The organism is Acidobacteriota bacterium (assembly GCA_033549365.1).
In the GTDB taxonomy this organism is placed as follows: Bacteria; Acidobacteriota; Aminicenantia; order Aminicenantales; family Saccharicenantaceae; genus JAWSUF01.
Genome location: JAWSUF010000011.1, coordinates 1 through 57,671 on the forward strand (window position 1 = coordinate 1; position 57,671 = coordinate 57,671).

General features: G+C 60.1%; 46 protein-coding genes (1 of these 46 running past the window's edge). 22 read left to right on the forward strand and 24 right to left on the reverse strand.

Going from position 1 to position 57,671, the window contains the following annotated elements:
• The 9 genes from SCM96_12800 to SCM96_12840 all read left to right on the forward strand — a co-directional run.
• Positions 1-277, forward strand: a 277-nt coding sequence (locus SCM96_12800) for a DUF2254 domain-containing protein (GenBank protein ID MDW7761496.1), incomplete at its 5' end; no start/stop codon positions are given.
• 521 nt (positions 278-798) lie between these two features.
• Entirely contained in the window at positions 799-2,919 is a 2,121-nt protein-coding gene (locus tag SCM96_12805) for a class I SAM-dependent DNA methyltransferase (protein ID MDW7761497.1), read from the forward strand.
• Between the two features lie 55 nt (positions 2,920-2,974).
• A complete protein-coding gene (locus SCM96_12810) occupies positions 2,975-3,583 on the forward strand; it encodes a transcriptional regulator (protein MDW7761498.1) in 609 nt (202 codons plus the stop codon).
• The gene (locus SCM96_12815) at positions 3,580-4,494 is read left to right on the forward strand and encodes a nucleotidyl transferase AbiEii/AbiGii toxin family protein (GenBank protein MDW7761499.1); all 915 of its coding nucleotides are present in this window, start codon (positions 3,580-3,582) and stop codon (positions 4,492-4,494) included. The genes SCM96_12810 and SCM96_12815 overlap by 4 nt, the downstream gene beginning before the upstream one ends.
• Complete coding sequence (locus SCM96_12820; protein MDW7761500.1) at positions 4,491-5,810, forward strand: restriction endonuclease subunit S; 1,320 nt, start codon at positions 4,491-4,493, stop codon at positions 5,808-5,810. Before SCM96_12815 ends, SCM96_12820 begins: the two co-directional genes overlap by 4 nt.
• Positions 5,807-9,364 (forward strand): putative DNA binding domain-containing protein, encoded by a 3,558-nt coding sequence (locus SCM96_12825; GenBank protein MDW7761501.1) that lies wholly within the window; start codon positions 5,807-5,809, stop codon positions 9,362-9,364. Before SCM96_12820 ends, SCM96_12825 begins: the two co-directional genes overlap by 4 nt.
• A gap of 397 nt (positions 9,365-9,761) precedes the next feature.
• On the forward strand, positions 9,762-10,577 hold the full coding sequence (locus SCM96_12830; GenBank protein MDW7761502.1) for a hypothetical protein: 816 nt from the start codon (positions 9,762-9,764) through the stop codon (positions 10,575-10,577).
• Between the two features lie 225 nt (positions 10,578-10,802).
• Positions 10,803-11,207: a hypothetical protein gene (locus SCM96_12835; protein MDW7761503.1), complete on the forward strand. Its 405-nt coding sequence runs from the start codon at positions 10,803-10,805 to the stop codon at positions 11,205-11,207.
• Positions 11,208-11,248: 41 nt separating this feature from the next.
• Positions 11,249-11,875: a DUF6448 family protein gene (locus SCM96_12840; protein ID MDW7761504.1), complete on the forward strand. Its 627-nt coding sequence runs from the start codon at positions 11,249-11,251 to the stop codon at positions 11,873-11,875.
• An 81-nt stretch (positions 11,876-11,956) separates the two neighbouring features.
• On the opposite strand, the gene SCM96_12845 is transcribed toward SCM96_12840, so the two are convergent.
• From SCM96_12845 to SCM96_12865, 5 genes are all read right to left on the reverse strand, one after another.
• Complete coding sequence (locus SCM96_12845) at positions 11,957-12,670, reverse strand: hypothetical protein (protein ID MDW7761505.1); 714 nt, start codon at positions 12,668-12,670, stop codon at positions 11,957-11,959.
• Positions 12,671-12,676: 6 nt separating this feature from the next.
• The gene (locus tag SCM96_12850) at positions 12,677-15,286 is read right to left on the reverse strand and encodes a hypothetical protein (GenBank protein ID MDW7761506.1); all 2,610 of its coding nucleotides are present in this window, start codon (positions 15,284-15,286) and stop codon (positions 12,677-12,679) included.
• On the reverse strand, positions 15,283-16,662 hold the full coding sequence (locus SCM96_12855) for a Gfo/Idh/MocA family oxidoreductase (protein MDW7761507.1): 1,380 nt from the start codon (positions 16,660-16,662) through the stop codon (positions 15,283-15,285). Before SCM96_12855 ends, SCM96_12850 begins: the two co-directional genes overlap by 4 nt.
• A gap of 55 nt (positions 16,663-16,717) precedes the next feature.
• Positions 16,718-17,032, reverse strand: coding sequence for a PilZ domain-containing protein (locus SCM96_12860; protein ID MDW7761508.1), 315 nt, complete (start codon positions 17,030-17,032; stop codon positions 16,718-16,720).
• A gap of 65 nt (positions 17,033-17,097) precedes the next feature.
• Positions 17,098-18,087 carry a sugar phosphate isomerase/epimerase gene (locus SCM96_12865; protein MDW7761509.1) on the reverse strand — a complete coding sequence of 330 codons (990 nt, stop codon included), beginning with the start codon at positions 18,085-18,087 and terminating at the stop codon, positions 17,098-17,100.
• A gap of 180 nt (positions 18,088-18,267) precedes the next feature.
• Between SCM96_12865 and mutM the strand changes: the two genes are divergently transcribed.
• From mutM to SCM96_12885, 4 genes are read left to right on the forward strand one after another with little or no spacing between them, the layout of a single operon-like run.
• The gene (gene mutM, locus SCM96_12870) at positions 18,268-19,089 is read left to right on the forward strand and encodes a bifunctional DNA-formamidopyrimidine glycosylase/DNA-(apurinic or apyrimidinic site) lyase (protein MDW7761510.1); all 822 of its coding nucleotides are present in this window, start codon (positions 18,268-18,270) and stop codon (positions 19,087-19,089) included.
• Positions 19,090-19,140: 51 nt separating this feature from the next.
• Positions 19,141-22,023, forward strand: coding sequence for a hypothetical protein (locus SCM96_12875; GenBank protein ID MDW7761511.1), 2,883 nt, complete (start codon positions 19,141-19,143; stop codon positions 22,021-22,023).
• Positions 22,024-22,082: 59 nt separating this feature from the next.
• Positions 22,083-23,204, forward strand: a complete 1,122-nt coding sequence (locus SCM96_12880; protein ID MDW7761512.1) for a polyprenyl synthetase family protein — start codon at positions 22,083-22,085, stop codon at positions 23,202-23,204.
• A 52-nt stretch (positions 23,205-23,256) separates the two neighbouring features.
• Positions 23,257-24,654 (forward strand): serine/threonine-protein kinase, encoded by a 1,398-nt coding sequence (locus tag SCM96_12885; protein ID MDW7761513.1) that lies wholly within the window; start codon positions 23,257-23,259, stop codon positions 24,652-24,654.
• On the opposite strand, the gene SCM96_12890 is transcribed toward SCM96_12885, so the two are convergent.
• From SCM96_12890 to SCM96_12925, 8 genes are all read right to left on the reverse strand, one after another.
• Positions 24,588-25,550, reverse strand: coding sequence for a DUF1848 domain-containing protein (locus tag SCM96_12890; protein MDW7761514.1), 963 nt, complete (start codon positions 25,548-25,550; stop codon positions 24,588-24,590). The genes SCM96_12885 and SCM96_12890 overlap by 67 nt on opposite strands.
• A complete protein-coding gene (locus tag SCM96_12895) occupies positions 25,505-26,677 on the reverse strand; it encodes a Gfo/Idh/MocA family oxidoreductase (protein ID MDW7761515.1) in 1,173 nt (390 codons plus the stop codon). Before SCM96_12895 ends, SCM96_12890 begins: the two co-directional genes overlap by 46 nt.
• Before the next feature lie 154 nt (positions 26,678-26,831).
• Positions 26,832-29,180: an SLC13 family permease gene (locus SCM96_12900; protein MDW7761516.1), complete on the reverse strand. Its 2,349-nt coding sequence runs from the start codon at positions 29,178-29,180 to the stop codon at positions 26,832-26,834.
• Between the two features lie 4 nt (positions 29,181-29,184).
• Positions 29,185-31,149, reverse strand: coding sequence for a hypothetical protein (locus SCM96_12905; GenBank protein ID MDW7761517.1), 1,965 nt, complete (start codon positions 31,147-31,149; stop codon positions 29,185-29,187).
• Positions 31,150-31,168: 19 nt separating this feature from the next.
• The gene (locus SCM96_12910) at positions 31,169-32,473 is read right to left on the reverse strand and encodes a Gfo/Idh/MocA family oxidoreductase (protein MDW7761518.1); all 1,305 of its coding nucleotides are present in this window, start codon (positions 32,471-32,473) and stop codon (positions 31,169-31,171) included.
• A gap of 16 nt (positions 32,474-32,489) precedes the next feature.
• Complete coding sequence (locus tag SCM96_12915; GenBank protein ID MDW7761519.1) at positions 32,490-33,779, reverse strand: Gfo/Idh/MocA family oxidoreductase; 1,290 nt, start codon at positions 33,777-33,779, stop codon at positions 32,490-32,492.
• A 32-nt stretch (positions 33,780-33,811) separates the two neighbouring features.
• Positions 33,812-34,780: a TIM barrel protein gene (locus tag SCM96_12920; GenBank protein ID MDW7761520.1), complete on the reverse strand. Its 969-nt coding sequence runs from the start codon at positions 34,778-34,780 to the stop codon at positions 33,812-33,814.
• A gap of 207 nt (positions 34,781-34,987) precedes the next feature.
• On the reverse strand, positions 34,988-36,109 hold the full coding sequence (locus SCM96_12925) for a methyltransferase domain-containing protein (GenBank protein MDW7761521.1): 1,122 nt from the start codon (positions 36,107-36,109) through the stop codon (positions 34,988-34,990).
• Between the two features lie 136 nt (positions 36,110-36,245).
• Here SCM96_12925 and SCM96_12930 point away from each other — a divergent pair, with 136 nt between their 5' ends.
• Positions 36,246-38,123, forward strand: coding sequence for a DUF4438 domain-containing protein (locus SCM96_12930; GenBank protein ID MDW7761522.1), 1,878 nt, complete (start codon positions 36,246-36,248; stop codon positions 38,121-38,123).
• A gap of 47 nt (positions 38,124-38,170) precedes the next feature.
• Here the strand turns inward: SCM96_12930 and SCM96_12935 are convergent, their stop codons facing one another.
• The 7 genes from SCM96_12935 to SCM96_12965 form a co-directional block, all read right to left on the reverse strand.
• Positions 38,171-39,343, reverse strand: coding sequence for a 6-bladed beta-propeller (locus SCM96_12935; protein MDW7761523.1), 1,173 nt, complete (start codon positions 39,341-39,343; stop codon positions 38,171-38,173).
• Positions 39,344-39,432: 89 nt separating this feature from the next.
• Positions 39,433-41,319, reverse strand: coding sequence for an ABC transporter permease (locus SCM96_12940; protein MDW7761524.1), 1,887 nt, complete (start codon positions 41,317-41,319; stop codon positions 39,433-39,435).
• Positions 41,313-42,164 (reverse strand): ABC transporter ATP-binding protein, encoded by an 852-nt coding sequence (locus SCM96_12945; GenBank protein MDW7761525.1) that lies wholly within the window; start codon positions 42,162-42,164, stop codon positions 41,313-41,315. Before SCM96_12945 ends, SCM96_12940 begins: the two co-directional genes overlap by 7 nt.
• An 11-nt stretch (positions 42,165-42,175) precedes the next feature.
• On the reverse strand, positions 42,176-42,559 hold the full coding sequence (locus SCM96_12950) for a GntR family transcriptional regulator (GenBank protein MDW7761526.1): 384 nt from the start codon (positions 42,557-42,559) through the stop codon (positions 42,176-42,178).
• An 87-nt stretch (positions 42,560-42,646) separates the two neighbouring features.
• Entirely contained in the window at positions 42,647-43,720 is a 1,074-nt protein-coding gene (locus tag SCM96_12955) for a hypothetical protein (protein ID MDW7761527.1), read from the reverse strand.
• A 6-nt stretch (positions 43,721-43,726) separates the two neighbouring features.
• Complete coding sequence (locus SCM96_12960; GenBank protein MDW7761528.1) at positions 43,727-44,263, reverse strand: DUF350 domain-containing protein; 537 nt, start codon at positions 44,261-44,263, stop codon at positions 43,727-43,729.
• Positions 44,229-45,572, reverse strand: a complete 1,344-nt coding sequence (locus SCM96_12965; GenBank protein ID MDW7761529.1) for an APC family permease — start codon at positions 45,570-45,572, stop codon at positions 44,229-44,231. Before SCM96_12965 ends, SCM96_12960 begins: the two co-directional genes overlap by 35 nt.
• A 161-nt stretch (positions 45,573-45,733) precedes the next feature.
• Here SCM96_12965 and SCM96_12970 point away from each other — a divergent pair, with 161 nt between their 5' ends.
• From SCM96_12970 to SCM96_12990, 5 genes are all read left to right on the forward strand, one after another.
• Positions 45,734-47,413, forward strand: coding sequence for a M14 family metallopeptidase (locus tag SCM96_12970; protein ID MDW7761530.1), 1,680 nt, complete (start codon positions 45,734-45,736; stop codon positions 47,411-47,413).
• A gap of 327 nt (positions 47,414-47,740) precedes the next feature.
• Entirely contained in the window at positions 47,741-48,271 is a 531-nt protein-coding gene (locus tag SCM96_12975) for a sigma-70 family RNA polymerase sigma factor (GenBank protein ID MDW7761531.1), read from the forward strand.
• The gene (locus tag SCM96_12980; GenBank protein MDW7761532.1) at positions 48,268-49,086 is read left to right on the forward strand and encodes a zf-HC2 domain-containing protein; all 819 of its coding nucleotides are present in this window, start codon (positions 48,268-48,270) and stop codon (positions 49,084-49,086) included. The genes SCM96_12975 and SCM96_12980 overlap by 4 nt, the downstream gene beginning before the upstream one ends.
• Entirely contained in the window at positions 49,083-49,817 is a 735-nt protein-coding gene (locus tag SCM96_12985) for a hypothetical protein (GenBank protein ID MDW7761533.1), read from the forward strand. Before SCM96_12980 ends, SCM96_12985 begins: the two co-directional genes overlap by 4 nt.
• 87 nt (positions 49,818-49,904) lie before the next feature.
• Entirely contained in the window at positions 49,905-51,170 is a 1,266-nt protein-coding gene (locus tag SCM96_12990; GenBank protein MDW7761534.1) for a DUF438 domain-containing protein, read from the forward strand.
• Between the two features lie 145 nt (positions 51,171-51,315).
• Here SCM96_12990 and SCM96_12995 read toward each other — a convergent pair whose 3' ends face one another.
• The 4 genes from SCM96_12995 to SCM96_13010 form a co-directional block, all read right to left on the reverse strand.
• Positions 51,316-52,401, reverse strand: coding sequence for an outer membrane beta-barrel protein (locus SCM96_12995; GenBank protein ID MDW7761535.1), 1,086 nt, complete (start codon positions 52,399-52,401; stop codon positions 51,316-51,318).
• A gap of 22 nt (positions 52,402-52,423) precedes the next feature.
• Positions 52,424-54,028 carry a M4 family metallopeptidase gene (locus tag SCM96_13000; GenBank protein ID MDW7761536.1) on the reverse strand — a complete coding sequence of 535 codons (1,605 nt, stop codon included), beginning with the start codon at positions 54,026-54,028 and terminating at the stop codon, positions 52,424-52,426.
• 192 nt (positions 54,029-54,220) lie between these two features.
• Entirely contained in the window at positions 54,221-55,387 is a 1,167-nt protein-coding gene (locus tag SCM96_13005; GenBank protein MDW7761537.1) for a hypothetical protein, read from the reverse strand.
• Between the two features lie 11 nt (positions 55,388-55,398).
• Positions 55,399-55,821 carry a hypothetical protein gene (locus SCM96_13010; protein MDW7761538.1) on the reverse strand — a complete coding sequence of 141 codons (423 nt, stop codon included), beginning with the start codon at positions 55,819-55,821 and terminating at the stop codon, positions 55,399-55,401.
• A gap of 96 nt (positions 55,822-55,917) precedes the next feature.
• On the opposite strand from SCM96_13010, the gene SCM96_13015 reads away from it, so the two are divergent.
• From SCM96_13015 to SCM96_13025, 3 genes are all read left to right on the forward strand, one after another.
• Positions 55,918-56,697 (forward strand): PhzF family phenazine biosynthesis protein, encoded by a 780-nt coding sequence (locus SCM96_13015; GenBank protein MDW7761539.1) that lies wholly within the window; start codon positions 55,918-55,920, stop codon positions 56,695-56,697.
• Between the two features lie 196 nt (positions 56,698-56,893).
• Positions 56,894-57,409 (forward strand): flavodoxin domain-containing protein, encoded by a 516-nt coding sequence (locus tag SCM96_13020; GenBank protein MDW7761540.1) that lies wholly within the window; start codon positions 56,894-56,896, stop codon positions 57,407-57,409.
• On the forward strand, positions 57,406-57,671 hold the beginning of the coding sequence (locus SCM96_13025; protein MDW7761541.1) for an aldehyde ferredoxin oxidoreductase C-terminal domain-containing protein. Its footprint extends 1,711 nt past the window's final position; the window shows 266 of its 1,977 coding nt (coding positions 1-266); it begins with the start codon at positions 57,406-57,408; its stop codon lies off the right edge, out of view. Before SCM96_13020 ends, SCM96_13025 begins: the two co-directional genes overlap by 4 nt.

Here is a 57,671-nt window from a genome sequence, read left to right on the forward strand (position 1 = left end):
CGATACATTCCCGGACATCACGGATGCGGCATTCAACCAAATCCGACAATATGGCCGCTCCAGCGCGGCGGTGACCATCCGCCTGCTAGAAACGATCGCCGTGGTCGCGGGATTCACACATCGGCCGGAAGACCGCGCGGCGCTCTTACGGCACGCTGAAATGATCGCCCGGGGGGCTCGCGAGGGACTACCCGAAGCCGAGGACCGCCGGGCGGTGGAAGAGTGCTGCCAGAAGGTAAGCCACTTGTGCAGCGAATCCGCAGGTTCTGGCCGCTGAGACGCACGTACGCGCTGGCCGCAAACTTTGCGGGGGCATGGGTCGGATGTTGGTCTGAGCACCTTGACGGTCAGCGAAGAGGCCGCCGAACAACAGCATGCAGCGGACGGCGCTGCGCGCCGCCTCTGATGCTGAGCGTTAGGCCAACTTGATATACTCGAAGCCGTTGCGCGAATCGACCGGTTTACGATAGATTGAAGAGGTACCCAGTAGGGAGGCCTTGCGTATTCCGAGCGATTCCGGCCGGTCATTCCGACGGAAGCCGGCCACCCGTTCCGAGCGAAGGCGGCCACTTTTCGGTCGGAATCGGAATGGATGGCCGGAATCGCTCGGAATACGCACCCTCCCTGTCAAGCCATATAAAAACCTTACCCAACGCCCTCTTGACACCCCGCGCCGGTGTGGGTAAATATAGCCTTAATGCCATTCCCAGCCTAAAGGTGTTGGAAAAAACAACTTATAATGATAGACAGCCCCAATGAGAACGCAGCCCTCATGAGCGAGAACGGAGAGCAAACTCAGTGAACCATAGCGAGATCGGCAGCTTCCTCTGGGGCGTCGCGGACCTCATCCGCGACACCTTCAAGCGCGGCAAGTACCAGGATGTGATCCTGCCGCTCACGGTGCTGCGTCGCCTGGACTGTGTGCTTGCGGACACGAAGGAAACCGTCCTCCAGCGCCAGGCGCAGCTCAGGGGCCGGGGGCTCGGGGACCTGAACGCCCAGCTCCGTCAAGTGTCGGGCTTCGCCTTCTACAACACCTCCCGCTACGACTTTAAGAAGCTTTTGGCCGACGCGCCGCACCTGGCCGCCAACCTGCGCAACTACATCGCAGGCTTCAGCCCCAACATGCGCGAGGTGCTGGAGAAGTTCGATTTTGACAACACGATCAGCAAGCTCGACGAGGCCGGGCTCCTCTTCCAGGTGCTGGAGCGGTTCAAGAACGTCGATCTCCACCCGGACAAGATCGACAACCCGACCATGGGCACGATCTTCGAGGAGTTGATCCGGAAATTCAATGAAGCCTTGAACGAGAATCCGGGAGAGCACTTCACGCCGCGCGATGTGGTGCACCTGATGGTGGACCTGATGCTTGCGGGTGACGAGAAGAGTATCGACGCAGGAAAACCGATTCGCACCGTCTATGACCCCTGCTGCGGTTCCGGCGGCATGCTGATGATCACCAAGGAGCACATCACCGTCGGCTTGCGGAAGAACGGCGATCTCATTCGGCCCGCGATCAACCCGGGCGCCGAGATCCACCTCTTCGGCCAGGAGGTCAACCCGGAGACGTGGGCGGTTTCAAAGTCGGACCTCTTCATGAAGGACCCGACGGGGCGGGACGCGGACAACATCGCCTTCGGGAGCACACTCTCCAACGACCGACATGCGGGCCGGAACTTCGACTACCTGATCGCCAATCCCCCCTACGGCAAGGACTGGAAGCGCGACGAGAACGCCGTGCGGGCCGAGCACGAACGCGGCGCCTCGGGACGCTTCGCCCCGGGCCTGCCGCGGATCAGCGACGGCCAGCTCCTGTTCCTGCTCCACATGCTGGCGCACGCCAAGGACCCCAGCGATGGCGGCTCGCGCATCGCCATCATCATGAACGGCTCGCCGCTCTTCACGGGCGATGCCGGCAGCGGCGAGAGCGAGATCCGCCGCTACATCCTGGAGAACGACCTGCTGGAGGCGCTGATCGCGCTCCCCGAACAGCTCTTCTACAACACGGGCATCGCGACCTATGTATGGGTGGTCACGAACCGCAAGGCGCCGGCCCGCAAGGGCAAGGCGCAGCTCATCGACGCCACCTCGTTCTGGGTGCCGATGCGCAAGAGCCTCGGCGACAAGCGGCGCGAGATCCCGCTCGAGCGATCGCAGGACATCCTGAGGATCCTGTCCGACTTCCAGGACGGCGAGACGCGGAAGATCGCGAAGAACGGCAAAGAAGAAGACGTCGTCGTCAGCCGCATCTTCCCGACCACCCACTTCGGCTTCCGAAAGATCACTGTCGAGCGACCGCTGCGGCTCAACTTCCAGGCGAGCGCTGAGCGCATCGCCCGGCTGGAAGAGGAACGGGGCTTCCAGGCGCTGGCTCAGTCGAAGAAGAGGGGTGATGCGGGAGCGAAGGAACAGGCAGAAGGGCGAGCGCTGCAGGAGGTCATCCGCAAGCTGATACGCGCGCTGCCCGGCACGCTCGTCAAGAACAGCGACGAGTTCGAGCGCGTGCTCGATGCGGCCGCGAAGCAAGCCGGCGTCAAACTCCCGGCTCCCGTCCGCAAGGCGATTCTCTCCGCCCTTTCCGAGCGAGATGAGTCCGCCGCAATCTGCCGCGACCGGGACGGAAACCCCGAGCCTGATCCGGAGCTGCGAGACACCGAGAGCGTGCCGCTCGCCGAGAGTGTTGGAGCGTTCTTCGAGCGCGAGGTCCGGCCCCACGTCCAAGATGCCTGGATCGATGCTTCAAGGCGCGACTCCAAGGACGGTCAGGTCGGCCTTGTGGGCTACGAGATCAACTTCAACCGCTACTTCTACCGCTATACTCCGCCGCGCCCACTGGAGGAGATCGAGGGCGAGATCCGGAAGATCGAGCAGGACATCCTGCGGATGCTGGCCGATGTGACCGGTGGGCCGGCCCGTTGATTGTGCAAAATGTCGGCATTTGCATTTATATGCCGACATCTAGTATCATTCCGATATGGACAAGTCGCACCTGACCAAGGCACGCCTTGACGCCGGAGGCGTCGGAGCCTTTTTCCGGCCGCGCGACGTTCTGCCGCTTGGGGTGTCGTTCCGACAGCTCCAGCGGCTTGTCGCCGAGGGCACGGTCGAAAAACTCGGGGGCGGTGTCTATCGGCTGTCCGAGGTCGAACCGAACGAGTTCGAGACCATCGCCATGGTGGCCTCCGCCGCGCCGCACGCCATCGTCTGCCTGCTCTCCGCCCTGCGCATCCACGAAATCGGCACCCAGTCACCGCACCAGGTGTGGCTGGCGATCGACCGTAAGGCCCGCATCCCGAGGCGTCTCCCGGCCAAGGTCCGCATCGTCCGCTTCTCCGGACGGATGTTGACCTACGGCGTTGTCACGCAGTCCATGCAGGGCGTTGAAGTCCGCCTTACCAATCCTGCCCGCACCGTCGTCGACTGCTTCCGTTACCGGAACAAGATCGGTCTCGACGTCGCCATGGAGGCGATCCGCGATGCTGTGCGCTCGCGAAAGGCCATGATCAGCGAGATCGACCGCGCCGCCGAGGTCTGCCGCATAAGGACGGTCATCGGACCCTACCTGGAGGCGCTGTCGGCATGAGCGGGCGGGAGACCGACGGCCGGGCGGAATCGATTCGGCAACGGCTGCGGAACGAGCTTCGCGCCCGTGGTGAGGACGTGATGTTCGGGCTGCTGCGCTACGCGGTCGAGCGATTCCTCTATCGGCTCGGCCGCTCGAAACACCGTGAGCGTTTCGTGCTGAAGGGCGCAACGCTCTTCGCGATCTGGGGCACGGCCTACCGGCCGACTCGCGATGTCGACTTCACGGGATACGGCAGCTCGGATCCCGAGGATGTGATCGTCGCCTTCCGCGAGATCTGCAACACACCGGACGCCGTTGATCAGCTCGTCTTCGACACGGACACGATCACGGCGGAACCGATCCGCGACGGCTCCGAGTACGACGGCCTTCGCATCCGGATCAAAGCCCGGCTGGGAGAATCCAACATCCCGATGCAAGTGGACGTCGGCTTCGGCAACGCAATCGTCCCCGGCCCGGAAGAAAAGGAGTACCGAACGATCCTGGGGGATCCGCCGCCGCGGATCCTGGCCTACCCGCCCGAGTCCGTCGTGGCCGAGAAGCTGCACGCGATGGTGATGCTGGGTGAGCGGAACAGCCGCTACAAGGACTTCTACGACGTCCACGCGATGGCCGTGGCTTTCCGCTTCGAGCGGACCACGCTCGTTCAGGCGGTGAGGGCGACTTTCGAGCGCAGAAGCACGGCGGTGGAGGCGGCGCTGCCTGGAGCGCTATCGGCTCGCTTCTATGCCGATGAAACTCGCGCTGCACAGTGGCGGGCGTACGTGGACCGCAATCAACTAACCGATGCGCCCGCGGATTTCGACAGGGTTGGCGAGAGGATTACCGCTTTCCTGCAACCGATCTGGGCCGACCTCGGCGCCGGGCGTACGACGCCCGGTGACTGGCAGAATGGAGGGCCGTGGCGATGAAGGCATTCCGGCGGTTCAAGCCGTACCCGGCTTACAAGGACTCCGGCGTCGAGTGGCTGGGCAAGATTCCGGCGCATTGGGAGGTGAAGCGGCTGAAGCGCGTGTTCCGCGTCGTCAATGGTTCGACCCCATCCAGCGCGGCGCCAGCCTGCTGGGATGGCGAAATACCTTGGGTCACGCCGGAAGACCTTGGAGACTTGAAGGGTATGACGATCACATCGACGAGACGAACCATCACGGAATCGGGCTACTGGAGTTGCGGTACTACGCTCGTTCCATCGGGATCGCTAGTGCTTTCCACACGCGCACCTATCGGGCACCTCGCAATGGCGGGGGTTGACCTTTGTACGAATCAAGGTTGCCGTAGCTTGGTTTTCCGCGACGCAGACTCACGCGAGTTCTTCTACTACGAGCTACTCGCCGCGAGGCCTGAACTTGAGTCGTTCGGCCAAGGCAGTACGTTCCGAGAGCTAGCAAAGGGGATGCTTGAGGACCTAGAGATCTCCATCGCTCCAGAACCCGAGCAACGTACCATCGCTGCCTTCCTCGACCGGGAGACGGCGCGGATCGATGCGCTGGTAGCGAAGAAAGAGCGGCTGATCGAGCTGCTCCAGGAGAAGCGTACCGCCCTCATCACCCGCACCGTCACCAAGGGCCTCTACCCGACCGTCCCCATGAAGGATTCCGGCGTTGAGTGGCTGGGGGAGATTCCGGCGCATTGGGAGGTGAAGCGAATTAAGGCTGTCGCCCGGCTTCATACCGGAGGAACACCGGCCGGTGTTCATGACGAGGCGTTCGACCAAGAAGGCGTACCTTGGGTAAAGCCCGATCATCTTAGAGGTGACTGCGGGATATCAATCCCAGATCGTCACCTCTCAACAAAAGCGGCAATGAGTGTAGGACCAGTACGGGCAGGCAGCGTCCTAGTATGTGGAATTGGGACAGTCGGAAAGGTTGGACATGCGCCTGTTGAGGTATGTACGAATCAGCAGATCAATGCGATCTCATTCGACTCTAACGTCATCGATCGTTACGGTCATTTTATTACCTTTTGCCTTCAGCAGGAGTTTTCTCGGCGCGCCAATAAGGTCACCATCCCCATCTGCAACAAGTCCGAAATGGGCGAAGCACTACTTTGCATTCCTCCGTTGGATGAACAACGCACCATCGCTGCCTTTCTCGACCGGGAGACGGCGCGCATCGACGCCCTCGTCGCCAAGGTCCGCGAGGCCGTTGACCGCCTCAAGGAACTCCGTACTGCCGTCATCTCCGCCGCGGTGACGGGCAAAATTGACGTGAGGGAGGAGGTCGCATGAGTCCCGAGATCTCCGAGCGCTCCTTCGAGGAAACGATCGAGTGTGCGCTGCTCCGGTACGGCCCGGACGCCTGTGCAAACGATGCGAGCGCCGTACGCGAGACGTCGCCGCCCTACGGCGACGCGCCGCCCGGCGGCTACCGAAGGCGCACGCCGGAGGACTACGACCGCACGCTCTGCCTCCTTCCTCGCGACGCGGTGGACTTCGTGCTCGCCACGCAGCCGAAGGAATGGAAGAAGCTCGAGCAGCACCACGGCGCGGCGGTCCGCGAGCAGTTCCTGCGGCGCCTCGCCGCCGAGATCGAGCGGCGCGGGGTGCTCGACGTGCTGCGCAACGGCCTCAAGGACTCGGGCTGCAAGTTTCGGCTCGCCTACTTCCGGCCCGCAAGCGGACTCAACGAGGAGACGCGGCGGCTGCACGCGGCGAACCTCTTCGCCGTTGTGCGCCAGCTCCACTACAGCACCAAGAACGAGAAGAGCCTCGACCTGATTCTCTTCCTGAACGGCATCCCCATCTTCACCGCCGAGCTCAAGAACCCGCTCACCGGGCAGGACGTCGAAGATGCAATCCGCCAGTACAAGACCGACCGGGACCCGCGCGAGCCGCTCCTCACCTACGGCCGCTGCCTGGCGCATTTCGCCGTGGATCCGGACCTGGTCTACGTCACCACCCATCTCGCAGGGCCCAGGACGCGTTTCCTCCCGTTCAACCAGGGCAAGTTCGGCGGCGCCGGCAACCCGCCCGTGCCGCCCACGCGGCAGGGCTACGCCACCGGGTACCTGTGGGAGGAGACCTGGGCGCGGGACAGCGTGCTCGACCTGGTGCGGCAGTTCATCCACGAGGTCGAGGAGGAGGACGAGAAGGGGCGCAAGACGGGGCGACGCTTCCTTATCTTTCCGCGCTACCAGCAGCTCGACTGCGTGCGCAAGCTGGTCGCAGACGCGGGCATGAAGGGCGTGGGCCGTCCCTACCTGATCCAGCACTCGGCCGGCAGCGGCAAGAGCTTCACGATCGCCTGGCTCGCCCACCGGCTTTCGACGCTCCACGACGTGGGAGACCGTCGGATCTTCGACTCAATCGTTGTCATCACCGACCGGCGCGTGCTCGACCGCCAACTCCAGACCACGATGCGGCAGTTCGAGCAGACTCTCGGCGTGGTGGAGAACATCGACACCACATCGCGCCAGTTGAAGGAGGCGCTCGAGTCGGGCAAGACGATCATCGTCACGACGCTCCAGAAGTTCCCCGTGATCGCCAAGGAAATCGGCGAGCTGCCCGGCAAGCGTTTCGCCCTGATCGTGGACGAGGCGCATTCCTCGCAGTCGGGCGAGAGCACCAAGAGCCTCAAGGCCGTGCTCAGCGCCGGGTCGCTCGAAGCGGCGGAGGCGGAGGAGGCCGGTGCGGCCACGCCCGAGGAGGAACTCGAGAGCACGATCCTCGCCGAGATGGAGAAACGCGGGCGGTTGCCCAACCTCTCGACCTTCGCCTTCACTGCCACCCCGAAACCGAAGACGTTCGAACTCTTCGGCACGAAGCGCCCCGACGGGAAGTTCGCGTCCTTCCACCTCTACAGCATGCGCCAGGCGATCGAGGAGGGCTTCATCCTCGACGTGCTGGCGAACTACACAACGTACAAGGCCTATTGGCGGCTTTTGAAGAAGGTCGAGGACGACCCGCGATACGACAAGCGCAAGGCCGAGTACCTGCTCAAGTCCTTTGTCGAGCTGCACCCGCACGCCATCGGCGAGAAGGTAAAGATCTGCGTCGAGCACTTCGCGGCGCAGGTGCAGGGCGAGATCGGAGGCAAGGCGAAGGCGATGATCGTCACCCGCTCACGCCTGCACGCGGTTCGCTACAAGCTGGGGGTGGACAAGTACCTGACAGAGTGCGGCTATCCGTTCAAGGCGCTGGTTGCGTTCTCAGGTACCGTCCAGGACGGCGGGCGGTCCTACACCGAGTCCGGGATGAACGGCTTCCCCGAGGCACAGACCGCGAAGACCTTCGAGCGCCCCGATTTTCGCTTCCTGATCGTCGCCAACAAGTTCCAGACCGGCTTCGACCAGCCGCTGCTCCACACGATGTACGTGGACAAGAAGCTCGGCGGCGTGAACGCCGTGCAGACGCTCTCGCGGCTCAACCGCACGCATCCGGAGAAGAAGGGCACGATGGTGATCGACTTCGCCAACGAGTCGGATGAGATCAAGGCGGCCTTTGAGCCCTACTACGAAACGACTCTGCTTTCCGAAGCGACCGACCCTAACCTGCTTTACGAGATCCAGACCCGCCTCGCCGCATTCCCGGTCTATGCCGACGCCGACGTTGAGGCCTTCGCCAGGGTCTACTTCGACCCCAAGGCGACGCAGGACCGGCTCTACGCCGTGCTCGCGCCGGTGGTCGAGCGCTTCGCGGCTCTCTCCGAGCAGGAGCAGCAGGACTTCCGAGGCCAGCTCACCGACTACGTGCGGCTCTACGCCTTCCTCGCCCAAGTCCTGACCTTCGCCGATGCCGACCTCGAGAAGCTTTACGTCTTCGCGCGGCACCTGCGCCGCCTCCTCCCCGCCGATCGCGAGGAACTGCCGCGTGAGGTGCAGCAGAACATCGACATGGAGTCCTACCGGATCCAGCAGACCGGCAGCGGCAGGATTGCACTTGAGCGCAGGCCCGGCGTGCTCGAACCCGTCAGCACCAAGCTGGGCCACGGCGTGACGCCGGAGGAGCTGGAGGAGCTCTCCCGCATCATCGCCGATCTGAACGAGCGTTTCGGCCTGAATCTCGGTCCCGAGCACCGCGTTACGCTCGGCCAGATGATGGAGAAGCTCGACGACGATGCGGCGCTTGATGCCGCGGCGCGTGCCAACACACGCGAGAACGTACGCCTCACCTTCGACCGGAAGGTCGAGCACGTGATCCAGGAGATCGTGGACTCGAACTTCGAGCTCTACAAGCGCATCACCGACGACCGCGCCTTCGGCGAGGTGATCAAGAACTTCCTCTTCGACCAGTATCTGCGCGCCCACCGCAACGCCGAGGAACTGATCAAGGCCGGCGAGTCGAAGACGCTGGAGTTCAAATCGACCCTGCGCTGGAGCCTCAAAGAGAACAGGCAGGACGACAAGGGCGTGACGCACGCCGTGCTCAAGACCATCGCCGCGTTCCTCAACACCGAGGGCGGGGATCTGCTGGTCGGTGTGGCCGACGACGGTTCGATCGTGGGGATCGAAACGGATCAACTCGAGAGCGATGACAAGTTCATGCGCCACCTTGCCCAGGTTGTCCGCAACGGCCTCGGTGATCGCGCCGGGATATGCATCGACCCGAAGACCCAGATCGTGCAAGGCAAGACCGTGTGTGTCGTGAGCTGCCGGCGCAGCCCGGAGCCGGTGTTCCTGAAGTGGAAGGGAATGGAGGCCGTTCCGGAGGGTGACTTCTTCGTTCGGAGCGGACCCGGGACCGTGAAACTCCCCCCGGACAGCGCGCGGAAGTACATTCGCACGCGGTTCCCGGGGTTCTCACGAGAAGGAAAACCGGATGTTCCGTCAAAAGGGACTGTCTAACGACAGCATGCAGCGGACGGCGCCTCGCGCTGACGATGATGCTGAGCGTTAGATTGGCCGGCAATGCCAACTTCTTATGCGCCCGGCGCTGTGACAAGCCTGCCCGCTACGAAACGTTGATGGTGGTCTCGACAAACCTTTCAAGGGTTTGTTGTGAACCGTTGCTTGATTTTTCTTGACATCCCGCGCCGGTGTGAGTAAACATACCCTTGTGGAAAAAGGGGTTTATCCTGATTTGTCGATGTGGCCCTCCTGTCAAGCCATATATCCCTCCGGAAACCATGGAAAATACGGCTTAAAGATCTGCAAAAACAGACTGTTAGTGCTATGTTGCAGCCTAAATGTGTTATCAAGAAACAAAATTATTCAATTTTGGACTGAAATATAGGGGACGAACATGAGCAAAAAGATTGAAACGCAGCATGGTGTTGTCGCATTCCTTGACATACTCGGATACGCGAATTTCCTAGAGAATAACGAACCGGAAGTAGCCGCGCAGACAGTCTTGGATTTCCTTACAACTGTACCGAAAAGGACGATCGACACCCTACTCGATATCCTAAGCACGAAGTCAACACGCAAGGAAATCGAACAGCAGCTCGGAGACCTGAAATGGCTCGTCTTCTCGGATTCCATTCTTTTGACCTGCCCTTATCCGAATGATGCCGACCCAAAACAAAAGAGCCTTTCTTGGCTCATGAGCTTCTTCAGCCTGATTATCACTTGTCGGCACCTTCTCGATAGCGGTCTGCCTGTCCGCGGTGGGGTCTCATGCGGGAAGTTTTTCGTGAAAGAATACTGCTTCGCGGGACGCTGCATTGTTGCAGCTCACGCTCTAGCGTCCTCTCTGGATCTGGCTGCAGTAGCGCTTGACGATTCGGCAAAAAAGGAATTGGACAATCTGAAGGCCCGAAAATACTTCAACATTATCGGCAAAATAACAATTCCGTACCTCGTTCCGTTGAAAGGTGGCGCTTCAGTCAAGAGGATTGTGCTCCCGCCATCATTTCCACAAATCAGATTTGACAACCCAGACTTGCGACAGGTGGTGGCCGAGAGTTTCTGGCGACACAACAAGGATGTCCCACCTAGTGTGCTCGGGAAGCTCTATAACACCGAGATGTTTCTCCGATTCATGAAGACACAGTTCCCGAAGATGTTTGAGAGCAAAGCGAAACAGCCCAACAAAGCCATCGACAGCAACGAGGAATAACGTGCCGCTTCGCTCTGTCCATGACCTGCTTCCCGGATCTTGGTCCATTCCGGATGCAACTTTATTAATAAAATCGGGTATTCAGAAAGGAGTTGGGGATGAAGAAGAAGTATGTGGGGATGGGTGTTGCGGAGCTCCGACGGTTGAAGCAGCTCGTAAAACTATGCGCCAATTTACCTCGTAACTCTACACGCTTATTGACAATCTTGAGAGAAGGCAAAGCTAATGGATAAATCAAATCACAATCGAGTAGTTTTGATATTGCGGTGGATTGCATTTATACCACTTGCTATAACAGCCTCCGTGCTTGGGTGGTATCTTGTGAATATTTTGGGTCGGTTAGGATTGTATTTCGTGCAGTTCGACACTGAGTCATTTATTGCTCAATTGTATTTCAATGCTGCTGGAAATACTGCAATGGCAATTGCTTTTGTGTATACTGGCTCGAAAATTGCGCCTCTACATAATAAAACCGTTGCTTACTTCCTTTCAGTCGTTTGGCTTGTATTTAGTGGTTTTGCTCTATATGCAGGGATAATGGTCAAAAATAGCTGGGCTATTTTTGGTGGCATATGGGGCTTTGTCGTTATACTGATATTTGCTTTTTTTGTTTATCAAAATAAAACATAGTTGGGCCGGAAGAATCAAAACAAAGAAAGGAGACAGAAGTCATGAGAACGAAATGGACAATCGGAACATTGGCGGCGTCGGGAATCTTGGCGGCAGGAATTACAGTCTTTCTGGCGGGCAGTGCGTTTGCGCACTGTGACACCACCAGCGGCCCCATCATTCCTGAAGCCAAAGCCGCCCTTGAGAAGGGCGACGTGACTCCGGTCCTCAAGTGGGTCAAGAAAGACAGCGAGGCGGAGATCAAGGCAGCGTTCACGAAGGCGGTCGCCGTCAGGGCCAAGGGACCGGAGGCAAAGGAACTGGCTGACCAGTACTTCCTCGAAACTCTCGTCCGCCTGCACCGTGCAGGCGAAGGCGCACCCTACACCGGAATCAAGGACGAACCGGTTGAACCGATCGTCGCGATGGCCGACAAGGCCCTTGCCGACGGTTCCGCAGATGAGATGATCAAGAGAGTCAGCGGCCATATGGCGGCAGCGATCAAGGAGAAGTTCGCGAGGGCTGTTGAGGCCAAGAAGAACAAGGACAAGAGTGTCGAAGCGGGTCGGGACTTCGTGGAAGCCTACGTCGTATACATGCACTATGTCGAAGGCATCCACGCCGCAATCATGTCCACGGGTGCACACCACGCTGAAGGCGGTGAAGGCGCCCCGGCGCATAAGCACTGATCGAGACGGAGGCCCAACCATCGGCTCCATGCGACGCGGACATGCCGTGCGCCCGAGCCGTCACGTTATCGAACGGGATGTTTACCGACGTGAATTCGATGACGGCTTATCGAAGATGGACAGGTAGACGTAGACGATCGCTGCGAGAACGGAGATGAGCGCGGCGTAGCGGTGGGTTTCGAACATCAGGACCTGGCCCCGGGTGTTGAGCCAGGGGAGCATGGGAAAAAGCGTCGAGACGATGAGGGCGAGGCCCGCAGTCGCGAAGATCCAGAACATCCAAATCCGGACTGACTGCGGCGACGGGAGAGGGGGGAATTTGGTGAGTGCGGCCATGCTCCGGGCGTGATCCGGAGCGGGCGGATCAGCCGGATTTGACGGCTGCGGCGCCTGGAAGCGGGATGCTTCGCGGAAAACAACCGCGGCCAGGCAGACGGAGAAGAGACCGCCGGCCATAACGTGGAGGATGAGAAGCACCCCATGGAGCCCGCGGCCGATGAAGAAAGCGGCCAGGAAACCGGAAGCTGCGAGGTAAAGGAAAGATACGAGAAGTCCGGCTGCAAGAACTTTATCGAGAAGGGTGAGCTTGTGAAACGGGGAAGCCCGCCATTTATCCTTGAGCGGCGCCGCCCGCAGCGTTTTGAGCCAGGCCGAAGTCCGGGTTGACAGCCATGAAAGATAGGAAGCGTCAACCTTTCCCGAAGGATCGGATTGTGGCCGCGTTGTCCTGAATCTGTGAAAGGTCAGCGCAAAGAAAAGCCCCAGGAAAGCGGCGATCGATATTGCGGTGAACACGGCGCGTCACCCCTTTTCCCTGGCGGCGAGACCCGTCGCCCGGCCCAGGAAGATGAGTGCGGCGGCAAGGAGGATCCCGGCGATGAGCAGGCCCGCCGCGAAGAGCACGAACTTGAGGGTCGGCCGCACGGCGAAAGTCAGCCCGAAAATTCTTTGGAACAATCCGCCGAGACCCATGAAGGCGGATTGGCGGCGTCTTTCGATCTTGTCCGTGAGAAGCGGCCCGGCGCCTTCGACCTTGGCGAAGAAGAACGAAGAGCCGGCGCTGTGGCAGTCGCCGCAGCCGTTCCAGCCCAGGGCCTGCTGGGCCGGCCGGACGTCGTGGGCTGCAGGCCAGAAGGCGGGTTCGGCTGCATCGTGGCGGGAGGCTTTGAGCCGGCCCTCGGTATCGAGGCGGAAAAGCCGGCCTCCCGAGATGTAGACAGGCTCGCCTGTCTGTTGGGCTGGAGCTGCTTTAGGATCCGGATTCGGATTCCCGCCTGCGCCGTCTTCCGGGGTCCGGGTTTCTTCAGATTTTACAGGCTCTCCGGTCGGTTTTCCGGCGCCGTCCGAGACGGCGGCTGTTCCGGGATCCGAAGGGCTTTCTCCAGACGCTGTCGCCGATCCCGGTTCCGCGAGCCGGGCCAGAATCGCGGCCACCTGTTCTTCCGTCAGGGCCTGTTCGAGCCCCGCAACCTGGACGGCGTTTTTCAGGTCGAAGTCCGAAACGAGGGGGAGGAGAGTGCCGTCTTCGGCCAGCCAGCCCAGCGCCGGGCCGGAGTCCGCAGCCGTTTCCGAATCCGCATCTTCCTCCGGCACGACCATGTCGAGAAAACCGTCCGTCAGCTTGTAAGTTGTCCCTCCGTAGACAAGAGCCGGTTGTCCCGGAGCCCATCCGACAATCCGCAACGCTTCGAGAACGGCCTGAAAACGAGGGGCCAGCTCATAAGCCGCCTCGTTCGGGTCGGCTTCGGGATCGACGGCGGGCACGATCGGTTCCACGGCCCCGTTTTTCATAACCCCCCAGACGGGGGTTACGGCGGCTTGCCCCGCCGATTCCGGCTTTCCGGCAGTTCGATCGGTTCCGGCTCCTGTCCGGGCAGTTATTCCGGATTCGTTTTCCACCACGACAAGTCGCCCGTCGACGTCCGCGCGGAGGATTTTCCCCCAGGCTGTGAGAACCGGGATCTCGTCCGGTTCGACAGCCGGCGTCAAGGCGCGCAGGATCGCTCCCACACGCCGGTCGGGATCGAGCACATCCCCGGCCACATCCCGGATTTTTTCCGGTCGAATCGGGGTGACGGATTTTCCCTCCAACATGCCCCAGAAGGACGGCCAGACGATCCGGTGCGGCGTGATCTTGCCGTCTTCGCCTTTCATGTAGACGGGCTCCTGGATGACCGGCGTGTCGGTGTGCCATAGCGCTGCGCCGTAGATGCCGAGGCGATTGGCCCGCGCCGTCCTTACGGGCTCCGGTCCGCCGTCGACCTTCGGTCCCGAATGGCAGACGGTGCAGGACAAATGACGGAAATGGACTGTCGGAATCCCCTTATGCTGCGGCCAGGGGGCGCCCAGCCGTCCGGGGGTCACGGTTTTCTTTCCGGCGGCGTCCTCGCCCATATGGCAGCCGCGGCAGCTCAGGGAAGCCCGGAAGGGATCGCCCATATCCCGGGCTTCGGTTTCATAGCCGCGGACGATCTGGTGAGACAGGTCGTTTCTGTGACAGTCGACGCAACTGAGCCCCGCCGCCGCGTGGACGTCCCGGTCGATTTCGGGCCGGCGGACGGCCGCGGCCGGAGCGGTCGAATGGCAGGCCAGGCACAACCGGTCTCCCGCCGAGCGGCGGATGTCCATGAAGGCGTAATGGCGGGAGTCGAAAACCTCCGCCCGGTACTTGACGTTCGGTGCGATGGCCCATTCCCGGTCGTCGGGATTCGGCCCGTCGTAGACGTCCCAGGTGCCGTGCATGCGCGAAGCCATGCCGCCGACCTCGGCGATTCCGGATGCGGCCGTCGCCGCCCAGCGGAAGTTTTCCCTCATCACCTGCCGGGCCCACTCGCTGAGGTCCTGGCGGGGCGAGGCGTGGTGGCAGGCCAGGCAGTTGATCTCGATTTTCCCCGAAACGTTCCAGCGGGATGCCCGGTCCTGACCCTCTTCGCCGGGTTCGGACGGCCCTCCGCCGGGCAGATGTCTTGCGAAAAGCTGTGTGAACTCCCAGTCCGTGAGGCCCAGATCATCGGGGTGGTGCGTGTTTTTCCAGCCGCGGTGGGAGACGGGAAGAACGGTTCCCGTTGAGTTGTCGACAAGAAACCAGGGCTGGGCCGGGCGTGCTTGGGATGCGGTTTCGGTATCCGGGCGGGACGCGGCGGCGTTGAAATGAAAACCCCCGGCGACCGTGTTGTAGTCGTGGCAGGGCCCGCAGCTCGTGCGCGTGGAAAAAGGCATGGGATAGGGCATGGTCGGCACGACGAGGTGGTCCAGATCGTCGCGAAGCGGAAAGACGTGGGCCGGCTCGGCCCGGCTTCCGGCCCAGGGCTGAACCGTGGGAATTTTCGGAGTCGGCCCCTGTCCCGAAAGAAGGGTCCAGATCAGCCCGGCGCCCAGGAAGACCGCAAGAATAAGCGCTTCTTTCTTCATGCCTTGAAGTGTTCGGGTTTGAATTCGAGAGTGCGGCGGGCCGCGACGGCGTCGTTGACCCTGAGCACCGAAACGGCCGACTCGTAAGCCAGTTCGGCCGGACAGCTCAGAGGCGTTCCGTCGCGGACGGCGTCGAAGAAATTCTCCAGGTGGGGCTGGTGGGCCGGTTTGGCCAGCTCGACGGGGAGCGGCCAACGGCCCGCCTCCACGGTCACCCGGACATCGACATAGATATCGCGGCTTTCGGTCTTCTGGATGAGCGGCGCCTCGGACAAGAGAAGCCCCCGGCGGGCCAGGGAGTCCCATTCCGGGGCATGGGGTTCGCGCATGGCCCAGTTGCCCCGTTCGGGGATTTCGGACAGCACGATGGATCCGTTTTCTCCCATGAAGGCCTCGTAAAATCCGCCGTGCTGGGTCGTCGTCTGGACCTGGTAGAGGGCCCGGGCCGTCCCCTCGGGGGTGTCGAACTCGTACATGGCCATGACGTTGTCGTACCATTCCCAGTTCTTGTAGTAATCGATGCCGCCCGAGGCGGCGACCGATTTCGGATTGGAGCCGTAGACCCAGGCGAAAAGATCGATCTGATGGGAACCCAGATCGACCATGGGCCCGCCGCCGTATTTTTTGAACAGGCGCCAGTTCCGGAATTCGTTCATCGAAGCATAACCGTAGCGGTCGAGGACGGCGCGCGGAATGGCGTAGCGTTCGGGCCAGCCGAGCATATCGCTTTTAGCCCGGTTCCACTGGGCGTAGGCCGTCGTCACCCGGCCGAGAATGCGGTGCTCGCGGATCAGGCGGTCGATGGCATGGGTGTAGCGGGGATTCGAGCGGCGCTGGTGGCCGATCTGGAGGAGCTTTCCGGTGCGGCGGGCGGTCTCGACCATGGTCCGCGCTTTCTCCAGGGTGTTCGACATCTCTTTTTCGCAGTAGACGTGAAGGCCTTTCCGGAGGCAGGCGTTGGCCTGCTCGGCGTGCACCCAGTCGGGGCTGGCGACGATCGCCGCCTGAAGGTCCTTTTCCTTGTCGAGGAGTTCGCGATAGTCTTCGTAGACGGCCGGGTTTTGGTCGTATTTCCTGAGATATCCGCTTGCGTACTGACGGCTGTATTCCCAGATGTCGCAGACCGCCTTGACGCGGATCCCCGGAATGTGAAGACAGGCTTCGATGAGGATGCGGCCCTGGGCGCCGCAGCCGATGACGGCGATGTTGAGGTCGCGCGATCCGGCGTCGGGTTGAAGGCCGGTTCGGCCGGACCCCGGGGCGGCGAAGACACCTCCGGCCGTGACTAAACCGAATCCCGCCGCGGCCGAAGACTTGAGAAAGTCCCGACGTGACAGCAGATTGTCCGGTTGTTTTCGAGAGTCGTCTTTCTTCATGTTTTCGACACCGTGCATTATCTTATGAAACCCGGCGGTCTTTTTCAACGGCTCGTCAGGAACGGGAGACGAAATCCTCCAGACGCTTGCGGTCGTCGTCGGACATTTTGGTGATGCGGATGCCCATGCCCTGCATCTTGAGCGTCCAGGCGACCTCGCCTTCTCCGGAGATGGGCGTCCCGGATGTGTCTCCGGGGAGCATAAACTGGAAGGTGATGGCGGAATGCTCGGACAAGGGATGGATCGTATCGATGAAGAAACCGCCGGAAGACAGGTCCTCGATGCGGCCGGTCATTTGATAGCCTTTGTGGATGTAATTGATATCGACGACGGCCGTAAGCCGAATCTCTTTTCGTTTGATATCTTCCATCGTCCTTTTGTCCTTAGAGCATCCGTTTCCCGATGTTCAAAAATATAATTTTCCCTGCCGGGAAGTCAAGTTTTCATGTCCCGGTCGAAAGACCCGGCTGCCGGGGCGAAATTCATGTCGCGGACGAACTCCAGGGCTTCCCGGGCGCCGTGTTCCCGGTCCATGTTGTTATCCTCCCATTCGACCGAGAGCGGGCCGTCGTAGCCTGCGGCGTTCAATTCGCGGATGATCTCCTCGAAATCGACGTCGCCGCGTCCCGGCGAGCGGAAGTTCCAGCCCCGCCTCAGGTCGCCGAACGGCAGGAATGAACCGAGAATCCCCGCTTTGCCGTCCAGGGTTACGGCGCAGTCCTTCATGTGGACGTGGTAGATGCGGTCGGCGAATTCGCGGATGAAGAGATGAGGTTCGAGGCCCTGCCAGAGAAGGTGACTGGGATCGAAGTTGATGCCGAGCGCGGGTCGACGCTCGAAAACTTCGAAAAGCTTTTGGGTTGTGTAGAGATCGAAGGCGATTTCCGTCGGATGGACCTCGAGGGCGAAGCGGACGCCTCGGGCGTCAAAGGCGTCGAAAATGGGCGTCCAGAGTTCGCGGATTTTCAGGTATCCGGCCTCGATCATTTCCGGTGTCGTCGGAGGGAAAGAGTACCAGGCCTTCCAGATGGGGGAGCCCATGAAGCCGTTGACGGTTCGGCAGCCCATGGCCGCCGCGGCTTCGGCCGTGGCCTTCATCTCCTCGATCGCCCAGGCACGAAGCTCTTCGGGACGGCCCTTAACGGCGGCTGGGGCGAAGACATCCAGGCGTTCGTCATAAGAGTCGCCTACGCACTGTCCGGCCAGGTGGGCGCCGAGGGCCCAACAGCCGAGATTGTGGCGGGCCAGGATGCGCTTCTTCTCAGCGACGTACTTGGGGTCGGCGGCGGCCCGGGCCGGTTCCATATGGTCGCCCCAGCAGGCGATTTCCAGTCCGTCATAACCCCACGAGGCGGCTTTGCGGCAGATTTCCTCAAATGGCAGGTCCGCCCATTGTCCGGTAAAGAGCGTCACGGGTCTCGACATTTCGGCCTCCTTCATCGATGTCTATCCCCAGATCATATGAAACCCGGCCGGCTTTTTCAAATGCCCCGATTCATGTCGTGACTCCCTGGAGACTTTTAATTCATCAGCATCTGGAATTCCCGCTGGGTTCATTTCCGCCGGATCAGCTCCGAGGCCGGACCGGCATGGTAAAATACCTTTATGCCTGAGCTTCCTGAAGTCGAGACGATCGTCCGGAGTCTCGAACCCCGGATTCGCGGCCGGACGATCGCCGAGACCGAACTTCTCTTTCCCCCTCTTCTGAGAAGAGAGTCGAGTGACGGACTGGCCGCCTTCCGCGGCCTCCGCATTCTGGAAGTGCGAAGGCGCGGCAAGATGATCCTGATCGCCTGCGAAGGCGGACGGACGCTTGTCTTTCATCTGAAGATGACCGGCCGGCTGGATCTTTGCGAGTGCGGGAAACCTGTCGACAAGCATACGCGCCTTATCCTGAGGTTCCGGGACGGCGCCGACGAACTGCGTTTCCATGACGTCCGGAAATTCGGCTTCTGCATCCTTGTCGACGGCGATCCGGCCGTCTGTTGCGGGGAACTGGCCGGACTCGGTCCCGAACCTCTCGAAATCGGGCTCGAGGAATTCGCAGCGATCCTTGCCGGAAGGAAAGGGCGCATCAAGGCCGTTCTTCTCGACCAGGCTGCAATCGCCGGAATCGGAAACATCTATGCCGACGAAATTCTCTTCGATGCCGGGATCCATCCCGAAACCCCGGCCTCGAAGATAAAAAACAAGAACGCCGACCGTCTCCGGCAATCCATGCGCCATATCCTCGATCTGGCGATTGCGGCGAACGGTTCCACTCTTCGGGACTACCGGGATGCCGGTGGCTGTCCGGGAGGCTTCCAGTCGCAACACAAGGTCTACGGCCGGGAAGGGGAGCCTTGCGCGGTTTGCGGACGGCCGATCCGCCGCATCCGCGTCGCCGGGAGAAGCACCCACTTCTGCCCGCTCTGTCAAAAACGTTAAGTCACTTTCGCTGCGTTGACCGGGCTTCCGGCCGTCCCTATAATGGAAAAAATGAAGAGTTGTTTGTTGAGAGTGGCCTGCGCCCTGGCGCTGATCGCCCTTCCGGCCCCCCGCGCTTTCGGGCAGTTCTCCTTCTGGGGGCAGGATCCGGCTTCCATCCGCTGGAAGCAGATCCAAACCGAAAATTTCCAGGTGATCTTTCCGGAAAATTATGCGGACAAGGCCGCCGAAATCGCGGATGTCCTCGAATTCGTCTATGAGCGGGGTTCTCAAAGCCTCAACCATCGGCCCCGCAAAGTGTCCGTGATTCTTCACAATCGGACGGTTGTTTCCAACGGCTTTGTCGGCTGGGCTCCGGCGCGGCTGGAAATGTTCACAACTCCGCCGCAGGACCTCGGGTCCCACGACTGGCTGGAAATGCTGGCCATACATGAATTCCGTCATGTCGTCCAGATCGACAAGATGAACCAGGGTATAACGCGCCTCCTGTCGCTCCTGCTGGGCGAATCGGCGGCCGGTATCGTTTTGGGCCTCCATGTTCCCTTGTGGCTGATGGAGGGCGATGCCGTGGTCATGGAAACCGCCCTGACCCGCGGCGGCCGCGGCCGGCAGCCGGCCTTCGAACAGGGCCTGCGCGCCCAAATCCTTGACCTCGGCGTCTATTCATTCGACAAGGCGGTTTTCGGGTCTTACAAGAACCACGTGCCGAACGTCTATGAGCTGGGTTATCAACTGGTCGCCGCCGGCCGGGTCGCTCACGGCCGGGACGTCTGGGACAAGGTTCTCGACAATGTCGCCCTGCGGCCTTGGCATCCGGCCGCCCTGTCCTCGGAGCTGAAACGGCAAACCGGCGCGAATGCGGAACAGTATTATCAGCGGACTCTGCTCGGTCTGGAAAAGGTCTGGAAAGATCAGGCGGAAAGACAAATCGTTACGGAGGCCCTCCCTGTAAGCCCCGCCGGGAATCTCTACACGAATTACACATCCCCGAACCTTCTGGAAAACGGTGAACTCATGGCCCTGAAGACGGCCCTGGACGATATCCCCCGAGTTGTCGCTTTGGCGGCGGATGGATCGGAAAGAAGGCTTTTCACGCCGGGACCTTTCAACGCCGGGACATTTTCGACCAATGGGCGGCTCATCGTCTGGAGCGAGACGCGCCGGGATCTCCGCTGGGAACACCGGAGCTGGTCGGAAATCCACAGCTACGACATCCGGACCGGCCGGACGAAACGGGTCACCGAGAGGAGCCGTTATTTCGCTCCTGCCGTCTCGCCCGACGGAACGCGGATCGCCGCCGTCGAGGTTTCCGAACAGAGCGAGTATGCCCTGATCGCCTTTGATCCGGCGACGGGACGGGAGAGCCGGCGCTTTCCTTCTCCGGCCGGCGCCTTTCTCATGACGCCGTCCTGGCGCGGCGACGACGCTTCGATCCTGGCCGTCGCCCTCGACGGGAGCGGCCTTCGCATCGTTTCGGTCGATTGGGAAACGGGAACGTTCGAGACGCTGTTTCATGCAGGACATGTCGAAATCTCCAGGCCGCGGCACATCGACAACAATCGCATTGTCTTCAACGGCGCCTTTTCCGGAGTGGACGGCGTTTATCTTCTCGATCTCCGGACATCCGAGGTCCGCGGCTTGGCCGCCTCGCGGTTCGGAGCCGTAGATGCCGGGATCGCCGCCGGCGGAACGAAGTTTTTCTGGTCGGAATACACCGGGCGCGGCTCGCGCATCGTTCGGGGCGCCGTCTCACCCGGTGACGGGCCGCTTCTCGAAGAGATCGAAGACCTGTCCCCGGGACTTCCGGCCGTCCTGGCCGCTCAGGAGGAAGGCCCTGTCTCCGTCGCCGAGGTTCCCCGCCGCGAACACGACGTGCGCCCCTACTCCAAGACGGCCCACCTCGTCAACATCCACAGCTGGGGACCGTATGCCGTCAATGTCGACACCTTCGCGGGCAATCCCGGCGCTTCGATCTTTTCCCAGAACATCCTGAGCACGGCCTTTTTTGCCGGGGGATACTCTTACGATCCCAATGAACGGCTCGGGAAATATTACCTTGACGCCTCATGGCTGGGATGGTATCCGGCACTTGATCTGACCGCGGAAACGGGATTGCGCCGATCCCATTATCTTGACGGTCTCGGCAACCGCGTGCCGTTCGTATGGCGGGAGAATGCGGTGAAATTCGGGGTCGGTCTGCCCCTGTCTACCCGGCGCGGGTCCTGTTTCTACGGTCTTTCTCCCTCGATTCGAGGGGGTGTCATCCAAGCGGCCTCGGCGGACGGCACGCCGGCGTTTTTCAGGGACAACGCCGTCCAAACCCTGGAATACCGCATCCTGGCCTACCACCGGGTCCTTTCCTCCGCCCGCGACCTGCGGCCGCGCTGGGCCCAGGCCCTCGATCTGAATTACCGCCAAACCCCATTCGGGAAAACCGATATGGGATCCGTGGCCTCAGCCCGGGCGGTTGTTGTCGTTCCCGGCCTCGCAAAACATCACAGCCTTCGCCTTTCCGCGGCATACCAGAAACATGTCCGGGGAGAGTTGATCCCCGACACCATCAACTATACATTTCCGAACCTGGTGAATTATCCCCGGGGCGTCACGGCCAGGGAGGACGACAACCTGGCCTCCGTTTCGGCCGACTACGCGTTTCCCCTCTTTCATCCGGACTGGAGTCTTCCGCCCGTGATTTATCTGAAACGCATCCATTTGAATCTTTTCGCCGACCATGCCCGGGCCGGCAACAACCTGCCGATGCCGGACGGCACCGTCCGGAAAACCCGGGAAACCCTGAACGCCCTGGGGCTTGATCTTGTCGGAACTCTTCACCTCTTCCGGATTTTTTCTCCCTTGGATCTGGGGGTGCGGGCGATTTACCGGCCCGAGGAAAGGACGATCCGTTTCGATTTCCTGGTTGCCGTGGGCTTCTGAAGCCTGCGACGCATCCCGAATTGACAGGTCCGGGGAGCGGGCGATATCATACCGCCGTCATGAAAACAAAGGCCCGGAAAGAGTTTTCGGAGGTTTGGCGGTCCGCCGCCGAAAGGGTCGACCGGCAGCTTCGGGAATTCCTTCCGCCTAACCTTACGGATGAGGATGTGGCCTCCTTTCTTCTGACTCAAAAAGGAGAGGACGACCCGGCGCTTTATACCCGGATGATTTCCGAGCCCGCCTGGAAGCTCCTCGAGCGGGGGGGAAAACGCTGGAGACCGATTTTCGGCATTCATCTGCTCGGGGCCCTGGGCCGCGATCCCGGCCCGTTCGAACGCCTGATTGCCGTTCTCAGCGAGTTGACGCATACGGGATCTCTCATCATCGACGACATCCAGGACCGCTCTTCGGCGCGGCGGGGCGGCGCGTGCGTCCATCTCTGCTATGGAGACGGTCCGGCCATCAACGCCGCGAACGTACTGTATTTCATGCCCCAGCTTCTCATCATGAGCCAATCGGGTCTGACCGCACGGCGGAAACTCGAAATCCACCAAATCCTTGTCCGGCAGTTTGTGCGCGCCCACTTCGGGCAGGCCCGCGACCTCGACCGACCGGCGCCTTTGACAAAGGCGGCTCTCAAATCCCTGCCGGGACGTTCGGCGGACGTGAATATTCTCCGCACTTATGAACTGAAAACCGCCGCGCCGATCGCCGGACTGGCCGAGGTCTGCGCGGTCATCGCCGGCTCCGTCCCGGCCGTTCGCCGGGATTGCGTTGAATTCGGCCGGGCTCTCGGCACGGCCTTTCAGATCGTCGACGATGTCCGGGATTTCGATCGCCCGGGGAAAAGCGGTCGGGAGTGCGGCAAGGATCTCGGCGAAGGGAAAATCACCTATGCGATTTTGCGGGCGCTCGAATGTCTGCGGGGATCCGCCCGGGACGAATTGATCGACATTCTGACCTCACGGACCCGGCGGTCAAACCCGGCGGACCGGGCGCGCGGATTAACTCTCGTCCGGCGCTCCGGTGCGCTGGCCGCCTGTCGCCGCGAAGCCGAGGCCATGGTTGCGCCGGTCTGGCGGACTCTGGCCGCACGATTGTCTTCTTCCGGGCACAAGAAGTTCCTGAAGCAGCTGGTTGCTCACTTGATGGATAACCCTGCCGGGATCGAACGCTTGTGAAAAAGATTCCCCAAAGATGACGGGAATGATAAAATGATCGGGGATTGAGATCATGGTCGGAGAGACTCTGAAGCATTACCGCGTCGAGGACAGGCTCGGCAAAGGCGGAATGGGTGTCGTTTATAAAGCCCGCGACCTTCGCCTCGACCGGCCCGTGGCCTTGAAAATCCCCGATCCGGCCCTCGTGGCCAACCCCCAGCGCCGGCAGAGATTCATGTTTGAGGCCCGTTCCGCGGCGGCCGTCAGCCATCCGGCCATCGCCCAGGTCTACGATATTGATGAAGCCGACGGGACGCTGTTTATTGCCATGGAGTTCGTCGACGGCCGGTCCGTGGGCCGTCTTGTCGCCGAGGGCGAACTCGATCTTCTCGGCTCCATCGAAATCGCCATCCAGGTCGCCGAGGGGCTGGCCAAGGCCCACGACGCCGGCATTCTTCACCGCGACATCAAGCCGGACAACATCATGGTGACTCCGGACGGCCATGCCAAGATCCTGGACTTCGGACTGGCCAAACTGATGGAGCCCGTTCCCGGTGAATCCGCGGCGCCCGGGCAGCCGTCCCAAACCCTGACTCTAAATCCGGCCCTCACCATGCCGGGGACGGTGATGGGAACGATCAACTACATGAGTCCCGAACAGGCCCGGGGAAAAGACCTCGACCGGCGAAGCGACATCTTTTCCCTCGGCGTCGTTCTCTATGAAATGGTGACCTCGGAGCTTCCGTTCAAGGGTGAAACGCCCATCGACACCATGCATGCCGTCGCTTACGAGGAACCGCGGCCCGTAACGCTCATCCGCCGGAGCCTGGCGCCGGAACTTCACCGCATCGTCACGCGATGCCTGCGCAAGAATCCGGACGACCGCTATCCCGATGCCCGAAGCCTGGCGGCGGACCTCCGGCGTCTCAAGCAGAATCTCGAATCCGGAACGGTTCCCGGTCTTACGGCCGCCGAACGATTCCGGGACTGGACCGAGCGATTCCGGGCTTCTTTTCCCTTCGGGGCCAAAGGCGCGGCGGTTCTGGCCGGGGCCGTTCTCTTGACGGTCATTCTGGTGCTGGCGCGCTTCAATTGGGGCGCCTTGATCGGTCCGGCCATCCTGACCCTTTTTCTCTATCGATTTATCCGGAACCGGAAAAAACGGCTGATTGCGGCCTTCACCAAAAAAATCGCCCGCATTTCCAATGTCAGGGCCGTGGTCGTTCGGGACGACCGGATCACGATCGTCGTGGACCGGGCGCCGGCCGCGGTTTACGTCCGGATCACGGCCGCCGTCGACGAGATCAACGGTAAGCTCTATATGGGAAAGCCGGTCGAGGCCGAGATTAAAAGCGATTTGCCGCAGGAAGAATTCCGGGCTGTGCTGCAGCAAGTCGGGTTGGCTTACGCCCGCGACGACGTTCCGCCGGGACCGGAAAACGGCAAGAGAATCGGCCCGTCCGGGTCGTGAAGCTCCCGATTCCGAAGAGCGGTCGCGGGCGAGGCATTGGCGTAGCAATACAGGCAGGTATGGGCGCAGGTGTCGTAGGCGCCGATGTCGACGCTCCGGACGCACAGACATTCCTTCCTCTGCCCGGGATCCTTGGACATCGGGATGGAGCGGCCTATCATCCGTTCGAACCGCCGGGCATCGATGCAGGCGCCGCGCGCCGTTCCTTCGGGATGACATTCGGAGGAGACGGCGCACGTGCCGAGCGTCATACCCCGGAAAGCCGCCATCCGCTTCAACTTGAGAAGCAGACGCCGGGCATCATCCGGTTCCGGAAGTGAAACTTTGAGCGATTCCATATGGCGCCGGCTTTTCCTGTAAAGGGTGAGAAAAGCGATGATGACGTGCGTTGTGTATCCCTCGAGATTCCTTGCGAGAGATTCGAAACGCCGCAGATGCTCGTCGCCGCCGATTGCAGGTGTGAGGAATATCGGATCGTAGCGCCAGATCACACGTTCCGGCCCCAGGCGGTCGGATAATCTTTTGAAGGTTTCGATGACGGCTCTCTTCGGAGGAAGGTTCGGCTCGATGGACGGGCCATATCCCGTAATGGTGAACAGAAAGTCATAAGGGATTTCAAAGGCGTCGAGACCGGGGAGTCGGCTGAGAAAATCTTCCGGGTTTTTCGTCCAGAACACGATGCCGTCGATGGAGGCGGGATCCAGATCGACCCGGCGCACCTCTAAGCGGCGCCTCGGATTCGCGACCAGGACATGTCCGGCGCGAAGCCTGTTCAGAAACCATCGGCCGTAAAAGGCCGGAATGTCCGTTCTCCGGCTGGCGCTGACGATCATGCTGCGGCGGGAGGATTTCAGAAATCCACCCAGGCGGCGTCCCGGGACGAGCTCTCGACGCATTTTTCTATGGTGGCGACACCGCGTACGCCTTCGTGGACGTCGGGAAAGTCGAGGTCGTCGGCGCCGGGCGTCATCCCCGCTTTAATCTTGGCCAGCGCGCCGATGTAGGTCGCGTACATGTTGGCGAAGCACTCGAAATAGCCTTCGGGATGGCCCGAGGGGATGCGGGACAGGGCCTGGGCCCGGGGCGACATGGGATCGCGGCCCCGCGAGATGCGCGAGACCGGACGGTCGAGAAAGGCCACCCGAGCGTGGTTCGGCTCTTCCTGGACCCATTCGACGGATCCCTTCGTGCCGTAGATCCGGACGCGGAAGCCGTTGTCGTGGCCGATCGCGATCTGCGAGCTCCAGGAGACGCCTTTGGCTCCGCCCTCATAGTCGATGAGGATCGTGGCGTTGTCATCGAGGACCCGGTCTTCGCCGAACCGGTCGAGGCGGGCGCAGAGCCTGCGGATCTTGAGGCCGGTCATGGCGGCCACCATGTTTTCGATGTGGCTTCCGATGTCCCCGACGCAGTTGGAGATCCCGGCCAGGGCCGGGTCGGTGCGCCACAGAGATTGTTTCTGGCCCGTTTTTTCGAGGGGGGTCGCCAGCCATTCCTGCGGATATTCGGCATTCACGAAACGGATTTCGCCGATTTCGCCGCGGGCGATCATGTCCCGGATATTCTTGACCATGGGATAGCAGGCGTAGGCGTAGGCGACGCAAAACAGAAGCTTTTTCTCCCCGGACAGGCGGGCCAGCTCTTCGGCGTCGCGGAGGCTTGTCGCCAGGGGCTTGTCACAGACGACGGGGAAGCCTTTTTCGAGGGCCAGGCGGGCGATGGGGTGGTGGGAGCTGTTGGGCGTCACGATGACGATGAAGTCCGGGCGGTCGTCCCGGGACGCCTCGGTTTCCAGCATGACCTGGAAATCGGGGTAAAGACGGTCCTTCGGCAAACCGAGGCTTTCGCCGAGTGTTCGGGTTTTTTCAAAATCCTGGGAAAAACAACCGGAGGCAAGTTCGGCTTTTCCGTCCATGGCGATCGCCTTGCGGTGGACGTCGCCGATAAAGGCGCCCGGGCCTCCGCCGACCATGCCGTAACGAAGCCGCGGCGCTTGATTGAGGGTGTCCTGTCCTTCAATCATGACTCCTCCTCCCAGGGTTTTTGATTCCGGCTCCGGTCATCATATGAAACATTGACGCATTTTTCAATCTTTTCAGAAACTCAGGGCTGCCGATTTGAGCGGCAATGATTCCGGACAAGATATCACTTGAAGAGCGGCCGTGCGGACTGCGTGTTCAGAACGGAAAAACGACCGGCAGAAGCAGGATGCTTACGACGAGGACGATCAGAGAGATGGGCAGGCCGTTTTTCATGTAATCGCTGAAGCGGTAACCGCCGGGGCTCATGACCAGGACGTTGGCCGGGTGGGAGACGGGCGTCATGAAGCTCGATGCCACGGCATAGGCGATCGCCATAATAAAGGGATAAGGGGAGACTTCCAGGCTGAAGGCGGTGGCTAGAGCGATCGGGGTCATGACGACCGCGTTGACGGCGCTGGGAATGAACTGATTGATGATCAAGGTCAGGGCCATGAGTCCCGCCATGACGGCCGTCGGGCCATAAGGTCCCGATGCTGAGACGACTCCCCCGGCCAACAGCTCCGCGGCGCCGGTCTGCTGCATGGCGAATCCCATGGGAAGCATCGCCGCGATCAGGAAAACGGCTTTCCATTCAATGGCCCGATAGGCCTCGTCCATCGTCAGACATCGGGTCAAGACCATAAAGGCGGCTCCGGCAATGGCGGCGATGGAGATGGGCAGCCAATTGAAAATGACGGTGGCGATGACGGACAGCATGATCAGGGAGGCGAGAGGCGCCTTCCTGATCCGCGGTTTTTCCTGGACGTCCAGGCGGAGAACGACGAAATCCCGCTCGCGGGCCAAAATTTCAAAACGCTCGATCGGGCCGTAGCACAACAGCGCGTCGCCGTATTGGAGAGGAAAGTCGGCCAATCCCGTCCGGTAGGATCGATCCCCCCGCCAGACGGCCAGGATCGAAATGCCGAATTTTTCACGGAACCGCAGATCCCGCAGGGTTTTTCCGGCAACCGTCGTGTAGGGCGAGAGCATGACCTCGATGATGGCCTGCGGGCCGGTTTCGAGTTCCGCCAGATCAACGCGGATATCCCGCAGGATTTTCAGGGATTGGAGGCCGCTCAGAACCTCGATGTCGGTCGGATGTCCGGAAACGATGAGCCGGTCCCCGGATTCGAGGCCTGTGTCGGGGTCGGGAAGCGGCCTTTCCTCGCCGCCGCGGATGATGTTCAGAACCGAGATGCCGTAAGCGTCTCCCAGTCTGGCTTCAGCGAGCGTTTTTCCGGCGAGTGCGGAGCCTTCGGGAATATCGAGAAAAAGAAGGCGGTCTTCGAGATGATATTCTCCGGCCTCTTCGATGCCCAACTCCCGGAATCCCGGCTGGTCCGAAAGAGCGTTCAGGTTTTCGACGGCGCCTTCGACCAGCAGGCGGTCGCCCGATGCGAGGGGCATGTCCTGCAGTTTGGTCCGGCGGACGATATCGCCGCGGCGGACGGCCAGGACATTCACCCCGGATTTCCGGCGGAAACCGGTTTGAGCCAGGGTCCGGCCGGCCAAAGCTGAAGATTCGCCGACGGTGAACTCGGCGAGGCCGATATTTTCCGATAGAAGACCCTTGACGGCGGGGACATCGGTTCTGACCGTGAAGACGGGCCGTTCGGCCAATTGGTCGAGTTGGTCCAAGCGGCCGAGTGCCAGCAGGCGGTCGCCGCCCTCCAGGACAAGATCGGCGTCGGGGCCGAGCTTTTCTCCGAAGCCGCGCTCGATGCTCAAAATATTCAAGCCCAGAGCCCGGCTGATGCGGCTTTCGGCCAGGGTTTTCCCGGCCAGGGCGCTGTCTTTCGGAAGAATGAGCATGGCCAGGCGTTCTTCGAGACCATAGAGTTTCCGTTGGTCCAGGAATGCAGGTCCGCTGTCCGAAACAGACCGATGAACCTGTTGCTCGGGTAAAAGCCGCCGTCCGATCAGCTTCATATAGAGGATGGAAACAATCAAAATGGCGAGGCCGATCGGAGTGAAATCGAACAAGCCCAAAGTGGGAAGGCCGGCTTCCCGCAGAAAGTCGCTGACGACAAGGTTCGAGGCCGTGCCGATCAAAACCAGCATTCCTCCCAGGAGAGAACCATAAGCCATGGGAAGAAGCAGGCGCGAAACGGCCCGTTGTGTCCTCCGTGCGATGTCGAGTGTCACGGGGAGGAACATGGCTGCGACTCCGATGTTGTTCATGAAACCCGAAAGAAGGGCGGTGCTGCTCATGAGAACCGTGACCAGGCGGCTTTCCGTTTTTCCGGCAAGACGCAGAATCTGGGCGCCCAGAACGGCGGCGACCCCGGTGCGGCTCAGCCCGGCCGAAAGGATGAAGACGGCCCAAATCGTGACGACCGCCGGGTTGGAAAATCCCGAGATCGCCTCAACCGGCGTCACCAGTCCGGAAACCGTCAGGCCGACAAGAACAAGGAGTGCCGTAAGATCCGGCCGCAACACCTCGGAGACAAAGAGCACAATGGCAACGAGGAGAATCCCGAACGTGAGCCCGATTTCGAAGGTCATGACGTCATGGAGTTTTCAGGCGTTCGCGGATCCGATCGACGGCGGCCAGAGCCTCGTCCCGAATCGATGCGTCTCCGATCTGAGAGGCCGCGAGAGCCAGAGCTTCGGGCGAGGGGAATCCCGGCAGGGCGCCCAGAACGAGCCGTTTTTCCTCCGGTCGTTCGCAGAGAGAGAGGGCTTCCGCCAGGTCGGCGGCGACGCCTTTCGGCGCCCGGTGGCGTTCGAGGCCGATCATGCGCACGAAAGCCCTCATGGCGAGAACGCGAAGCGTGAGGTTCGGGGAGGATCGGACGATATCCAGAACATCGTCCCGGGCGGTCGCCGTCGGCCAGTCGATCAAGGTCCGCGCCGCAGCCTCGGCCGCCGTGTTGTCGGGATCGTCCAGGAACCCGCGGACGATGGGCAGCGAGGCGTCATCGCCGATCCGCCCGAGAAGGCGGAGGAGCATGGCGATCCGCTCGCTATCGGTTTCTTTTTCGAGGAGAGTCCGGACCGGAGCGGACCTCATGCCGGGCCGTGGTATGGCCAGGGAAACGATCGAGACCGTCGACAAGAGCTCCTCGCGGGTGAGGGAATCGTCATTGAAAAGCATGAGATCGATAAGATCGTCCATGTCCGCCGGCGAGGCGAGGGCTTTCAAGGCCCGAGCCGCCTGCAGACGAACGGTTGGAGAGGCTGTCGCGGCATGCCGCATGAGACTGTCCTTCACGCCGGTAAGCCGGCGCTCTCCCGCAGCCAGGATGAGTTCGCCGAGGACTTTGTCGTCCCGGGTTTTTTCGAGAAGCGAATAGACGGCCTCTTCGGCGCCGGCGCCCCGGATCCTCCACAGGCTTTCCCGGGCGGCGGTCTGTTCGGCGCCCCGGGTCGCGGCCGCTCTTTCGGCCAGGAAGGTGACGGCCGAGGCATCGCCGACGGACTCAAGGGTGCGGAGAGCCGCGATGCGGACGTCGAGGGATGTGTCCCCGGCAGCGCGACGGACCGCGACGAGAACTTCTGGAGTCGAAAAATCGGAAAGCGCGGCGACCAAAGGAATTCGTCCCGCCTCGGGAAGCCTTTCGAGATAGGGAAGGACGGAGCCGATGGATGAGGCATCGAAAACCGATGAAACGAGCGACGCCGCATCGATCTGAAGATCAGGGTTCGAAGATGCGAAGGCATCCAGGATGATCTTGGGCGCATCTTTTCCGGCGGCGGCGATCTTACCCCGGAAGGCGGCGCTGCGGATGGAGGGAGAGATTTCGGTTGACAGCACGGTTTCATAGATCGATGCGGCTTCGATCGGACGCTCTTCTTTCAGACGGCGATCGGCGCAGGTCAGGAGGCCTGCGGCTGCAGCGGTTTTCAAGGTTTCCGCTCCGTTTTCCAGAATGTCCAGGAGCACGGCCTCGGCTTCGGTTCCTCCTATCGTGCCCAGAGCTTCAACGGCGGCGCGGGCCGCCGGCCCGGAATCCGGGGCCGAGGCGATTCGCGATAATGCGGGGACGGCGGCTGAGGAACCGCGGCCGCCCAGTGAGGACACAACCCCGATTATCATCTCGCCTTCGACCGTCTCCAGCGCCGAAAGAAGAGCCCTCTCCGCCTCCTCTCCGGGAATGATTTCCAGAGCGTAACGCGCCATGTCCGATGTCTCGGAGCGAACGAGCATCGAGGATAAAACGGGAACCGAGTCGGAAGACCCGATCAGTCGCAGGTTTCGGCAGACGGCCGCTTTGCCGGACGATGTGGCTTCGCCCTGAAGAAAAGCAACCAGGGAAGACTCGATCTCGGCCAAAGCCGCGGAATCGTCCAGGCGTGAAGCGATATAGGCCTGCAGCCGGAGCGGCGCGCCCTCGCCTTCGGCCCAGTCGTGGACGGCGAGATCGCGGAGGATTGCGGAGAGGTCTTCCGTATTCGGGTCCGCGTATCCCGCGGCCGGGAAAACGATGAAGAGAATCAGGACGGCGATAAGGATGAATCGTTTTGTGTTCATTGTTCTCCGCATCCTTTCCCTAAGCCGGGAGCTGCCAGGGTTTCCGGTAGGCGCGGGCCAGAAGCCGCTCGACCCCGGGGTCTCCGATAAGGGTTTCCGAAGCCGGGTCCCAGCGGATTTTCCGGCCGGCGGCGATGGCTGCAACGGCCAGATGGCCGACACTGGCCGACCGGTGGGCCGCCGTGCAGGGCGTGATCGTCGGGCGCCGGCTGCGAATGCCGTCCAGGAAATTCCCGGCGTGATCCCGGCTCTTCTCCAGGCGGATTTCCTCCGGACCGACGGTCTCTCTTTTCAACCCGGCCGGTTCGCACTCGAATTCCCCCCGGTCGACCCAGATCCAACCCCGCTCTCCGATCCATTTCGTTCCGCTCCAGATGTCCGGGTGTCCGCCGGCGATGATCATGGGCGTTCCGTCGGCATAGACGGCTTCCACGCGATAGCGGGTCGGGCTGTTGTAAATGCCCGATGTCGGGAATTCGGCCGTGCCTTCGACGGAGACGGGGCCGGTGTCGTCCCAGCCCATGCCCCAGTGGGCGATGTCGACGTGGTGGCCGACCCAGTCCATGAGCTGGCCGCCGCCGAAATCCATGTTCCAGCGCCAGTTCATGTGGACACGGGCCTTGCAGTAAGGCTGCCAGGGGGCGGGGCCGACCCAGAAATCGTAATCCAGATTGGGAGGAGGCGGCACGAGATCCTCTTCTCCGAAGGTCCCGGCGAAATCATAGTGGCCCGAGGGCAGCCCGACTTCGATTCTCATGATGCGGCCGAGGCGGCCGTTGCGGACAAGCTCGCAAGCCTGGTGGAAATTTTCCACTGATCTCTGCCAGGACCCCGTCTGCCAGACCCGGCCGTAGCGTTTGACGGCCGCACAGAGAGCCTGCCCCTCGCGGAGACTGTGGGTCAGGGGCTTCTCGCCGAAGACGTCGAGTCCGGCCCGGAGCGCGGCGATCGACAGGATGGCGTGCCAGTGGTCGGGCACGGCGATGGACACGGCGTCGAGGTCGTCTCGGGCGTAGAGGTCGCGAAAGTCGTGGTAGGTCGCGCAGGATGTGCTGCCGTACATGCTGTCGACGATCCTCTTGGCCATGGCCAGGGGTTCCTTGTCGATGTCGCAGACGGCGACCCACTGGACTTCGTTCTTCTCGAGGAAGCTGCGCATGTTGCCCGGGCCCTGCATGCCGAAACCGATGCCGGCCATGACGATGCGGTTCGAGGGCGCGACCGCCCCGTCCTTGCCCAGGGCCGAGGCGGGAACGATGGCCGGAAATCCGGCCGCCCCGGCCGCGGCCAGCGCGGCCGTTTTTAAAAATTTGCGACGCTTCATAGTAACCTCCGGCCGGCTAGATGAGAGGAGTGACGCCGGGTATTGCGACAGGATCGACCGGGTTCGGTCCAAACTCGAGTTTGGGCGGGACCAGATCGAGCTTGGAGGCGTTCATCGCCCAATCCCAGGATATGGCCCGTCCCGTGTAGGCGCTCATGCGTCCGAGAATTGCGCAGAGAGTGCTTTCGGCGACCTGGCGTCCTTCGTTGAGGGGTTTTCCGAATCGGATGCTCGCAATGAGGTCGGCATGCTCCTGAACGAAGGGATTGATCTCTTCGCCCTCGAATTTCCAGGCGTTCGGGCCGGAGATTTGGCCATAGCCGAAGGCGTGGCCACTGGTTCCCACAATCCGCTCCTCGATGCGGTCGGCACAGCCGGGGGTCTGGCGGCACATGCTCATGACCCGGACGCCGTTCGGATACTCGAACTCGACGGCGAAGTGATCGTAGATGTTGCCGTATTCGGGGGCCGTCCGGACTTCGCGTCCGCCCATTCCCATGACCCGGACCGGCAGAGCGCCGATCGCCCAGTTGATGACATCGATGTTGTGGATGTGCTGCTCGACGATGTGGTCGCCCGAGGTCCAGCTGAAGTAGAGCCAGTTCCGGCACTGCCATTCCATGTCGCTCATTTCGGGGGTCTGTTTGACGACCCAGAGCTCGCCCTGGTTCCAGTAGCACTGGCCGCCGACGATCTCGCCGATGGCCCCGTCGCGAATGCGTTTCATGAGCTCCCGATAGCTCTGCTGATGACGGCGCTGGGTTCCCGCCACGACGGCCAGGCCTTTTTGAGCCGCAAGTTCCGAGCTTGCGATCACGGATCGGACGCCGATGGGATCCACGGCCACGGGCTTTTCCATGAAGACGTTTTTGCCGGCCTCGACGATCGCCTGGAAATGCGCGGGTCGAAAGCCGGGCGGGGCGGCCGTGACGATATAGTTGATGTCCTTGAGCGCGAGCAGTTTGCGATATCCGTCGAATCCGGTGAAACAGGTCTCCGGCTTGACCTTGACCGCGTCCGGAACCCGCTCATGGAGCCGGGTGAGACTCCGTTCGATGCGGTCCGGAAAGAGATCGTGCAGGGCCAGGATCTCGACTCCGGGCGAGGAGTTGACGGCGTCGATGGCTGCGCCCGTTCCGCGGCCGCCGCAGCCGATGATCCCGATCCGGATCGTGTCCGAGCCCCCGGCGTGCAGGCCCAGGCCGCCCGGTATGGCCGCGGCCAGAGAGACCGCCGCCGATGTCTTGAGAAAATCCCTTCGGGTCAGTCCGGAGTTTCCGCTCCGGCCGTTTGTCGTGTCGCTCATCGGTCGTCCTTTCACTGAAGATGCCGCGTTTTTCACGCGAAGTCGTCGCAGGCGCGGTAGGCCGCGATGACGGCCGTTTCGCCGTCTTTTCCGGGAAGGCTTTTGCCGTGTTCCATGCAGATCACCGGGTCCGTCCCCTTGGCATGGAGGTGCTTGAAGATGTTCCGGTAATTGATTTCGCCGGTCCCGGGCTCCCTGCGGCCTGGGTTGTCGCCCACATGGAAGGCCGCGATCTCGTCCCAGGCCCGGTCGATGTTCCGAATGAGATCGCCCTCGGTGATCTGCTGGTGGTAGAGGTCGTTGACGATCTTGCAGGCGGGGCTGGAGACGGCCCGGCAGATCTGGAAGGCCTGGGGAATCTTCGTCAGGAACAGCCCGGGGTGGTCCTTGGGATTGAGAGGTTCGATGACCATGACGAGTCCTTCGGATTCGCAGATGTCGGCCAGAAAGCGGAGGTTTTCGACGACGTTGGCCGTCTGGTAATCCCATTCGAGCCTTTCGTCGATCCGTCCGGGGACGACGAGGGTCTGTTTGACGCCCGTTCTTTTGGATGTTTCAACGGCCGTCCGGATCCTTCCGACGAGCATCTCCCGGATTTCGGGATCCCGGGTGACGAAGGACGTTTTGCCGAAGTCGGCGTAGGCGACGAAGGGACCGGCGTCGAGACCGAGGCGGCGAGCTTCCCCGGAAATCGCTTCCTGGTCGGCGGCCGGGCGGTTCATCAGGCCGTTGTCGAAAAAGGCCCGGAAACCCTGATCGGCCATGAACTTGAGCTGGTCCACAGGATTTTTTCCTGCGTGTTCCGCGAACATGCCGAACGGCGGGGCGTATTTCAGTTTGAACCCTCCGCCGGGCCCGCTTCCGGACGGACTGCCGAAAAATCCTGTTGCGCCCAGAGGGTTTGCGGCCAGGACCGCGGCCGCTGCGGCTGCGCCGCCGAGAAATTTTCGCCGGGACAGCCCGCCGGGGCTTTCAGGCACCGATGTGCGGTTTTTTTTCATGAGGGTGTCTCCTAAAGAAATTTCGTGGGTTTCGCCCGGAAGGCAAAGAAGCCTCGGGGCCGTCGATGTGGAGTTTCGGCGTGTGCCGATCATGGGCTCATTCTATGCGAAAAAAGACGAGGTTTTCAACTCCGCCGATGAAGGCGACCGCAGCGACGTCAGGAAGCCGGAAAGGCCGAATTAAAGGAATTGAGAAAGGCGCCCGGCTTATTCGGAAGAAGCGATGCGATCAAGAATAGATCGGATCTTTCCGAACTCTGCATTTTTTGAAAAAACATAATAGGCTCTTCGCGCCGGAGAGATCTTCTCCATGGCCTCATCGAATTTGCGGTGGAGTGCGGATTCGATATCGGTTTCCCGTCGGAAACCCGCCTCGGCGAATCGGTCAACCCACCAATCCGTGGTGGCCCCGATAAGATGGCCGTTTTTCGGGTATCCGTATCCATCGACGGGTACGGCCCGGAAGAGCCTTTTTTTCTCGGCATCCTCGGCCCAGGATTCATAATCGATCCGGAAGATCTCTCCGAAAACGGAGTCTTTTCCGAAGGCGGGGATGTTGGCGTAGAGAAAACCCCCGTCGTTCAGAAGTTCATACAATCTCCTAATATAACTCAAAAGAGAGTTGGGGTTGAGATGTTCGAAAATATCCAGACCGAGAATGACATCATAGCTGTGCGAAAAGGTGAGGTGGCGGATGTCTCCGAGACGGATGCGACTGCTGATTTCAGGAAAGGCCTTGTCCAGACTGATCACGCTGATCTCCACGCCGTCCCCGTCGATCCCCCTGTCCTTGAGACATTTGAGGACGGCACCGTTGGCGCAACCGAAATCGAGAACGGATGAGGGTTCGAACTCGGCTGTGATGTCGGCCATCATGCGTTTGTCCTCGTCGATAAGAAAGCTCCAAACGCCGGGTCGTTCGTAATAACCGTTGGAAAGGATCTTTCGCTCGAGCCAATCGAAGTCGCCGGGGCTCTCTGCGATGAAAAACGAACTTTTTTCCCTCCCGGAAAGATCCGCGAGAATGATGTAGTTCTCCGGCCGCTCGTCCTTGATGGGAATAAGCTTGATATAGTTATGAATATTGTCCTTGACGATCTTGAAGATGAACTCCGGAGCTTCGGTGATGTTTACGACGAGAGCGGCACGGGAATTTCCCTCCCGAAGGAACTTGAGTTGGTTTTCACGCCCGACGGGGTCGGGCTCCCGTCCAAGAAAACGCTTGTAGATATAATCCAGGAACTCATTGTCCGAGAGTTGATCCAGGGGATGGAGGTTGTTGTCTCCCGGCGATTGCCGACGTTGCTTTTTCAGAAGCTTATTGAACATGTGGGAGTCCTCAAATCTGAAAAATCTTTTATATCATGCTCTCTGCTTTTATTCAATTCCAATTCCCGGCTTGCCGGTCTCGACTCCTGCCGTTATAATGACGAAGATGTTTACTGCTAAAAAGGAGTCCTCAATCATGAGACGAAGAATTCCGGCCGCTTTTCGGGTATCCGCCCTGACATTGAACTTGGCTGTCGTTCTGACTGTCGCCGTTTCCGCCTCCGATCTTCCCGGGCGGAAGCCGGTTGCCACCAACAAGGCCGCGTTGCTGACCGTCGCCGTTCAGGGCCAGATCGCTCCGGCCCAGCCGTCGCGGTCCTACGCCGTGACCTGGGACGGCACGCCCAAGATGCTGATCGGGACGGGCGGCATCAATTACAATCTGAAAATCGGCGATCCGATCTTCGGCTGGGCGAGCGCTGATCGCGCGACCATGGGCGTCGCCGTCGAAGGCGCCGGGGATGACCGGGGCCGCGGCGCCTGGATTCCTCATATTTCCGTAGGCACCGAAGTCAAACTTCTCTCGGGATCGGCCCGGGGCGAAAAGGGCGTGGTCGCGGCCAAGTACGGCGGGTTTGCGCTGGTTCACTTTGAGGACGCGGTTCTCGACAAGCTGGCTGTCGGCGATCTCGTTCAGGCCAAGGCCGTCGGCATCGGCTTGAAGATCGACGGGTACGAAGAGATCTTCATCCATGGCCTGACGCCCGATGTCCTGGAAAAGCTCGCGACCGAAACGGCGGACGGCCGTATCGAAGTTCCCGTCGTGAAGGAGATTCCGGCCGAGATCGCGGGCCAGGGCGCCGGCGGTTCCAGCATTTACGGCCACTGGCATATTCAGACGTGCTATCCGCCGGACGTCGAAAAGTACGGACTGAAGGATCTTCGATTCGGCGACCTTGTTCTTCTCAAGGATGTTCAGACCGACTATGGAAAGGGCTATTTCGAGGGCGGGTCGACGATCGGGATCATCTGCAGCGGGCCCTCGGACATGTCCGGCGTGGGCATCGCCGTCACGCCGATTCTGTCCTCGCGAACGAAAAAACTGACCGCAAGACTCGATCCCTCGGCCAATATCGGCAAATACCTGGGGATCAAGATGAAAAACCCGCCCCCGGCTCCGGTTGCCGCGAAAGGCGTTTTGAAAACCAATAAAAACAGCCTGATCACGACCGCCGTCCAGGCCGTTGTTCAGCCGCCCGGCGGCCGCGATTACGGCGTGACCTATGACGGCACGCCGAAAATCGGCATCGGCATGGCCTCCATCAACTACACGGTGTCCTTCGGCGATCCCGCCTACGGGTGGGCGAGCGCCGATCATGTCGAGCCCGACGTCACCGTCCAGGGCCGGGACGCCGCCCGGCCCTCGGACTGCGCGATCGCCATCCTGGCCGGAATCGGCAATGAGGCCGAAGTCATTTCCGGCGACGCCAAGGGAGCGCGGGGGTATTATATCGGCCGGCACGCCGGTTCTCACGACCTGGTCTGGTTACCGGCCGAGGCCAAGGACAATCTCGCGCTCAATGACAAAATTCAGGTCAAGGCCCGCAGCGTGGGCTTGAAAATCGACGGATTCGATGACGTGCGGGTCAACAAGATCTCGCCCGAACTTCTGGAAAAGATGGGCATTCGGATCGAAAACGATCAGCTTGTCGTTCCCGTGGTCATGGAAATCCCGGGTCACATCATGGGCTCGGGACTCGGAAGCTCGTTTGTCGAGACCCTGGATTACGATATCCAGACGACCTGTCCCGAAACCGTCGAGCGCTATGGATTGAAAAAGCTCAAACTCGGAGATGTCGTGGCCATCCGCGATCACTACAATTCCTTCGGCGCGGGACGCTACAAGGATGCCGTGACGATCGGCGTCTGCATCCACGGCTGGAGCGACTATGCCGGGCACGGGCCGGGAGTCACCACTGTGTTGAGCGCGCTTCCGGGCCGCATCACGCCCAAAATCGATCCCCACGCCAACGCGGCCTATTACCTCGGCATCAAGGAAATACCGGCCGAATAGGACTCGGATTCAGCGGGCGCCGGTGCGGACGTTGAAACCCAGGCTCTTTAAAAACCAGAGCGGCCTGGATGAAGCTCTCTGTTATAGTCCCATCTGATTTCATACCGTTTGAGAAGGGGATAGCCGGCCTCATCCTCCTCGGCCGCGTAGAGACGGCCCTTGCGAATGAGCGGCTGGATCACGGGCAGGACGGTCCGGACGATATACCGGCCCTCCGGGTCGAAAACATCGTAATAGTATCCCTTGCGGCCCGGCGGGCGCTCCCAGCTCAAGACCCAGATCCTGTCTTCGTCGTCGGTCACGAAATACCGGAATGACGGATAATGCCGGGGGATTTTCATGTTCTCCAGAATACCGGGCGGAGCGCCTTGGGTCCGTTCGTCGATGTCCTCCTTGGCGACCGGGACCGGCTCCGGATTCATCTGGATCTTGCGCGCGAGGCGGCCGTCCGCGTCATAGATCCTGAACTCGAACTTCACCGCATGGGCGCAGACGAGGCGATCTCCGGAAAGCAGATCCCAGCGGAGGATCGGAAAGATGGGGTCAAAACCATCGCGGGCCGAATTCTGTGTGGGGGAGGATTCGTAGACCAGGATGTCCTTGAATTCGCCGTCGACTTTCCGTAGTTCGTAGCGACCGTCGGTTTCTTCATAGATGATGAGAAAGACAAATAAGTTCCCCTCGGAGTCCGGCCGGGCATCCATGAGCATCAGGGAAGATGCGGATAGGGTGCGTATATATTCCCCGCTGCTTTCGAAAAAAACGAGCTTCGGGCTCATGTCGACGACGGCCAGTTCGTCCCGTTCGGTGGAATAAATCGTTCTCGGCATCTCCAGTTCCCCGGGACCCTGGCCGGGCCTGCCGAATGTCCCGATCCTTCCCCCGTCCCGGTCGAAGGCCTTGATGTTCTTGTCCTTTCCGTCCAGGACGAAAATCGTCCCGTCCCCGGCGACCGTGATCGAGGAGATCGTCGCAAACGCGATATCGCCGCTGCTCTCGCCTCCGATTGTCAGGTCCTCCTCCAGAGAAAGGACTTCCGGGCCGTAGAGGGGTGCGTTCGGGTTCTTGACGACGACGATGCCGTCTTCTTCCACGATCCGGCCTTTCCAACCGTCGGACTTTGGGGAACAGGCGGGACCGAGCAGGAGTCCGGCCGCCAGGATAAAAGTGAGAACCGTCAATGAAAAAAACGGGGCGTTTTTCGGACGGGATACGGACATGATCACCTCCCAATGGGACGCCGCTCAACGCGGCTCTTTTCCAATATATACCGGACAGGAGAGTCCGGTCAACTTGAATCAAGCACAGACTAATGAATCCGGCGCCACTTCATGGACTCCAGATCGAGGGTCCAGAGTCCGGTTTTGTCGAATTCCCAGGCGAAAACCGTTTTTCCGGCGCAATGTAAATTAACGAGTTCGCCTGATTCCCAGGGAAGAGCGATGGTCTTGATTTCTTCGAGGCTTTCGTCAAGGAGGACGAGGGATTTTCTTCCCGTGCCGGAATCGGCCGATAGCAGGACGAGGTTGTCCGACATCCACAGGGGCCAGCCGGTTTTATAACGCGTTCCATCCCGCTGCGCCGTAATCCTGTCTTCGGTCAGCGAATAGATGTTTAACTTTCTGTGTCCCGGCGGTCCCGTCCACACAGCCAGCTTATCCCGGGCTTCGTTGAAACCGAACAGGCCGATGGAATCGTCGGCCAGGACCTCTTGCGCCTCATTTGACACGATATCATGGAGGATCAGGCTTTCTTGATTTCTGTCTTGATCGATAGAGGCGTATGCGATCAGATCGTGTTGAAAAGCTTCGACCATAGGAGCTTTATGGATGTTCCTGGCCAGGATTTCAACGTCTTTTCCGTCGGCATCCCTTTCCAGGTCGATTCTCAAGATGTCGGTCCCGGAGGCCTCATTTTTCTTTGCGAAACGGCTGTATATGACAAGATACCTCGCCGATGCAGAAAAGCCGACTATCATGCTGAAATGGGGAATTTCGGGCATCCCCAAAGTCAGGCTTCGGGTTTCCCTGCCTTCCCCATCCATCCCGTGAAGCCTTTCTCTGCCCTGAATATCCCGGGTTAAGAGCGCGATTTTTCTGCCGTCCGGAGAGATCACAGCCTGCCGGATGTAGAGGTTCGAGAATGGACCCTCTTCGGTCGACGTGTCCGCCAGGCGCCCGGCATTCCGTCCGGAGGTGTCCATGATCCATAGCTCCTCCGACATGCGATTTCGTCTCTTCGGAACGTTTTTGATGAAAATGATTTTTCCATCGCCTACGGAAATAGAATGCCAAATCAGCGGGGTCTTGAGGATTCGTCGCAGACGGGAGCTCGCCAAGTCATACCGGAATATTCCTTTTGCCGTTCGGAAATAAGCGGCGTCTGCCGCGATTCTCATGTTATAGAAATGGGGAGCTTTCGCCGGCGAGAAAACCGGTGCAAGCAACACACAGGACACGAAGGAGGTTGCGAGAAAGACCGCGGCCCGTTTCATGAAATACCGCGCTTTCTTTCCGGGCTGGGAGAAATCCGTTCGGCTGAAAGTCAGGATCGAGGCCAGAGCCAGGCTCAGGGAAAACAGCGCCAGGACGAACAGAGACCAGGAAAGAACATTCAGGTAAATAAGCGTCCAGATCAACAGGGGCGATAAGACCGCCTGCGCGCCGCCGAAAATTAGAAACGCCCAAAGCAGAAGAGTCCAGACAATCGTCGAAGGCTGTTTATCCGAGAGGATGGACAAGGAAAAGGCCGCATTGAAAAGAACGATGGCGCCGAGACATCCCAGCTCGAAAATGGAGATGTTATGGCCGAAAGACAGGATCCAGTTCAAGTCGGAAAAAACGGCTTGAATTCCGGGAACGACTTTGATGATGAGGGTGAAGCTTCCCATAACGGCCAGGAGAATTCCGAGCTGGGCGGCATACTTGGCCAGCCAGATGCGGCTCTTTGAGATCGGCCGGGAAAAGAGATAGGCCCAGGCGCCGTCCTTGAACTCAGACTGGAATGCTCCCGCCCCCAGAAGCAGGCCGAGGACGGGAAGGAAAGCCAGTGTTGCGGCGCCGGCCAGGATGTCGACGGCCTCCCGGTTTCCGGATAGGACGAAGAACAGGACGACGAAAGCGAGAAGCGCCGCCAGGGAAAAGACGACAAGCGGCAGCCGCTCCTTCCACTCTTTGATGACGATGGTTTTCAGCATGGCGTCCTCTCTTGCCGTTTTTTGACGAAGCTTTCAAAGATTTCCTCAAGGCTCAGCGGTTCGACCTCCAGCCGGGCGGGTGACAACTGTTCCAGCCTCTGCCTTTTCTCGCCGGTCCAGGGATAAACGATGTCCGTCTTTTCCGACGCGTCCCCGTCGAATCTCAGAACGACGCGTTTCACGGCATCTTTGATCCGTTCGTAATCCTCGTTCAGGACGATTTCGCCGCCGTGAAGAATGAAGAGATGCTCGACGATGCGCTCGAGCTCATGGACCATGTGGGTGGAGAAAAACACCGTTGTCTCCGAGTCCGCCAGTTCCCCGATGATGTCCTTCAGGAAGTCGCGGCGCGTCGGGACGTCGATGCCGGAGGTGGCGTCGTCGAGGATGAGAAGCGCGGGCCGGGCCGCAAGCGCCGCGGCCAGATGAAGCTTGAGCTTCAAGCCGCGGGATAGAGAGGCCACCCGGGCTTTGACATCCAGGGAAAAACGTTTCAGGCAATCGGCGGCCCGCCCGGCGTCCCAGCCGGGATAGAACGCGGCGTTGAAGTCCATGAACTCTCCGACCTTCATCCAGCCGTAGATGAAGGAGTCTTCGGGAACATAGCCGATCTCGGTCTTGTGGGAGGCGGCGCCGAAGGGGATCGGGGCGCCCCTGAAAAACAGGCGGCCTCCTTCGGCGGGAATGACGCCCGTGATGATGCGGATCATCGTCGTTTTCCCTTCGCCGTTGTTCCCCAGGAGGCCGTAGACTTTGCCGCTTTCGAGGCTCAGGCCGATATCCTTCAGGATCCGGCGGCGGCCGAAGCTCTTCGTGACATGTTCCAGGCGCAGAATCTCGCTCATTCTCTCTCTCCTCAGACAGGCGGGTTGAGGGCCTTCATGCGGTCTTCAAATGCCTTTCGGATCTCGTCGCGATCGAAACCGAACCGGACGGCTTGATCCACCGCTCCGGCCAAAATCCGGCCCAGGAGGCTATCGCGTTCTTTTCCGGCCCGGGAGGATGACCCCGGAGCAACGAAGCTGCCCTTGCCCCGGCGCCCGGTGATCAGCCCGTCCTGCTCGAGATCCCGGTAGGCCCGGGCCACGGTGTTGGGGTTTATGATCAGTTCGGAGGCCAGGTCCCGGATCGAGGGCAGAGGATCGTCGGGCTTCAGGGATCCCGTGGCGATGCGGCTCCGGATCTCCGTCTTGATCTGTTCATAGATCGGGATAAAACTCGATGTTTCGATCTTGATCATCGCGGCGTCCTTTGTCTTACTGTATTAATATAATAATACACTAAGACAAAATGTCAAGAGTTTTTTTAATATTTTTTCCGCCGGGTGTCAGTCCGAGACGATTTCGTACCGGTAGCGGCCGCTGTTGAGATAGGTCGAGCTGTAATAGGTGATTTGTCCGGGCGGGACCCTCTTGTTCGGAGAGACTTCGCACAGAGTATAGCGCAGGCCGTTGATGGTCAATCCGCCCGTCTCCCAGGAAGGAACGGCCACCCCCACGAACATGTGTTCCGGAACGCGGATGAGAACGACGGGATACTTCTTGAAGTTCAGCCAGATCGAGGCGAAGGCGACGGCCTTGGAATCGCAGTCGCCGAGGTTGTCGACGAGAACCCGGGGCGGCGTCCAGAAGCCGAGGATGACCTTGCCGTCCTCGACCGTCGGCGGCACCCGGTACAGGATATGCTGGATGAAGGACAGTGACAGTCCAAGAAAATCCCGGATGTTGAGCTTTTCGTCGATCGCGCGCAGAACCTCCAGCACATGTCGGACGCGCGGCGTGTTATTGCGGACGCTTCTCGGGTAGTCGACCCGGAAGGCCTTTCCCTCAGAGGCCAGACCCCGGCTCACGAGGTATCGGGTTTTCTCTGCGTCCAGACCGGCCTCGATTTTCTTTGAAGCCGACGCGTACTCATCCGCCAGCCGAATCCGAATGGCGTCATAAGCCGGCTTGACGCGGTCCTGGATATCGAAGGGGACCGAGAGCTTGAGCGTAAACTCCAGGGGGCCTTTCTCCTGGAGAATGATGTATTCCCCATGGCCGCCTTCATCGATAAGAAACCGGACCAGAGCCTTTAGGTCTGCAATCATCTCCTCGTTCCGGGCCGCGCTCCAGGCTTCGAGATGCCGGTCGAGATCCTCCTGGCGGTAGCCGAATTCTTTCTCGGCGCTAGCCAGGACATCCTTGTCGATGTCGAAAGAGATGGTCCGGGATGTCCCCTTAAAGTCCTTCCATCCGTATTTGAGAGTGTAGGAGGCGGATTCTTCGGTCCGGGCGAAGACATTGGTGAGGCTCGACGTCGGCTGGGGCGCCTCCGGAGGGAGAAGGGTCAATCCCCCCGCGGCGGCAAGCGTCATGAGCCCCGTGATGCCGAGGGCGGGCACCGGTGTCCGGATCTTCATCGTCCGCTATTGGAGGGGAACGACGCCGATTTCCGGAAACGGCACGAGGGCCCGGGTGAGGCCCGAAACGCCGGAACTGATCAGGATGGAAACCGCGATGATCAGCATGGCCATGAACACGGCGACGGCGATGTTGCCGGTCTTGATCTCCTCGATCTCGTCGATCCCCGGCGTCATCCGGTCGAAGAGCCACAGGCTGAAGAGGATGCAGAGCACGGCCAGAATCCCGGCCAGGAAGATATACCCGATGGACAGTCCGATGAGTTCGAGGAAGGCCCCGAAGCTTCTGTCTCCTTCCATGGCGAAGATCTGGAGAACGGCCATCACGGGATACAGGGCCTGCCGGACGATGATGACCTCTCCGATCAGGATGCCGCCCAGGACGACGCCCACGGCCGTGTTTCCCTGCTTGAGCTGAGCCTCTTCGTCGAAGCGCTTGGTCAGGGCCAGAATCGCCCGGTAGGTCGCGAAGATCAGGACGAGGCTGACAAGGATGGAAATCAGAAGCTCAAAGATGCCGAACAGAACCTGATGAAGACTCATGGCTCCTCCTCTCCTTCCGGCGTTTTAACAAATAGAAGATCGTGCCTGCGGCGACGGCGGCCAGGCCTGCCAGGATTTGATCCGATGAGACGCCGGCAATGACGCCCGCCATCACAAGAATGGCGAGAACGGGCACGAGGGGACCGAACGGAATCACGAACGTCGCCGGCTTGGCCCGGTCCGCGAAGCGCGGATGTCTCAGGACGAGGACCGCGGCGCACGAGGCGGCATAGGTGAGCAGCCTCGACAGGGCGCTGGCAATAGCCAGCCAGACAAAGGATCCCGAGATCGCAAGAACAAGGGCGACGGCCGATGTGAAAAGAATGGCATTTGCCGGCGTGCGGTAACGCGGATGAATCTTTCCGAAAAACGGCGGCAGGTCGCCGTTTTCAGCCAGGGCGAAGATCGTCCGCGACCCGGCCAGCACCTGCCCGGCGCTGTTCCCGGCGATTGAGACGATTGTGCCCCCGCCGAGAAGAAGAGCGCCCGCGGCGCCCATGAAAAGAAAGGCCGAATCGGCAAGCGGTGTAGAGGATCCGGCCAGGTTGGGGTTTGTCCCCATGGCGACGATCTGAGCGGCGATCATGATGCCCGTCACGGAAAGAATGGTCGTCACCAGGGCGAACGGCACATGGCGACGCGGAGCACCGGACTCTCCGGCCGGAACGGGGACGACCTCGTAGCCTCCGAAGGCGAAGATGAGCAGAAGAGCCGTCGCCGAGGCCGACGTCCAGGAGATCGCGGGCAGGGGCGTCAAGGCGGACCAATCCATATGAAACAATCCGACGGTGATGAAGATGCCCAGCGGGAGAAGTTTGCCGATCGTCAGGATGTTGATCGTCCAAGCACTCTGACGGATGCCCCGGACATTGATAGTTGCCAGAGTTCCCAGAAGAGCCGTCAGGATCAGAGCCCTTTTTATACCCGAGGTCATGGCGGGTGCATAGTATCCCAGCGCCAGGACGAGGCCGTTGGCCACGGAGGCGTAACTGGAGGCCCGGGTAAACCACTGGAGCCAACCGACCTGGAAAGCCGGAAAGCGGCCAAAGGCGGCCCGGGTATGGAGATAGGGACCACCGGTTCCTTCGAACCGGCTGCCGAGCTCGGCGAAGCAGAGCGCAAACAGAAGAGAGACGAAACCAGCGGCCAGAAAGAAAAAGGGGCTCCAATTGCCGACCAGAACCACGACGGCCGCAGGCATCAGGAAGATGCCGCTTCCGATGACTTGATTGACGCCGATTGCGGTCAAGTCCCAACGGGTGAGAACACGGAGAAGAGTCGGTTTGTTTTCCCGAACATCATGGCTCATGGAATCTCTCGGGGCATGCCGGGAATTTATCTTGACCGCAGGGGGTTGTCAACCCCGGTGCACGCTTGATGAAGACTTTGACATAAGATGTTTCTTATTTTACACTCGAAAAGAGCATTGCCGAACATATCTACGAACATGTCTCTGAAAAGGAATACTCCATGACCATCATGAACCTCCGGAATGTCTCCGTTTCTATCGCGATCCTTATGACCGCGATTCTCCTCCAGCCGTTGTTTTTATCCTCTCAATCGAAAAAAATACCCGTAACCCGGGCCGAGGCCAGCGGATACAAGGCCACCTCACGCCATGCCGACGTCATGGATTTCATCCGCGACCTGCAGAGGCTCAGTCCGAAGATCCGGGTCGAGACCCTGGCTGTGAGCGCCGAAGGGCGGCAGATTCCCCTCATCGTCATCGGCGATCCCGTCCCGGCTTCACCCGCGGATCTCAATTACGACGACAAGCTGGTCATCTATTTCCAGGCCAACATCCATGCCGGCGAGGTGGAAGGCAAGGAAGCCGCGCTGATGCTGGCCCGCGAGCTCACGCTGGGCAAAGCTTCCCGATTTCTGGACAGGCTTGTCGTCCTGATCGCCCCCAATTTCAACCCCGACGGCAACGAACGCATCAGCCCCGACAACCGGCGGAACCAGATCGGTCCGGAGGAGGGCGTTGGAGTCCGGTCCAACGCCCAGAACCTCGACCTCAACCGGGATGGTCTGAAGATCGAAAGCCCCGAAGTCCGCGGCCTTGTCCGGAATGTCATGCGCCGCTGGGACCCGGCTGTCCTTCTCGACAGCCACACCCACAACGGTTCTTATCACGAGGAGGTCGTGACTTACGTCTGGTCGCTCAATCCCAACGGCGACCGGAGCCTGATCAACTACATGAGCGACGTCTTCACGCCCGCCGTCAACAAGATCCTCAAGGACACCTACGGACTGCCCTGCATCCCCCACGGCGACTTCATGTCCATCCAGGAGCCGGAGAAGGGATGGCGGCCTCTCGGCCCCGAACCCCGCTACATCAGCAATGCCATCGGTCTCCGCAACCGGCTGGGCATCCTGAATGAAAACTATCCCTATGCGCCTTTCGAGGAACGGGTGACTGGTGCCTATAGTCTTTTCCTGGCCGTGACCGAATACTGCCATGCCCACGCCGGTGAGATCCGCAATCTCATAAGGGAGGCGGACCGCCGGACCGTTCTCCGGGGCCTTCGCCCGTCCGCTGAAGACACCTTCGGCGTTGAATTTGATGTCCGGCCCCTCAAGAACAACATCACGGTCATAGGATACGAGATGGAGGTCACGACGGAGGAGGACGGCCGCCGGCGGGTCACGAAATCCGACAGGACCCGGACTTACTCCATGCCCTTTTTCGCCGATTATTTTGCCAAACGGTCCGTCCGCCTGCCCTATGCCTATTTGATCCCCCAGCCGATTCCGGAGGCCGTCGAAATTCTCCAAAGGCACGGCGTCGTCGTGGAAACCCTGATCGAGCCCGTGAAACTCAGGGCCGAATCCTTCGCCGTCTCCAAACTCGAGGCCCAGCCCATGCTCAACCAGGGGCACCGCCTGAACAGAGTTCAGGGAGAATACCGAACGGGCGAGATGGAATTTCCGGCCGGAACAACGGTTGTCCTTCTGGCCCAACCCCTGGCCAATGTGGCCGCCTATCTTCTCGAACCGGAGAGCAACGACGGACTTCTCGTCTGGAATGTCTTCGATCGCTATCTCTCCCAGCAGTGGAGCCGGGAACCGGCGGTTTATCCCGTCTACAAGATTTACAACCCGGTTCCGCTGGCCAAGGACGTTCTGCCCGTGCCGGAGGAAAGATAGGGGCGTCCTTACCCCATCGATCCCAGAATTTTAAATTCTCGTGAAGGCTTCCCGTGTTTTCATGCGTTCGGGATCCCGAAGCTTCCGTCGGCGTTTTCGCCGTCGTGTTCTCCGATCCTCAGCATGTTCGATGCAAAATTCAACCGGACCTGTCATCCTGCCCTGCCGAAAATATCGGAACAGAATCCGAGCCGGGAATCCTCATGGGAATTGTGGGGGGGATATTGTGATATTCTGATCAAACAAAAAAGTTGGAGGCCTTAACATTTCCGAGCCGGCGGGGGTAGATCCGTGTGGATGAACGTTCCGGAGAAGGAGCTCGTGGCGATGGTTCTATCCGGCCGCACGGAGGCTTTCGAACCCCTGGTTCTGCCCTACCGGGATTCTCTCATGGCCTTGGCCTTCCGGATCACATGGAACCGGGAGGACGCCCGGGAAGCAGCCCAGGAGGCGTTGTTCCGGGCTTTCAAATACCTGCATCGCTATGATCCCTCCCAAAGCTTTCGGAACTGGATCCTCCGGATCGGCGCCAACGCCGCCTGCGACCGGGCCCGGAAGTTGAGGCGGGAGCGGGAGGTTGTTCAGGAATTCGGCCCGGAGATTCGCTCGAAGGATGACCCGGAAGCGGGCTGCCGGGCTCGGGAATTTCAATCCGATCTGGCGTCCTGTCTCGAAGTCCTGAGCCCGCGGGAACGCGAGGTTTTCGTCCTAAGGGATATCGAGGATATGAGTGTCGGGGAGACGGCCCGGGCAATCGGCGGTTCGAGCGTTTCCGTGCGGGTTCATCTTTCCCGGGCCCGCCGAAAGATTCGTGATGCAATCCGTGAACGCTATCCCCATCTGGAGGAAAAAGGATGAGGTGTGAAAAAGCGAAGCGTCGGCTGCCTCTTTACTCGGGTGGCGATCTTTCGGCCCGCAAAACCCGAAAGCTTCAGGCTCATCTCGAGCATTGTTCCTCGTGCAGAAAAGAAACGGAGGAATACCGGACTGCGCTCGACCGAGTCAGGAATGCCGCCAAACAGGCGATAACTCCGGATTGGGATGAAGCCGCTTGGAGCGGGACGATGGCTCGTATTGCAGTGGAGAAACCCCTCGGGGAACGCAGGTTCGGGGCGCTCGCACCGCGATGGGCCTTCGCCGCTGCGGGCCTGGGGGTTGTTCTTATTACGGCGCTGGCTTTGTATTTCTTCAAGGACACGCTGTTCCGTCAGAAGGACGTTCTTCAGGCTTCGCTGCCGGTCGCCGCGGAGAAAGATCCGCGTTCTCCGGAAAGTCAACACCCGGACGTCGAGCTCGACCTCGAAGCAATGAAAGAGGATTCGGAAAAAACGGCAACCGGTCTTTCCGACTCAGAAACCGAGGCCGATTTCATGCATAAGCCCCGGGATTCCGCCGATACCAAAACGGATCCCCGCCGTGCCGTTCCCGAAGGCCGGCCCGCTCAGATGTCCGTAGAGCAAACATCGATCCGCCCGCACATCGCCGCTGCGCATCCGGAACTCAAGCCGGAGGCGGCGCAGAAAGCTCGAGACGCCGAAACTCCGATCTCCCAAAAGACGGCGGCCGGCGTTCCCCAGGACGTTCTCTCCGTCACGTTCGTATCGCAGGAAACCGGGCTTCAGATCGCCTGGTTTTTCCATAGAGATTTCGATTGGAAAGGAGACAAAAAATGAAAAAACGAATCGCCGCAATCGCCATGTTTGCCGTCTTGATCGGAATTGCCGGTCCTGCCGCTTTCGGAGCGGGTCAGGAAGAGCCGGCCCTCCGCAAGGAAATCGTCCGTCTGAAATATATCGATGCCACGGATGTTCGCATTCTTCTGCAGCCCTTCAGTAGCCGGGGAGGACAGGTTATGGGCAGTCCGAACCGCAAAGACATTCTTACCATTGTGGATACGTCCGATAACGTCGCCCGAATGCTGGACGTGATACGGGAAATCGACGTCAAGCCGCCCGATGTCATGTTCACTGTTCAGTTGATCATGGGATCAGAATCCGATGTGACGGTCGACAAGGACTTGGCGAAAGACCCGGTCATCCAGGAACTCGGGAAACTCCTCCGCTACAAGGGGTATTCTCTCCTCGATGCGACCGTCCTGCGGGGCGTTGACAGGCAGAGATCCGGGTTAATTCTCGGACCCAAGGCCGATTTCGAACTCTTTTTACGGCCCGAGATCGTCAGGGAAAAGCCGCAGGATGCCGTCAAAATCGAAATCATCCTCCACCATTTCACACATCCCGAAGAGGCCTTCTTTGAAGGGAAACCCGTTCAGGGCCGCCAGAAAAGCTTAATCACGAGCACCGTCAACATCAGGTCCGGTGATCGAACCGTGGTCGGTGCCTCCCGGCTAGACGGCGGCGATAAGGGGCTCATTCTCATCATCTCCGCCAAAACTATTTATTAGGATTATGTTGCTTGGCTTTGGCAACTTGTGCTCTTCTCAATGTCGCACTCCGGTGATAAACTAAATTCATTAAACCGGGAGGGCGACATGAATGATGTCAAAGATGCCACGCGGGAAGAGCGTCAGGAAATCCTGAAGGGAATCATCCGGGATCTGCATTCCGGAGTTCCGGTCAAGAAACTCCAGAAAACCTTTGCGAAGCTGATCAAGAATGTCTCCCCCGAGGAGATCGCCGACATGGAAAACGCCCTGATTCAGGAGGGATTTCCGGTCGAGGAGGTCCAGCGCCTTTGCGAAGTCCATGCCGAAGTCTTCGACAAATCCCTGAAAAAAGTCGGCAAGCCGGCCAAAATTCCCGGCCATCCGATGTACACGTTCGTCGAAGAAAACAAAGCCGCCAAAAAAATCCTCAAGGACCTCAAACGCAGCCTGAAGCCGCTCGCCAAGGGCCGAGCCGCGCAGGAGGACATCGACAAATTCAGCCGGGACCTGGCCCGCCTGAAAGAGATCGAGATTCACTACCAGAGAAAGGAAAACCAGCTTTTTCCGCTCCTCGAAGCCAAGGGATTTCTCGGTCCGACCAAAGTCATGTGGGGGAAGCACGACGAAATCCGGGCTCACCTGAAAAAGACGGCTGAGCTTCTTCAAGCCGGCGAATGGGCCGCGCTCGCCGGACAGGTCAAGGCCCTCTCCGGTGCGATCAAGAAGATGATCTTTCTCGAAGAGAAGATCCTCTATCCTACATCGGCCCGAAAGCTCGGTCTCAACGATTGGGTCAGGATCAAACAGGGTGAGCCGGCCATCGGATATGCCTGGGTCAAGCCGTCCAATCTTTGGGACGCCCGTTTGGCCGAGGCCATGGGCGGCGGTCTTGAAACTGCAGATGCGGAAGAATCTCTTGTCAGCGAAGCCCCGCCCGGGGCTTCACAGGAGGATCTTGTAGAAAACAACAACATCCCTCTCTCGACCGGCCGCCTGCCGGCCGAGCAGATCGATCTCATGCTGAAGACGCTGCCTATCGACATCACCTTTGTCGACGAGAACGACGAAGTGGCCTATTATTCGGATACATCGGAACGGATCTTCCCGCGCAGCCCGGCCATCGTCGGCCGGGACGTCCAGAATTGTCATCCACCGAAGAGCGTCCACGTCGTCAACGACATCGTCAAGGCCTTCAAGGAAAAAACGAAAGATGTCGCGGAGTTCTGGATTCAGAAGGACGGCCTCTTCATCCACATCCGCTATTTCCCGGTTTATGACGCGGAAGGCCGCTACCGGGGCGTCATCGAAGTCTCCCAGGAGCTGTCCAAGCAGCGCGCCCTCGAAGGAGAACGCCGCCTCCTCGACTGGTGAGGCGGCGTTCCCCGCTGCGTCGAATCCTGCTGTTTCCACGATCCGTTGGGGGTCAGTTTGGGTTTTTTGATCAGATATCGATGTGTTTGGAGCATCGCATTCGGACTAAAGGAGGCGCTGCGCCGTGCGAATTTTGCCGCCTTTGTCAGAACAACAGCTTGATGCCCGCCGTCGCCCTTAAACCGCCCGGCTTCAGAGTGACCTGGAGGCCTTCGATATCGACTTTCGCTTCACCCGAGGAGTAACGGATGTTCGTGTTGACGGCCAGGGACGGACTGATCATATAATCCAATCCGCCGCCCGCATTGAATCCGAAACAGCTCTGGCTGTAGGTCGAGAAAATGGGACTGACGCTGACGTCGAAATAGGGGTAGCCGGTCTCGGACCAGTCGAAATTTTTGAGGCTTTCGACCTGGACGTTGAGGAAGTAGGTCCCGCCCGCTCCGATGTAGACGCGAAGCTTGGACATGACGTCGAAGGCCGCCAGAACATTCAGGTTGAGTTCCATGTCCGAATATTTCAAGTTGGACGACGCCCATTCGACTTCGCGGAAAAACTCGAAATAGAAGGGGTGGGGAAATCCGCCTTCGAACATCCCGCTGCCCTTCCCCATGCCCGGGATGAAGGACAGCTCGACGCCGATGTTGGGTGTGAAGAAATAGCCAACCCCGGCATCCAGAGCCAGACCGGAGCCGTCGACGTTGTAGGACTCGGACATGTATCCGTTTTCATGATACATGTCGAAACCCCATTGGGTGTTGTAAGAGAACGAGTGGCTGGCATAACCGCCGCCGAGCCGGACGAAAAATTTCTTGTGGGCCGACTTATAAGAAGGGATTTCCCGTCGAACCGGCGCGGGTTCCGGCTCCGGTCGGGGCCGCCGCTCAACCGGTCTTTCCACGGCTTCCGGTCTCGTTTCCCGGGTCCGGGGAGCCTGTGCGGCGATCTCGTCGACGACGCTTTCGTGAATGAATCCTGTTATCTGAACTCCCGCCGCGTCAGGGGGGAGCACGATTTTATACCAGACCCCCGTCTTCTCCAGAACTTCGAGTTCCTGGCCGAGAGTCGCCCGGCCGATAACGGTAGCTTCCAAGCTGGGGTTGACGCGGATGTTGGCGGATGTCACCTTGACCCGGACTGTGATGTCCTGGGCCGCGGATAGAGAAACGGTCGCGGCAAAAATCAGAAAGAACAGGATGACCGGTACCAAGCAAATTTTTATGGTTTTCATGATACGTGCTCCTCTTCCCCGCTCACTGCACACCGACGGCCGTCCAGGCCTGAGCGACACGGGCGACTTCCGGGCTTCCCGCTCCGAACAGATCCACGGCGGCCTGGTAGGTCGCCGATCGCGTGCTCCAGAAACCCGCTGATGGGAACAGGTAGTGGACCCAGGCCCGGAAGGCGATTTTTTCCGCCTTTTGAACGCCGATGCCGTTGACCGAGATTCCTGAAACGCGGTTCGTTCCCCCGTTGGCCAGGAGCCAATACCAGTGCGTCGCGATCGTCATGTTGATGTGGACGCCGTCATTGTCGTACCCGCCGAGGAAGGCCGACGAATAGTGCCGGGAATAGTGATCGGGATATCGGAGTCCGTACTGGGGATACCAGATCTGGCTCCAGGGGTCGGTCAGGTCGCGCATCGACCCTCCCCAGGGACGCCGGGTGTCTTCGCCCATGAACCAGTCCGCCTTTCCGTAGCCGACTCCGACGGGCTGGTGGAAGAATTCACAGGACACGCCCATGATATCCGAGAAGGCCTCGTTGAGGGCGCCGGGGTCGCCCCAATAGATCAGCTTGCTGCTGTGGTTGGTCACGCCGTGGGCGAATTCATGGGCCACGATATCCAAGGAGGCCGCATAGGGATACATATCCCCCGGCGTACCATCGCCGAAATAAAGCCAGTTCGTTCCGCCGTGGTAAAACGCGTTCCGGTAGTTGTTGCCGTAGTGAATGACGACGACGGCTTGCATGTTGTTGTTGTCCATTCCTTTCCAGTCGTGGACCAGATAGAAATAATCGTAGATCCAGCCCATGTAAGCATGGGCATCCACAAGTGTCGGGTCGTGGTTCCAGTTGTTGTCGGCGTCGGTTAGGTACCAGGCCGAAGTATAACTGGTTCCGAAATTGGCGGTCGCGGTGATGATGGTCGCCGGCCTCATTTTATCCACGAGGTAGTACAGGTCGTTGGTCAGAATGGTGCTCAATTTCTTGGTGTCGCCGAACGTCCCCCGGCCGACTCCGATCTGGTTGGATTCCGTTTGGATGTCATTGTACTTGAAGACCACGCGGGCCGTGGCGGCGTCGACGAAGGACACCATGAGCTTGTCGTCCGAGGCGTGCCGGACCATCCAGGCGAGGAGATAGTCCTTCTGGGTGGGGTAGATCACAAGCTCCGGGGTTTCGAGCATTGTATAATCGCCGTCTCCCAGGTGCGCCAGAGCCGCGGCCGCGGCCTGTCCGGCGTCGATTCCGGGTACGGCGGAAATCCGGATGTCGTCATAGCGGCGGCCGTTGATGAAATACAGGCCTCCGTTCTTGCTGTGCCGGATAAGCTGGGCGCCGAAGACACGGACCCCCTGATGGTGCTGGTCGAATCTCTCGTGGACGAATTCTCCGAGGCCTTCGACTTGAACTCCGGCAGCCACGAGGTCGCCGGAGGCGATGTCCCTCTCCATCAGGCGGGCGAGTCTGCGGAGTTCGCGCTCCTCGCCTGCCGCGACCGCGGTCCCCTCCTTTGTTGCGAGACGCGCCTCGAATGTCGCAGGCGCATCCAATGCCTGGGTTTGGAAGGACACCATCCCGAATGCGAGAAACAGGACGGCCAGCAGGGTGGTTTTTGCATAGAACCGTTTCATTTCAACTCGATTCCTTTCTACTTGCGTGGTAAGGATCCGCGGGGCGGTCTCCAGCCCCGAGTCTTTTTCAATATCTCAGATTCCGGATTTGTGTCAAGCGGAAAAACTGCTCACGTTTCCCCCGGCCGGCTTGTCTCTCGCAAGACGGCGGCCTTGCGCAATCCTACGATTTCAATGTCCGGTCGAACCGTCCTACTGTCCGGCCGTACTGGCCGTGAGCCGGGTGACATTCGACTCGGCGAAGAAGCCGTCGAAATCTCCGTAGCGCTTGATGTATTCATGGACGAGCAGGGTGTTGGAAAAGGGCCGCGTGAAGATCTGTTTCAATCCCAGTTCCGGAGATCCGATGAGATCGATCATGAAATCCCGGCCGTCGGCCCGCAGTGACTCGACCGTGGTCTCGATCTCTTCCGTGCAGAAAGCCATGTGGTGGACGCGGGGGCCGTAATTCCGGATGAACATCTCGGTGGGTCCGGATGTCTCCGGGGCCGAAAACGGCGCGATTCCCGATGTGAAAACCAGGGCGAAATCGGATTTGGTGACCCGGGCCACGTTGGTGATGGAGTTCTGGCCGGGAACATAGACGGCGAAGTCGAAATCGTATTCCGTAACGGCCATGAATTCCAGAATGGCCGGAATTCGGTTTCGGGCCTCGAGCCGCGTCGCCGCATGGTCGAGACGTCCGATATGGTTCAGGTAGGCGCCTCGTGCGGCGGGTCTTTCGATCGGAAGGGGCCGGCTTTTCGGAAAAGCATAGTCTCTCTCTCGAGAGGCTCTTTCGATGAACCCGTAGGAAAGCCCGGTGAGCGGCGAAGGCCGGGTCTGAATGAAGGCGAAGCCGTCGCCCCGGAGCGGCCCGTCCGTCATGAAAAGCACGCCCCGCTCTTTCTGAATCCGGTGGTACGCCTCTATGTCGGAGCAGCGGAAAACCAATGTCTCAAGCCGGGTCGCCGGAAGGTGTCTCGATTTGGGAAAATCGTTAAAAGGCGCGAAAGGATTACCTTTTTCGGCGCGTGTCCTGATCAGGATGTCCGCGGCATCCTCGCTTTCGAGTCGGAAAACCCCGGTTTCTCCGGAGGCGTCGGCGAAGCTCTCGACCCAGGTCAGGCCCGTTGTTCGAAGGACATCCGCCGCGGTGTCCCGAAAGCGGCCGGGTTCGACGGCGATGACGGCCGCCTCCAACCCTCCGACGAGACCCGAAAGACCCGCCGTCTTCCGGTCTTCGTGGACGGCCGCGGCGGCGGTCAGGAAACCCTGATCAGCCTCAGCGGAATGGGGCAGTGTCCCGAATGCAGGCCGCGACGAACCTCCTGCGGACAAATATTTTTCGAGGCATTTCGGACATAGAGAATCAGACATTATGGAAAGACTCACTCGGATTTTTCGGTTTTCTTCCTTGGCGCCGGCTTTTCGGGAATGATGGGCTCCGGCGCCGGTGTGTCAAACAACCGGATGGCGTCCTGATTGAGCAGAATAACCAGGGAATAAACTCCCAGGGCGGTTCCCAACGGGAAATTGAGCAGACTCAAAAAAGAGAGGACCAGAATCAAAATGCGACTCCATTCCTTCCTCTTGAGAATGTAGAATCCGCCGATGATCTTGGGAACTCCCAGAAGGGCGACGAAGAAGATCACGGCCAGGGCGATCAGGCGAAGGATGGCGGGCGCCCCCGTCTGAATATCGGGAAACATGGAAATCCCGAAGAGAAGAAGGAATCCGACGATTCCGGCGAGGAGGGTCAAACCTCCGTAGACGATCCAGAGAATGCCGATAAGTTGGATATGCTTGTCCATGAGTCCTCCCTTACAAAAACATTATATTAAATTTTCCGGTTTTCGTTAAGCTTCTTCCCAATGGGTGTATCATAATCTGGACAAAGGAGAAAGAGCATGCGCATCCCCCTCTATCAAGTCGATGCCTTCACCGGCAAGGTCTTTGCCGGAAACCCGGCCGCCGTCTGCCCGCTCGAAGCCTGGCCCGAGGATTCCCTTCTGCAGAACATCGCCACCGAAAACAACCTGTCCGAGACGGCTTTTTTTGTTCGCGAAGGCGACGCCTACCGCATCCGCTGGATGACCCCGACGGCCGAGGTCGATCTCTGCGGTCATGCCACGCTGGCTTCGGCATTTGTCATTTTCCGTTTCATCGAACCGGATGCGGACCGGATCGTCTTCCGGTCGCGAAGCGGAGATCTCGCCGTTATGCGGGAAGGCGATCTCCTGAGTCTGGATTTTCCGGCCAACCGCCCCCGCCCCCAGGCGCCGCCGAAGAAACTGCTCGACGCTTTTCCGGCGCAACCCTCCGAGGTTCTCTGCAACCGGAGCTTCGTCCTTGTTTACGGTTCGGAGGATACCGTCCGCAACATGAAGCCGGACATCCGCAAACTGCAAGATGTCGAGGCCTTCGGGGCGATCATCACCGCCCGGGGGAATGAGGCCGATTTCGTCTCGCGGTTCTTTGTCCCCCAGGTCGGCGTCGACGAAGATCCCGTCACCGGATATGCGCATACGATCCTTGTGCCGTACTGGGCGGAAAGGTTGGGGCGGTCGAAACTCCGGGCGCTTCAGGTCTCCCGCCGGGGCGGCGAGCTGTTCTGCGAAGACCGGGGCGACCGGGTGAAAATCGCGGGGCGGGCCGTACTCTACCTCCAAGGCCACATCATTCTCTAATCTCTTCTCGGCTGCTTTGGCTGCTGTAAGTTTCACATAATAAAAAAAATAGCTAATAATTGGGCAAAAATAAGTGCTTTTTGCGCATAAATGTTTTTTTATCAGCAACATCCAGCAGCCAGAGCGGAAGGGTGTCGGAAAAAGCGCTTGCCCGGCCGCGGCGTTTTCTGACACAATGGCGGGGGAGGAACGAACCATGAAAACGCTGATCGTCTATGCCACGCGGCACGGCGCCGCGGAAAAATGCGCCCGCCTGCTGGCCGACCGCCTGGGCGGAGATGTCGATGTCTTCGATCTCAAGAAAGTCCGGACCGTTGATCTCTCGGGATACGACGCCGTCGTCGTCGGCGGGTCCATTCATGCGGGGAGAGTCCAGTCCCGGGTGAAAAAGTTCTGCGAGGCCCACGCGGACGCCCTCCTGAAGAAAAAAATCGGCCTTTTCATCTGCTGCATGGAAGAGGGCGATAAGGCATGGAAGCAATTCCATGAGGCTTTTCCCGCCCGGCTTGTCGATCAGGCTGCGGCCAAGGGCCTCTTCGGCGGCGCCTTTGATTTCGATAGAATGAACTGGTTCGAAAAAACGATCATCGGAAAAATCGCCGGCGTCAAGGAAAGCGTCTGCAAGATCAACGAGCCGGCCGTCGCCGAATTCGCCGACAAAATGAAAAGCTCCGTCACTGTTGAAGCGGCGGACTCCGGAGCCTCCTCATGATGTCCGGCGGGAAAATTTCTTTTGGGTACACCGGCCGCTGGGCCTTTGTCGATCTTGCGACTCGACGCATCGATATCCGGCCCGCTGACCCTGACATTTGCCGCGATTACGTCGGCGGGCGGGGCGTTCAGGCCCGTCTTCTTTATGATCATGTCAAATTCACGGGACCCATTCGCAATCCTCTCGGGCCGGAAAACCGGATCATCCTCGGCACCGCAGCCCTCAACGACTCGCCCATCCCGACGGCGGGCCGCGGGTCCTG

Excerpts from the sequence above, each read along its gene's own strand:
- SCM96_12810 (MDW7761498.1), top strand. The coding sequence starts at position 2,975 with ATGGACAAGTCGCACCTGACCAAGGCACGCCTTGACGCCGGAGGCGTC.
- SCM96_12815 (MDW7761499.1), top strand. The coding sequence starts at position 3,580 with ATGAGCGGGCGGGAGACCGACGGCCGGGCGGAATCGATTCGGCAACGG.
- SCM96_12820 (MDW7761500.1), top strand. The coding sequence starts at position 4,491 with ATGAAGGCATTCCGGCGGTTCAAGCCGTACCCGGCTTACAAGGACTCC.
- SCM96_12825 (MDW7761501.1), top strand. The coding sequence starts at position 5,807 with ATGAGTCCCGAGATCTCCGAGCGCTCCTTCGAGGAAACGATCGAGTGT.
- SCM96_12830 (MDW7761502.1), top strand. The coding sequence starts at position 9,762 with ATGAGCAAAAAGATTGAAACGCAGCATGGTGTTGTCGCATTCCTTGAC.
- SCM96_12835 (MDW7761503.1), top strand. The coding sequence starts at position 10,803 with ATGGATAAATCAAATCACAATCGAGTAGTTTTGATATTGCGGTGGATT.
- SCM96_12840 (MDW7761504.1), top strand. The coding sequence starts at position 11,249 with ATGAGAACGAAATGGACAATCGGAACATTGGCGGCGTCGGGAATCTTG.
- SCM96_12850 (MDW7761506.1), bottom strand. The coding sequence starts at position 15,286 with ATGAAGAAAGAAGCGCTTATTCTTGCGGTCTTCCTGGGCGCCGGGCTG.
- SCM96_12855 (MDW7761507.1), bottom strand. The coding sequence starts at position 16,662 with ATGAAGAAAGACGACTCTCGAAAACAACCGGACAATCTGCTGTCACGT.
- SCM96_12860 (MDW7761508.1), bottom strand. The coding sequence starts at position 17,032 with ATGGAAGATATCAAACGAAAAGAGATTCGGCTTACGGCCGTCGTCGAT.
- SCM96_12865 (MDW7761509.1), bottom strand. The coding sequence starts at position 18,087 with ATGTCGAGACCCGTGACGCTCTTTACCGGACAATGGGCGGACCTGCCA.
- mutM (MDW7761510.1), top strand. The coding sequence starts at position 18,268 with ATGCCTGAGCTTCCTGAAGTCGAGACGATCGTCCGGAGTCTCGAACCC.
- SCM96_12875 (MDW7761511.1), top strand. The coding sequence starts at position 19,141 with ATGAAGAGTTGTTTGTTGAGAGTGGCCTGCGCCCTGGCGCTGATCGCC.
- SCM96_12880 (MDW7761512.1), top strand. The coding sequence starts at position 22,083 with ATGAAAACAAAGGCCCGGAAAGAGTTTTCGGAGGTTTGGCGGTCCGCC.
- SCM96_12885 (MDW7761513.1), top strand. The coding sequence starts at position 23,257 with ATGGTCGGAGAGACTCTGAAGCATTACCGCGTCGAGGACAGGCTCGGC.
- SCM96_12890 (MDW7761514.1), bottom strand. The coding sequence starts at position 25,550 with ATGCGTCGAGAGCTCGTCCCGGGACGCCGCCTGGGTGGATTTCTGAAA.
- SCM96_12895 (MDW7761515.1), bottom strand. The coding sequence starts at position 26,677 with ATGATTGAAGGACAGGACACCCTCAATCAAGCGCCGCGGCTTCGTTAC.
- SCM96_12900 (MDW7761516.1), bottom strand. The coding sequence starts at position 29,180 with ATGACCTTCGAAATCGGGCTCACGTTCGGGATTCTCCTCGTTGCCATT.
- SCM96_12905 (MDW7761517.1), bottom strand. The coding sequence starts at position 31,149 with ATGAACACAAAACGATTCATCCTTATCGCCGTCCTGATTCTCTTCATC.
- SCM96_12910 (MDW7761518.1), bottom strand. The coding sequence starts at position 32,473 with ATGAAGCGTCGCAAATTTTTAAAAACGGCCGCGCTGGCCGCGGCCGGG.
- SCM96_12915 (MDW7761519.1), bottom strand. The coding sequence starts at position 33,779 with ATGAGCGACACGACAAACGGCCGGAGCGGAAACTCCGGACTGACCCGA.
- SCM96_12920 (MDW7761520.1), bottom strand. The coding sequence starts at position 34,780 with ATGAAAAAAAACCGCACATCGGTGCCTGAAAGCCCCGGCGGGCTGTCC.
- SCM96_12925 (MDW7761521.1), bottom strand. The coding sequence starts at position 36,109 with ATGTTCAATAAGCTTCTGAAAAAGCAACGTCGGCAATCGCCGGGAGAC.
- SCM96_12930 (MDW7761522.1), top strand. The coding sequence starts at position 36,246 with ATGAGACGAAGAATTCCGGCCGCTTTTCGGGTATCCGCCCTGACATTG.
- SCM96_12935 (MDW7761523.1), bottom strand. The coding sequence starts at position 39,343 with ATGTCCGTATCCCGTCCGAAAAACGCCCCGTTTTTTTCATTGACGGTT.
- SCM96_12940 (MDW7761524.1), bottom strand. The coding sequence starts at position 41,319 with ATGCTGAAAACCATCGTCATCAAAGAGTGGAAGGAGCGGCTGCCGCTT.
- SCM96_12945 (MDW7761525.1), bottom strand. The coding sequence starts at position 42,164 with ATGAGCGAGATTCTGCGCCTGGAACATGTCACGAAGAGCTTCGGCCGC.
- SCM96_12950 (MDW7761526.1), bottom strand. The coding sequence starts at position 42,559 with ATGATCAAGATCGAAACATCGAGTTTTATCCCGATCTATGAACAGATC.
- SCM96_12955 (MDW7761527.1), bottom strand. The coding sequence starts at position 43,720 with ATGAAGATCCGGACACCGGTGCCCGCCCTCGGCATCACGGGGCTCATG.
- SCM96_12960 (MDW7761528.1), bottom strand. The coding sequence starts at position 44,263 with ATGAGTCTTCATCAGGTTCTGTTCGGCATCTTTGAGCTTCTGATTTCC.
- SCM96_12965 (MDW7761529.1), bottom strand. The coding sequence starts at position 45,572 with ATGAGCCATGATGTTCGGGAAAACAAACCGACTCTTCTCCGTGTTCTC.
- SCM96_12970 (MDW7761530.1), top strand. The coding sequence starts at position 45,734 with ATGACCATCATGAACCTCCGGAATGTCTCCGTTTCTATCGCGATCCTT.
- SCM96_12975 (MDW7761531.1), top strand. The coding sequence starts at position 47,741 with ATGGTTCTATCCGGCCGCACGGAGGCTTTCGAACCCCTGGTTCTGCCC.
- SCM96_12980 (MDW7761532.1), top strand. The coding sequence starts at position 48,268 with ATGAGGTGTGAAAAAGCGAAGCGTCGGCTGCCTCTTTACTCGGGTGGC.
- SCM96_12985 (MDW7761533.1), top strand. The coding sequence starts at position 49,083 with ATGAAAAAACGAATCGCCGCAATCGCCATGTTTGCCGTCTTGATCGGA.
- SCM96_12990 (MDW7761534.1), top strand. The coding sequence starts at position 49,905 with ATGAATGATGTCAAAGATGCCACGCGGGAAGAGCGTCAGGAAATCCTG.
- SCM96_12995 (MDW7761535.1), bottom strand. The coding sequence starts at position 52,401 with ATGAAAACCATAAAAATTTGCTTGGTACCGGTCATCCTGTTCTTTCTG.
- SCM96_13000 (MDW7761536.1), bottom strand. The coding sequence starts at position 54,028 with ATGAAACGGTTCTATGCAAAAACCACCCTGCTGGCCGTCCTGTTTCTC.
- SCM96_13005 (MDW7761537.1), bottom strand. The coding sequence starts at position 55,387 with ATGTCTGATTCTCTATGTCCGAAATGCCTCGAAAAATATTTGTCCGCA.
- SCM96_13010 (MDW7761538.1), bottom strand. The coding sequence starts at position 55,821 with ATGGACAAGCATATCCAACTTATCGGCATTCTCTGGATCGTCTACGGA.
- SCM96_13015 (MDW7761539.1), top strand. The coding sequence starts at position 55,918 with ATGCGCATCCCCCTCTATCAAGTCGATGCCTTCACCGGCAAGGTCTTT.
- SCM96_13020 (MDW7761540.1), top strand. The coding sequence starts at position 56,894 with ATGAAAACGCTGATCGTCTATGCCACGCGGCACGGCGCCGCGGAAAAA.